This is a genomic window from Sphingomonas sp. Leaf208, assembly GCF_001421415.1.
In the GTDB taxonomy this organism is placed as follows: domain Bacteria; phylum Pseudomonadota; class Alphaproteobacteria; order Sphingomonadales; family Sphingomonadaceae; genus Sphingomonas.
The window spans coordinates 1-56,535 of the sequence record NZ_LMKH01000035.1 but is presented as its reverse complement, the minus strand read 5'-3'; the positions used below and the strand labels follow the sequence as shown (position 1 = coordinate 56,535).

The following is a 56,535-nucleotide window of genomic DNA, read 5'->3' as shown; positions in this document are numbered from 1 at the left end:
GATCATGTAGCCCGCCTGCATCTCCTGGACGATCGTCCCGGCAGGCTGGTCGCTCGGCACTTCGAGCATCGCTTGGTGCTTGTTCGGATCGAGCATCTGGCCCTCGGCGGCGATCTTCGTAATGCCGTGGCGCTGGAACACGCTCTCCAGTTCGCGACCGGTCGCCTCGAGCCCCGTGACGAGCCCTTTCATCTTGTCATCAGCGCGGAGGTCGGCCGGGATTGCCGACAGGCCGCGCGAGAGGTTGTCCGCAACCGACAGCACGTCGCGTGCGAACGCGGTGGCGGCATAGGCACGAGCGTCCTGCGCTTCCTTCTCGGCGCGGCGGCGGACATTCTGGATCTCGGCCTGCGCGTAGAGGACGTTCTGCTTCGCTTCGGCGAGCTGGTTCTCGAGCTCGGCGACGCGGTCGTTCGACGCCACTTCGGGGGCGGCTTCAGCGGTCTCTTCGCGCAGGTCTGCAGGCGTGTTCTGGTCGATGTCGGACATGGTTTTCCCTATAAATTGGGCCGGCTCAACCCATCAACCGGGCGAGCGTTGCAGCCGTGAAATCCACCATGGGCACGACGCGCGCATAGTTCAACCGCGTCGGGCCAATCACGCCGACCACGCCGACCACTCGGCCGTCCAATCCTCGGAACGGTCGCGCGATCACCGAAGACCCTGACAATGCAAACAATTTGGTCTCCGCGCCGATGAAAATACGGGTCGAATCGCCAGCGCGCGCGCTGTCCAAAAGCGATGCGACTTCCTGCTTTCCCTCGAGATCGTCGAGCAGGTCGCGGACCCGGTCGAGATCGGCCGCGGCGGCGGCATCGATCAACCGCCCCTGCCCGCGCACGATCAGCACGGGGCGACGATCGGCATCCTCGCTCCACACCGCGATGCCGCGCTCGACCAACGTCCGCGCCGCGCCATCGAGCGCCGCTTGCCCGTCCGCCAGTTCGCGCTCGATCCGGGTCCGCGCATCCGCCAGCGTCAGGCCGCCGAGCGTCGCCGACATGTAATTTCCCGCCTCGACCAGCGCCGACGGCGACATGCCCTTCGGCAGCGCGATCACGCGGTTCTCGACCGAGCCGTCCTCGCTGACCAGCACCGCCAGCGCCTGCTCGGGCGACAATGCGACGAACGCGATCTGGCGGAGTTTCAACTCGCGCTTGGGGACCATCACCAGCCCCGCGCACGCCGACAGCCCTGACAGCGCGAGCGTGGTCGCAGCGAGCGCCTCCTCGACCGGGCCTCCGACGCCGGCACGCGCCTCGATCGTCTGGCGCTCCTCGAACGACGGCTCCATCGCCTGCATCATGCCGTCGACGAACAGGCGGAGACCACGGTCGGTCGGCATGCGGCCGGCGCTGGTATGCGGGCTGGCGAGCAGGCCGAGGCCTTCGAGTTCGCCCATGACGCCACGAATCGAGGCGGGCGAAAGGCTGAGACCGGTGAGTTGCGCGATCGTCTTCGACCCGACCGGCGTGCCGCTGGCGAGATAGCTGTCGACCACCGCACGAAAAATGTCGCGCGCGCGATCGGTCAGTTCGGTGACGGGGGGCGTGGCCATCGCTTTGATCTAGGGCGGATCGCGCGTCCTACAAAGGGGAATGCGCGCCGCCACCACCCGCTCTCCACGCCGTCATCCTGACGAAAGTCAGGATCCAGAGTAACCGAGCGCTGTCCTTCGTGGCTCTGGATCCTGACTTTCGTCAGGATGACGAGCTCTTTCATCAGGATGACGGGGAAGGCTGGCGAGCGACCAAACGAAAGGCTAGGCAGCGGGCAACCACTCACTCCCGTTAGGATAAGACTATGCGCCCATCCGGCCGCGCCCCAGACCAGATGCGTGCGATCACGATCGAGCCGCGCTTCACCAAGCATGCCGAGGGTTCCGTCCTGATCGGCTTCGGCGACACCAAGGTGCTCGTCACCGCCAGCGTCGAGGAGAAGGTGCCGCCGTTCATGCGCGGCAAGGGCGAAGGCTGGGTGACCGCCGAATACGGCATGCTCCCGCGCGCAACCAACACGCGCAACAACCGCGAGGCCGCCAAGGGCAAGCAGTCGGGCCGCACCCAGGAAATCCAGCGGCTGATCGGGCGTTCGCTCCGCGCAGTCGTCGACCTCAAGCTGCTCGGCGAGCGCCAGATCGTGATCGACTGCGACGTGATCCAGGCCGACGGCGGCACGCGCACCGCGTCGATCTCGGGCGGCTGGGTCGCGCTTCGACTCGCCATCGACGGCTTGCTGGCGAGCGGCAAGCTGACCGCCGACCCGCTGACGCAGAAGGTCGCGGCGATCAGCTGCGGGATCTACCAGGGCAATCCGGTGCTCGACCTCGACTATATCGAGGATTCGGGCGCGGATGCGGATGCGAACTTCGTGCTACTGGAGAACGGCAACATCGCCGAGGCACAGGCGACTGCCGAGGGCGCGACCTATGACGAGGAGGCGCTGCTCCGCCTGCTCCGCCTCGCGCGGATCGGCTGCACCGACATCTTCGCAGCGCAGGCGAAAGCCGTCGCCAAGTGAGCGGCGAGGGCAAGGAACCGCAGGCGATCCGCAAGCTCGAGCCGGGCAAGCTGGTCATCGCCAGCCACAACAAGGGCAAGGTGCGCGAGATCGCCGCGTTGCTCGAAGGACGGGGACTCGAAGTCGTTTCCGCCGCCGAGCTCGATCTGCCGGAACCCGTCGAGACGGGCACGACCTTCTTTGCGAACGCCGAGCTGAAGGCGCGATCGGCCGCCGACCTGTCGGGCTATCCCGCCCTCGCGGACGATAGCGGGCTGTGCGTCGATGCGCTCGGCGGCGATCCGGGCGTCTACACGGCGGATTGGGCTGAGACGCCGAACGGTCGCGACTGGGTGATGGCGATGCAGAAGGTCGAGGACGCGATCGTTGCCAAAGGCCCCGACGTGGGCTGCGGCGCCCATTTCGTCAGTGTGCTGGCACTGGCTTGGCCCGATGGTCATGTCGAATGGTTCGAGGGGCGTGCCGAGGGGACGCTCGTCTGGCCGCCGCGTGGGGATGTCGGGTTCGGGTTTGACCCCGTGTTCGTGCCGCTGGGCTACGACCAGACCTATGCCGAACTCCCGCACGAGACGAAGAACGCGATCAGTCATCGGAACGAGGCGTTCAAGTTGCTGGAAGCGGCAGTGTTCTAAGCAATCGGCGGGAGGGAACCTGCCGCCGACCGCCTTCCTTCGTCATCCTGACGAAAGTCAGGATCCAGAGCCATCAAGGACACCGCCCGTTACTCTGGATCCTGACTTTCGTCAGGATGACGGGAGCAGGTGCAGTTCAGACTGCGATCGCCTGCTTCACCGGCCACGTCACCGTAGGCAGCGCCTCGAACGCCGGTTTCGCCAGTAGATACCCCTGGATATACCGCACGCCGAGCCCCCGCAGCGCGTCGAACTCGCCAAGCGTTTCGACCCCCTCGGCAATCACCGTGATTCCCAGCGCGGTGCACATCCGCAGCATCCCCTCGACGATCATCCGCCGCGGCAGGCTCGTGTCGATATCGCGGATCAGCTCCATATCGAGCTTGATGATACCCGGCTGGAACCGCGCGAGCAGGTTCAACCCCGCATGCCCCGCCCCGAAATCGTCGAGCGCGGTGCCGAACCCCATCTTCTGATACGTCGCGATGATGTTCGCGACATGCGCGGGATCGAGCATCTCCTCGTTCTCGGTGAACTCGAAGATGAGTCGGTCGGTCGGCATGCCGACTGCCGCCGCAGTCTTGAGCGTGAGTTGTATGCACGCCGCCGGCGAATACACCGCGTTCGGGAGAAAATTGATCGACAGCCGCGCGGGCGTGTCTAGCAGCCCGGCCTTCACCGACGCCTCGATCGCGCGCACCCGGCATTGCTGGTCGAACGCGTAGAGATTCTTGGCATCAACCTGAGCCAGCACGCTCGCCGCCGACTGGCCTTCGGGACCACGCACGAGCGCTTCGTAGGCGAAGACGGTCTCGGTCTCGACATCGACGATCGGCTGGAACGCCATCGAGAAGGCGAAGGACAGGCCGGCGCCGTCTCGGCATCCGACGCAGCCAGTGGGCCGAGAGCCATCGGGTTTGGATACTGGTATCATTCAACCAGATTAAGCGACGACCGCTTAAGAAAGTGCCACCACTTTGGGTCTAACCATTTGCTCCAGATCAATAAGCGCGCTCGCCGAAGACGTTGCCGGGGGGCGAGTAGCGGCACACGAGATAGTCGTCGGTCTTGTTGCTCGCCATCGCGCAACCGACCTGCGTCGAGCCGCGCCAGACGATCTGCGTATAGTGCGCGACGTCCTCGAACTTGCCGGTTCGGCTGAACCCGGGGGTCGGCATGTTGATAAAATCGCGCTTCTCGGCGACCCAGTGCCCCATCATCTCGGTATACGCATACGCATAGCGCGTCCCGGTCCAGAGGTTCTCGCCTTCGCGCGACATGCCCTGGGGTTGCGGGGCGTGCGCGAATTTTCCGGTCCGCGCCAGGTCCTCGGCATAGGCGCGGGCGGTGGTCGCCAGCGTATCGCTCCAGGTGAGCGGCGCCACGCCGACGACGGCGCGTGCGGCATTGTGGCCGTCCATCATCGCGGTCTTGAGCAGGCTCGCACCGCGCGGTGCCGGCGCCATGGTATCGCGACGCTCGACGACACGCTCGGGGCCCTGTGCGCAGCCTGCCAGCAAAAGCGCCCCGGCGATCGCCAAACCCATCCGTGCCGTCATTGCGCTTCCTTCGGCCGCCCCGTGCGACCATATGCGCGAGATAATGCCCGTCTTCGAAACACCAAGCCCCCGGCCCGATTCCCCGGGCGACCTCGCGCTTTACGTCCACTGGCCGTTCTGCGTGTCGAAATGCCCGTATTGCGACTTCAACAGCCATGTTCGCGAGGAGGTGGACCAGGCGGCGTGGCGGGATGCGCTGCTGACCGACCTTGCGCATGAGGCGCGGGTATTGCCGGGGCGCAAGTTGCAGTCGATCTTCTTCGGGGGCGGCACGCCGTCGCTGATGCCGCCGTCGACGGTCGCGGCGGTGCTGGATGCGGCGGAGAAGGCCTGGGGATTCGCGGAGGGAATCGAGATTACGCTGGAGGCGAACCCATCTTCGGTCGAGGCGGCGCGGTTTGCCGATCTTGCACACGCCGGGGTGAACCGGGTGTCGCTGGGGCTGCAATCGCTCGACGATCAGGCGCTGAAGTTTCTAGGGCGTGCGCATGACGTGAACGAGGGGCAAGCCGCACTGGCGACCGCGCAGAGCGTGTTTCCCCGCGTCAGTTTCGACCTGATCTATGCGCTTCCCGGCCAACGGCTCGACGATTGGCGCGCAGAACTGGCGCGCGCGTTGAGCCTGGGGACGGAACATCTCTCGCTGTACCAGTTGACGATCGAAGCCGGCACACGGTTCGCGACCGAGGCTTTGGCGGGGCGGATCGTCATCCCCGACGGCGATTCGGCGGCCGACCTGTTCGAGGCGACGCGCGCCGATACCGCCGCTGCCGGGCTTCCAGCGTACGAGACGTCGAACCATGCACGGCGGGGGTCGGAGAGCCGCCACAACCTCGCTTACTGGCGGTACCAGGATTACGCCGGGATCGGGCCAGGCGCGCACGGGCGGCGCGGCGGGCTGGCGACGGTGCGGCGCAAGAAGCCGGAGAACTGGCTGGCCGCGATCGAGCGCAATGGCCACGGCATGGAGGTCGAGGATCCGCTGACGCCGTCGACGCGCGCGACCGAGGCGTTGCTGATGGGGTTGCGGTTGACGGAAGGCGTGGATCTGGACCGGATCACCGCACTGAACGCGGGCGTGGTGCCGGTGGATCTGGCGGCGGTGGGGCGGCTTGAGGAGTTGGGGCTGATCGTCCACTCGCCCGGCCGGTTGCGCGTCACCGAGGCAGGCGCGCTCCTACTCGACGCGATCCTGCCTGAGATCGTCACCGCGTAGGCTGATCTTCGATCATCCCCCTCCCTGGAAGGGAGGGGTTAGGGGTGGGGCGGCCAGTTGGCTATCGGTGCGCCCGCCCCATACCGACCCACCCCCTACCCCTCCCTTTCAGAGAGGGGGAAGCTTACTTTCCGAACCCGGCCGGTGCGGGCGAGACGACCGTCGTCGTGCCGCCGCGGATTTCCTTCACCTCGAGCGCGCGCTCGGCGACGCTGTCCTTGCCGAAGCGGAACGCGCCATCGATACCGGCAAACCCATCGCCGTCGCGCAGGCGATTGACTGGAAACGGCGTGCCGGGCTTCCAGTCGCGCGCGATGCGGACCGTCAGCAGCACCGAGTCGTAACCGAGGCTCGACAGGCGATACGGCCCTGCCCCGAAGCGTGCGCGGTATTTGGCCGCGTATTGGCGGTACAGCGTGTCCGAAACGCTCGCATACCAGGCGCCGTTGAGCGCTGCCTTGGCGGCGATCGCGGTGTCGGAGTTCCAGAGTTCGGTGCCGAGGATGCGCGTCGAAGCGCCGCTGCCGCGCTTGACCATCGCGGCCGCGGAGGCTGCGGTGGCGCCGCCATCGGCGATCAGTACCGCGTCATAGGGGGCCTTCGCCGCGAGTCGCGTGACGGCGCCGGAAATGCCGCCGGGGCCCCGCGCGTAGGTCTGGAGCGAGACGACCTGGCCGCCCGCGCCTTCGACTGCGCGAAGGAACGCGGTGGAGGCACGCTCGCCGTACAGTCCGTTGGGGACGAGCCCGGCGAAGTTGCTGACGCCGCGCGTCCGGGCGAAATCGACGACGCGCGCGATCGACTGGGTCGGGACATAGCCCATCAGGTAGGCGCCGTTGCCCGCCACGCCGAGATCGTTGGAGAAGCTGAGCACCGGGATGTTCGCGGCACGCGCGATCGGTGCCACTGCGCGGACGTCGTCGGCGAGCAACGGGCCGAGGATCAGCTGTGCGCCCTCGGCGATCGCGCGCTGCGCGGCGGCGGCGGCACCGGTCGCGGTGTCGTAGTTGGTGATCCGGACGCGCTGGTTCTGCGTATCGAGCAGTGCGAGCATCGTTGCGTTGGCGATCGAGGTGCCGACGCCAGCGTTGCTACCCGACAACGGCACGAGCAGCGCGACGCGATTGCGCTCGGCATCGCGAGGAATGCCGGTCTCGACGCCGATCTCGGGCCGATCGACGGGGCGCGTGGTCGGGCGCTGCTGCGACGGCTCGACAGGACCACGCGGGACGATCGTCTGGCACGCGCCGAGCAGGCACGCCGCGACAAGGGTCGCCCATCGCCCTGCAGTACGTGCGGATTGCCCTATCGTCGTCGCGTCTGCCATGACCGTCCCCATGAACCCTGAAACTCTTCTCGATCCCGGCCTCTACATCGTCGCGACCCCGATCGGCAATCTTGGCGATCTGTCGCCGCGCGCCGCCGACATCCTCCGCCGCGCCGACGCGATCGCGGTCGAGGACAGCCGCGTCACCGCCGGTCTGCTCCGCCACATCGGCACGAAGACACCGATGGTGCCGTATCACGATCACAGCGCGGAGGGCGTGCGCCCGGCGCTGATCGCGCGGATGGCGACGCAGGCGGTGGCTTTGGTGTCGGATGCTGGGACGCCGCTGATTTCGGACCCCGGGTTCAAGCTGGTCCGCGATGCGAGGGCGGCGGGGCATCTGGTGGTGACGATTCCAGGGCCGTGTGCGGCGGTGGCGGCGCTGACGCTGGCGGGGCTGCCGACCGACCGGTTCCTGTTCGTCGGGTTCCTACCGTCGAAGATGCACGCGCGGGCGGAGGCGATCGCGGAGGTGGCGACGATCCGCGCGACGCTGGTGATGTACGAGTCCGGCCCGCGCCTGGGGGCATGCCTCGCGGCGCTGGCGGAGGGCCTCGGCGACCGCGAGGCGGCGGTGACGCGCGAGATTAGCAAGAAGTTCGAGGAGGCGGTGACCGGCACGTTGTCGACCCTAGCGGCGCGTTACGCGGATGCGCCGCCAAGAGGGGAGATCGTGATCGTTGTCGCACCGCCGGGTGAAGCGCCGCCGGCGAGCGCGGAGGACGGTGATGCTGCGCTGGCCGAGGCGCTCACCCGCCTGTCGACCGGGCAAGCTGCGAGCGAGGTGGCGAAGAAGCTCGGGCTCGACCGGAAGGCGTTGTATGCGCGGGCGCTGGAATTGAAGGCGGAGAAAGGGTGACGCCCCTTCTTCCCCCATCCCTGAAAGGGAGGGGTCGGGGGTGGGTCGGCAGCTTGGGATCCGCATCGCCAGCCAATGGGCCTACCCACCCCCAACCCCTCCCTTTCAGGGATGGGAGCAGGAATGCGTGACCGCCGTTCCGCGGAGATCGCCGGCCGTCGTGGCGAGCGGCTGGCCGGATGGTGGCTGCGCTTGAAAGGGTGGTCCATCCTCGATCGCCGAGTGCGCACCCCGGCCGGCGAGGTCGACCTAGTCGCCCGAAAGGGAAACCTCGTCGCGTTCGTCGAAGTGAAAACCCGCGCGACCGCCGCCGAACTCGACTTCGCGATCGACGAACGCCGCCTCGCCCGCGTCGCCGCAGCGGCGGAATATTTGATGCCGCGCTATGCCGGACCCGGCGACGATATCCGCGTCGACGTCATCCTGCTGGCCCCCGGCACCCGCCCGCGCCATATCGAGAATGCCTGGATCGGGTGACGCCGCCCGGTGACTTCGCGCCCGCCCGCGCCTACATGCGCTCGACCGAACAGAAGGAAGACGCATGAGCCTCACCGTCGCCGTCCAGATGGACCCGCTCGACAGCATCAACATCGCTGGCGATTCAACCTTCGCGCTGATGCTGTCCGCGCAGGACCGTGGCCACACGCTCTTCCATTACTCGGCAGAAGACCTGAACTACCGCGACGGCCGGATCTGGGCGAAGGCGCATCCGGTCACCGTACAGCGCGTCGTCGGCGATCACTTCAGCGTCGGCGAGCCGGTGAACCTCGATCTCGGCGACGAGGCCGACGTGGTCCTGATGCGCCAGGATCCGCCGTTCGATCTTGGCTACATCACCGCGACGCATCTGCTCGAGCGGATCGCCGACAAGACGCTCGTCGTGAACGATCCGGCACAGGTACGGAATGCGCCCGAAAAGGTGTTCGTGCTCGACTATCCGCAGTTCATGCCGCCGACGCTCGTCACGCGCTCGCTCGACGAGGCGCGGAAGTTTCTCGCGGAGCACGGCGCGATCGTGATCAAGCCGCTCCACGGCAATGGCGGCAAGGCGATCTTCAAGGTCGAGTCGGACGGCGCGAACCTGTCGGCGCTGATGGAGGTCTTCAACATGACGTGGCGCGAGCCGCACATGGTGCAGGCGTTCCTCCCCGACGTCGCGAAGGGCGACAAGCGGATCGTGCTGATCGACGGCGAAGTCGCGGGCGCGATCAATCGGCTGCCGGGCGAAGGCGAGATCCGTTCGAACCTCGCGGTCGGCGGCTCGGCGGAGAAGTCGGTGCTGACCGACAAGGAGCGTGAGATCTGCGCGGTGCTCGGGCCGGAACTCAAGAAGCGCGGGCTGCTGTTCGTCGGGATCGACGTGATCGGGGGCACGTGGCTGACCGAGATCAACGTGACCTCGCCGACCGGAATCGTCGCGATCTCGAACTTCGATGGGACCGATGTCGCCGGCATGATCTGGGATGCGATCGAGGCGAAGGTCGCGGCGCGGTAGGCGGACAGGATACCACCCCGGCGAAGGCCGGGGCCCAATTGGCAAGGTCGCGGTAACGGAGCGCCGTCCTCCGTAATAACCGTCCCCCAATTGGGCCCCGGCCTTCGCCGGGGTGGTGTGATGTCGACGGAACACATCCGGCATCCCGGCAGTATGTGATACCCATGACCGAATTCATCCTCGATCTCATCGCCTGGGGCGGATATTTCGGTATCTTCCTGCTGATGGCGCTCGAGAATATCGTGCCGCCGGTACCGTCCGAAGTCATCATGGGGCTCGGCGGCATGGCGGTCGCGCGCGGCGACATGAGCGTCGTGCCGCTGATCGCCTGGGGTACCGCGGGCTCGGTCGTCGGCAATTACTTCTGGTATTATATCGGCCGCAACATCGGCTACGAACGCTTCCGCCCGTTCATCGCGCGCAACGGCCGCTGGCTGACGATGGAATGGTCCGACGTCGAGAAGATCCACCGTTTCTTCATGAAGCGCGGCGGCTGGGTGATCTTCGTGTTCCGGTTCATGCCGACTTTCCGCACCGTCATCTCGCTGCCCGCGGGGATGACGCGGATGCCGATCTGGCAATTCGTGATCTGGACCGCGGCGGGCAGCGCGATCTGGAACACCGTGCTGACTTATGCCGGCATCCTGCTCGGCTCGCATTTTGAGGAACTCGACCGTTATGTCGGCCCGGTCGCGGTGGCGACGTTCGTGGTCATCATCATCGGCTATGGCTGGCGCGTGCTGACCTGGAAGCCGAAGGGCTAGACGCCGCCATGCGGGTGGGCGTTGCGATAGACGTCCATCAGGTGCGCCGCATCGACCTGCGTATAGACCTGCGTCGAACTCAGGCTCGCATGGCCGAGCAATTCCTGTAGCGCGCGCAAATCCGCCCCCCGCCCCAACAGATGCGTCGCAAAACTGTGACGCAGCGCATGCGGCGTCGTCCGATCGCCCAGCCCCAACCGTCCACGCGCCGACTGCACCGCCCGGCGGATCATCACCGGGGACAACGCCCCGCCCTTGGCACCACGGAACAGCGGTTCGCCGCGCGCGACAGGCCAAGGCGTCTGCGCGACATACGTCTCGATCGCCGCACGCACCTGCGGTAACAGCGGCACGACGCGCGTCTTGGCGCGCTTGCCCGTCACCCGGATCGTCTCGCCAAGCGGCAGGATATCGCCCCGCAACGTCAACGCCTCGCCGATCCGCAGGCCTGCGCCGTACAGCAGCATCAACACTGCCCAGTCGCGCGCGCCGATCCACGGCTCCGCCGCGTCGTCGGCCACCTCCTCCGCCAGTGCGACCACCTCGGCCGGCGAGATCGGCCGCGGCACGCCCGCTTTCACGCGCGGCCCCCGCATCCGCGGCTGCTCCGCGCCTTCGTTCGCCCAGGCGAGAAACCCGCGCACCGCGGACAATTCCCGCGCCGCCGACGCGTTACCCAACCCGGCTTCTCGGCGTTGCGCCAGATACGCTCGCAGGTCTGTCGCGGTCACGCGTGCGAGCGCCCCGCGCGTGATCCGCTCTCCCCAATGGCCGACAAGGAACGCCGTCAGCCGTTCGGCCGACGCCCGATAAGCCCGGATCGTGTGGACCGATCGCCGGCGATCGCGCTCGAGGTGCTCCGCCCAGAGCATCGACGGCGGCAGAATTTCGAGCGTCTGGTCTTTATCGGTGGGCATGTGTGGACAGTAACGCCCCGAACAGGCAAAGAAAATTAACCCAGCCGCTATATTCGAGTTTCATGTCGCCTGTCGATCTCATCACAGACAACTTTTCAGACGAAGCACGGCGCGTGGCTGCGCTTCAGGCCTTGGCGTTGCTCGACAGCGAACCCGAGCGCGAATTCGATGCATTGGTCGCGTTGGCCGCAGAAATGCTGGGTTGCCCTAACGCTTTGCTAACACTCGTCGACAGCAACCGGCTCTGGATCAAGGCTGCGAGCGACGGCGAACGCGGTGAGATGTCGCGCGAAATCGGCATGTGCAATTACACGATCCTCGGCAAAGGGCCGATGGTCATCGAAGACGTGTCGAGCGATTTACGATTCGTGGCCAATCCCTGGACGCAACCGCCTGACGGTATTCGCTTTTACGCTGGCGCACCGGTCAATGCGCGCGACGCGAGCGGTGAATATTATGCGATCGGCTCGATCTGCGTCGTCGATACTGTACCGCGCTCGCTGAACGACGCCGGGCGCAAGGCGCTGACCCATCTCGCGACCCTGGCCGAGGCGATGATCGCCGCGCGGTCCGCTGCACGCGAGGCCATCGCGATTGCGACGACTGCGGATCGCCAGGCGGCTGCGCTGGCCCGCCAGGACCGCGTCTTCCGGCAGGCGGAACGGATGGCGGCGATCGGATCGTGGCGCGTGTCGCTGGCCGACGACAAGCTGCAATGGTCGGACGGCGTCTATCACATTCACGGCCTGCCGATCGGCGACCTGCCCGAGATGCCGGTGGCGATGGAATTCTATCCGCCGCATGCCCGCGACGAGATGAACGCTTCGCTTCGGCGGACGATCGAAACCGGTGCGCCGTTCGATATCGAAGTCGATTTCAAGAACGCGCAGGGTGAACAGCGCCGTGTCCGCGTGCTCGGCGAGTGCGAGACCGTCGACGGCCAGACCATAGCGTTGGTCGGCGTCTTCCAGGACGTAACGGAACGCCACGCGCTCGAGGTCAATTTGCGGCGCTCGGCAAATACCGATTCGCTGACTGGCATCGCCAATCGGGCGGCGTTCGATCGTACGCTCGATGCAGCCATGACGCGGTCGCATGCCGACGGCACGCCGTTGTTGCTCGCGCTGGTCGATCTCGACGGCTTCAAGGCGATAAACGACACGCTGGGCCATACCGCAGGCGACGACGTGTTGCGCGGCGTCGGCCGGATCTTGAAGGCCCCCTGGCTCAAGAACAGCTTCGCCGCCCGCGTCGGTGGCGACGAGTTCGCGATCCTGATCGAGGATCCCGGCATGGCCGCGAACCCCGGCTATATCTCTGCACGGCTGGAGGAAGCGTTGCGCTTTCCGATCGCACTGAATGGCCTCGCGATGGTCAGCGCTGGCACGGTCGGTATCACCGCACTCGACCGCGACTGCCTTTCGGTGCGCGATTTCATCCACCGCGCCGATACGATCCTGTACCAGGCGAAGCGCGCGCGTGTCGGCGAACGACGCCGCCCGAACCGCGACGCCGCGTAAGGCGGCATCGACCAACCCGACGTAAGCGGTTCACGCGGAGTCGATCTGTCCCCATATACGAACACGATGTCGTCCCGTGCCCGTGTCCTGATCCTCAACGCCGCCCTCGGGCCGCTCGACTACCGCGTGCCCGCCGGCATGAGTGTCGAGCCGGGTTCGGTCGTAGTCGCGCCATTGGGGCCGCGCCAGTTGCTTGGCGTGGTGTGGGAAGCCGAGCGTATGCCGTCCGATGCGGAGGTCGGCGACAACCGGTTGCGCAACTTGCTCGCGGTCGCCGACGTACCGCCGCTGGGAGCGCCGCTACGGCGGCTGGTCGAGTGGACGGCGGACTATTACCTCGCGCCGGCGGCGTCGGTGTTGCGGATGACGCTGGCGTCCACCTCGGCGCTGGAGGGGGCACGAACCGTTGTAGAATACCGTTCTACCGGGGTCGTGCCACCGCGGCTCACCCCCCAGCGCGAGCAGGCGATGGAGCGGATCGCTGACCGCCAAGGCCTTATCCGCGAACTGGCAACGCTGGCGGAGGTCAGCGACGCGGTGATCCGCGGGCTGGTGAAGGTCGGCGCGATCGAGGCGGTCGAGGTCAGCATCGACGTCCCCTACCCCGTGCCCGATCCGCAGCATCATGAGCCGACTTTGTCAGAGGACCAGCGGGCAGCAGCCGATGTCCTGGTCGCTGGCGTCGCAGAGCACGCGTTCCACCCGACGTTGCTCGACGGCGTTACGGGCTCGGGGAAAACCGAGGTGTATTTCGAGGCGGTCGCGCAGGCAATCCGCGATGGGCGCCAGACGCTCGTCCTGCTCCCCGAGATCGCGCTGACCGAGCCGTTCCTGAAGCGCTTTCACGACCGTTTCGGCTGCGAGCCGATCGCGTGGCATTCGGGATTGCGCTCGACCCAGCGCCGCCGAGCATGGCGCGCGATCGCCAGCGGCGAGGCGCTGGTGACGGTTGGCGCGCGGTCTGCACTGTTCCTCCCCTACCGCGACCTCGGGCTGATCGTCGTCGACGAGGCGCACGAGACCAGCTTCAAGCAGGAAGAGGGCGTGCATTATCACGCGCGCGACGTCGCCGTGATGCGCGGCAAGTTCGAGGGGTGCCCGGTCATCCTCGCCTCCGCCACGCCGGCGATCGAGACGCGGCAACAAGTCGCGACGGGGCGCTACGCCGAACTGAAGCTGCCCGGCCGGTTCGGCGCGGCGGAGATGCCGACGATCGAGCCGATTGACCTGATCAAGGACCCGCCGGAACGCGGCCGCTGGCTGGCCCCGCGTCTCGTCAAGGCGATGCAAGAGACGCTGGAACGGCGCGAGCAATCGCTGCTGTTTCTCAACCGGCGAGGCTACGCGCCGCTGACGCTGTGCCGGACGTGCGGGCATCGGTTCCAATGTCCGAACTGCACCGCCTGGATGGTCGAACACCGCCTCACACGCCGCCTCGCCTGCCACCATTGCGGGCATGCCGAGCCGACACCGCGCGTATGTCCCGAGTGCAAGGGCGAGGATACGCTGGTCGCCTGCGGGCCCGGCGTCGAACGAATCGCCGACGAGGTAACGGCGTTGTTCCCCGAGGCGAAGACGGCCGTCGTCACGTCCGACACGATCTGGTCGCCGGCCAAGGCGGCCGAGTTCGTCGGGCGGATGGAGGCGGGGGATATCGACATCGTCGTCGGCACGCAGCTCGTGACGAAGGGGTATCACTTTCCGAACCTCACCCTGGTCGGCGTGGTCGATGCGGATCTAGGCCTCGACGGCGGCGATCTGCGGGCTGCGGAGCGCACGTTCCAGCAGATCCGGCAGGTCTCGGGGCGTGCCGGGCGTGGCGAGAAGCCGGGTCACGTGTTCATCCAGACGCATAGCCCCGGCGCACAGGTGATGCAGGCGCTCATCACCGGCGATGCCGACGCGTTCTACGCCGCGGAGACGGACGCGCGGAAGGACGCGGGCGCGCCGCCGTTCGGGCGGTACGCGGCGATCGTGGTGTCGTCGGAGGACCAGTCCTGCGCGCACGAGACGGCCAAGCTCGTCGGCCGCAGTGCGCCCGAAGTCGACGGCATGCACGTCTACGGCCCCGCCCCCGCCCCGCTGGCGATGCTGCGCGGCCGGCATCGCTACCGACTGCTCGTCCACGCGCGGCGCGCGCTGGACGTGCAGGACGTCATACGGGACTGGCTGGGGAAGCTGGAATGGCCATCCAAGGCGCGGGTGACGGTGGACGTCGACCCGTATAATTTCCTCTGATCGTCCGGGCAACGCGGCCTTAACGCTAGGCCCGGTATGCCTGCCGGATGACGCCGTCCCGCATCGCTCCCATCCAGTGGCTTCGCGCACTCGCAGCCACGCTCGTGTTGCTGATGCACGCGTCCGACATGATCGATTCCGGGCCGGTCGCACTGACCGGGAAGTTCGTACCGTCGGTCCCCAACCTGTCGATGTTCGGTGCGAGCGGGGTCGATCTGTTCTTCGTCATCAGCGGATTCGTCATGGCGCAATCGCTGGCGACCGCGGACGCTGATTCGTGGCGGTTCCTGGCAAAGCGATGGCTGCGGATCGTGCCGCTGTTCGCGAGCGTCAGCGCAGTCTACATGCTAATCATGCACGACCCGTTGACGGTTGCGGCGGCGTGGATGTCGATCACCGTGCTGCCCGTTCTCGACGGAGCGGGCTACCATGTTCCCGCGCTGTATCCGGGCTGGACGCTCGGGTTCGAATTCGCGTTCTATGTCATCGTGGCGGTTGCCATGCGGGCGCCGCAGCGCCGTGTCGAAACGCTGCTGGCCCTCACGGTGGCGTTGGCGCTGATCGGCAGCGTCGTTCATCCCGGCTGGGCGCCTTTGAGGCTGCTACTGAACCCGCTCCTGCTCGAATTTGCGCTCGGCGTAGGTGTGTGGATGGCTTGGCGCAGCGGGATCAGCGCACGCTATGCGACGCCTGCGCTCGTCATCGGGACCGTGCTGCTGGTGGTCGGGATCGCCTTCGGACTAGGCGTGCCGCTACCGCTTCAGATCGAAGTTGCCGTTGCCGGCACCTCGGGCTTCGCGCGGACCTGGACGTGGGGCATTCCCTGGGCACTAGTGGTAGTCGGGGTGATCGACACATCGGCGGAGGGACGGTTCGAACGGATCGTCGCACGCGTGGGCGATGCGTCCTATTCGACGTACCTGACCCATCCCTGCCTAATCGCGCTGCTCTGGATGGTCGGAGGCTACGCCCCAACCATGTCGCCCTATCCGTTCGCGCTGGCGTTCATCGTCGCGTCGACGATGCTGGGACTGGCGGTGCATCGGTGGATCGAGCGGCCGCTGCTGGCACGGTTGCAGCGTCGGCCATCGGTATCGATCAGGCGAGCACCGGCGCTCGCCTGACAGGCGTTATTCGCCGGCGTGTTCGGCGAGGACGGTCAGGCCCTTGGCGTTGACCTCGGCGAAACCGCCCTTGATCGCGATGATCTCGGGCGTGCCGTTCTGCGTACGGAAGATTTGCACGCCGCCATCGCGGACCGTCGACATGAACGGCGCGTGGCCTTCGAGGACGCCGAAATCGCCTTCGGTGCCGGGGACGACGACCATGTAGACCTCCTCCGAGCGGACGAGCTTTTCTGGCGTGACGAGTTCGAAATGCAGCATCTTGTTCGCCTTCTCCCTCTCCCCTGCGGGGAGAGGGTCGGGGTGAGGGGCAGTACCGGGCGAAGGCTGCTTGTGGCGGCCCCTCACCCCAACCCTCTCCCCGGAGGGGAGAGGGAGCTAGAAAGGCTTAAGCCTCGGAAGCCATCTTTTCGGCCTTGGCGACGGCTTCGTCGATGCCGCCGACCATGTAGAACGCGGCCTCGGGCAGGTGATCATACTCGCCCTCGACCACGGCCTTAAACGACCGGACCGTGTCCTCGAGCTGGACGAACTTGCCGCTGATGCCGGTAAAGACCTCGGCGACGTGGAACGGCTGGCTCAGGAACTTCTGGATCTTCCGCGCCCGCTGGACGGTGAGCTTATCCTCTTCGGACAGCTCGTCCATGCCGAGGATCGCGATGATGTCCTGCAGCGACTTGTACTTCTGCAGCGTCGACTGGACCGCACGCGCGGTGTCGTAATGCTCCTGGCCGACGACGCGTGGCTCGAGCAGACGCGAGGTCGAGTCGAGCGGATCGACTGCCGGGTAGATGCCCAGCTCCGAGATCGCGCGGTTGAGGTTGGTCGTGGCGTCCAAGTGAGCGAACGACGTTGCCGGCGCCGGATCGGTAAGATCGTCTGCGGGAACGTACACGGCCTGCACCGAGGTGATCGACCCCTTGTTGGTCGAGGTGATGCGCTCCTGCAGCGCGCCCATGTCGGTCGACAGCGTCGGCTGATAGCCCACCGCCGACGGAATACGACCGAGCAGTGCCGAAACCTCGGCGCCCGCCTGCGTGAAGCGGAAGATGTTGTCGACGAAGAACAGCACGTCCTGGCCTTCGACGTCGCGGAAATACTCGGCGATCGTCAGGCCCGACAGTGCGACGCGGGCGCGTGCGCCTGGCGGCTCGTTCATCTGGCCGAACACGAGCGCGACCTTCGAGCCTTCCGACTGCGGATTGCCGTCGGCATCCTTGGCGATGACGCCCGCGTCGAGGAACTCGTGGTACAGATCGTTACCCTCGCGGGTACGCTCGCCGACGCCTGCGAACACCGACGTGCCGCCGTGGCCCTTGGCGATGTTGTTGATCAGCTCCTGGATCAGCACGGTCTTGCCGACGCCGGCGCCGCCGAACAGGCCGATCTTGCCGCCCTTCGCATACGGCGCGAGCAGATCGATGACCTTGATGCCGGTGACCAGGATCGCGCTCTCGGTCGACTGGTCGACGAACAAAGGTGCCGAAGCATGGATCGGAGCGGTCGTCTCTGCGCCGACCGGACCACGCTCGTCGATCGGCTCGCCGATGACGTTGAGGATGCGGCCGAGCGTCTTCGGGCCGACCGGTACGCGGATCTGCGAGCCGGTGTCGGTGACGGTCTGGCCGCGGGTCAGGCCCTCGGTGGCGTCCATCGCGATCGTGCGAACGGTGTTCTCGCCGAGATGCTGCGCGACTTCGAGCACGAGCCGGTTGCCGTTATTGTCGGTTTCGAGCGCCGACAGAATGGCGGGCAAATTGTCGGGGAAATGCACGTCGACGACCGCACCGATGACCTGCGAGATGCGGCCGGTGTTGTTGGTGGCCTTGGGGGCGAGCGTGGTTCCGAGGGTCTCTGGGGCGGTTGCCATTGTCTGCTTCCTTGGACTTACTTGAGCGCTTCGGCGCCCGAGATGATTTCGACCAGCTCGGTCGTGATCGCGGCTTGGCGGGTACGGTTATACTGGATCGAGAGACGCGTGATCATGTCGCCGGCATTGCGCGTGGCGTTGTCCATCGCGTTCATGCGCGAGCCCTGCTCCGACGCTGCGTTTTCGAGCAGCGCGCGGAAAATCTGGATCGCGACGTTGCGCGGCAGGAGGTCGGCGAGGATCGCTTCCTCGTCGGGCTCGTACTCGACCACGGCTTCGGCGGGCGCACCCGGCTTTGCTTCCGCGCCCGGGATAGCCGACAGGGGAATCGGGATAATCTGGATGCCGGTCGGGACCTGCACCAGCGCCGAGACGAACTTCGCGTAGAACAGATGCGCGACGTCGAACTGGCCTTCGCCGAAGCGCTTGATCAGGTCCTCGGAGATTTCCTGCGCATCGCTGAACGCGAGCCGCTTGATCTGACCCATCTCGTGATCGGCGAGGATGTCGTTCGGGAAGAAGCGCTTGATCACGCGCCCCTTCTTGCCGGCGACGTAGAACTTCACCGTCTTGCCCGCCGCGATCAGCTCCTCGGCCTTGCGACGTGCCGCACGGACGATGTTGGTGTTGAACGCACCCGCGAGGCCACGCTCCGACGTCGCGATGACGATCAGGTGGACCTGGTCCTTGCCGGTGCCCGCGAGCAGCGGCGAGGCGCCCGGCGCGATGCCGACGCGCCCCGCGAGGCTCGCCATCACCGCTTCGAGACGCTCGGCATACGGACGCCCGGCGACCGCCGCGTCCTGCGCACGGCGCAGTTTCGCAGCGGCGACCATCTTCATCGCCTTGGTGATCTTCTGCGTCGACTTCACCGAGCCGATGCGGATCTTGAGGGCCTTAAGTGATGCCATCTTCTCTTCCTGCTCCCTCGCCCCTCCGGGGAGAGGGTTGGGGTGAGGGGCTGCCACGGGAGCGGCACCTCGCGGTACTACCCCTCACCCCGACCCTCTCCCCAGCGGGGAGAGGGAGTTTTACTTAAGCGAAAGTCTTCGCGAACGCTTCGAGCGCTGCCTTCAGCTTGTCCTTCGCCTCGTTACCCAGGTCGCGGGTATCGCGGATCAGCGTCAGCACGTCGGCATGGTTCGCACGCATGTCGGCCAGCAGTGCCTGCTCGTAGCGGGTCACGTCGGCGACCGGCACCTTGTCGAGATAGCCGCTGGTGCCGGCGAAGATCGACACGGTCTGCTCCTCGAACGGCAGCGGCGAGAACTGTGCCTGCTTGAGCAGCTCGGTCAGACGCGCGCCGCGGTTGAGCAACTTCTGGGTCGACGCATCGAGATCCGACCCGAACTGCGCGAACGCCGCCATTTCGCGGTACTGCGCCAGCTCGAGCTTGATCGAGCCCGACACCTTCTTCATCGCCTTGGTCTGAGCGGCCGAACCGACGCGGCTCACCGACAGGCCGACGTTGATCGCCGGGCGGACACCCGAGAAGAACAGGTCGGTCTCGAGAAAGATCTGGCCGTCGGTGATCGAGATCACGTTGGTCGGGATGTACGCCGAAACGTCGCCCGCCTGCGTCTCGATGATCGGCAGCGCGGTCAGCGAGCCGCCGCCATTCGCGTCCGACATCTTCGCCGCACGCTCGAGCAGACGGCTGTGCAGATAGAACACGTCGCCCGGATAGGCTTCACGGCCGGGAGGACGACGCAGCAGCAGCGACATCTGGCGATACGCGACCGCCTGCTTCGACAGATCGTCGTAGCAGATCAGCGCGTGCATGCCGCGATCGCGGAAATACTCGCCCATCGCGACGCCGGTGTAGGGCGCGAGATACTGGAGCGGTGCAGGGTCCGACGCGGTCGCGGCGATGACGATGGTGTATTCCATCGCGCCATTCTCTTCGAGCGTCTTGACGAGCTGGGCGACGGTCGAGCGCTTCTGGCCGATCGCGACATACACGCAATACAGCTTCTTCGACTCGTCGTCGCCGGCGTTGGCGATCTTCTGGTTGATGAACGCGTCGATCGCGACGGCGGACTTGCCGGTCTGGCGATCGCCGATGATCAGCTCGCGCTGGCCGCGGCCGACGGGGACGAGCGCGTCGATCGCCTTGAGCCCGGTCTGGACCGGCTCGCTGACCGACTGGCGCGGGATGATGCCCGGTGCCTTCACTTCGACGCGGCTGCGCTCGGTGGTGTGGATCGGGCCCTTGCCGTCGATCGGGTTGCCGAGGCCATCGACCACGCGGCCGAGCAGCTCCTTGCCGATCGGCACGTCGACGATCGTGCCGGTACGCTTGACGATGTCGCCTTCCTTGATCTCGGAATCGCTCCCGAAGATCACGACGCCGACGTTATCGGCCTCGAGGTTGAGCGCCATGCCCTGCACGCCGTTCGAGAATTCGACCATCTCGCCGGCCTGGACGTTGTCGAGGCCGAAGATGCGCGCGATGCCGTCGCCGACGCTCAGCACCTGGCCGGTCTCGCTGACCTGGGCCTCGGTGCCGAAATTGGCGATCTGATCCTTGATGATCTTCGAGATTTCTGCGGCGCGGATATCCATTAGCTTAGCCCTTCATCGCGTGCGCGAGAGTGTTGAGACGCGTCTTGATCGACGAATCGATCATCTGGCTGCCGACGCGGACGACGAGTCCACCCAGCAACGATGGGTCGACGCTGAGGTCGACGGAAACTTCACGGCCGACACGCTGGCGGAGCTGATGCTTCAGCTCGATCACCTGCTCGTCGGTCAGCGGATGCGCGGACGTCACCTCGGCGGCGATCTCGCCGCGATGCTGCGCGGCAAGTGTCCGGAATGCCTTGATGATCTTCGGCAGTGCGCCGAGCCGGTGGTTCTCGGCGAGGACGCCGAGGAAGCTCTTGGTGGTCGCATCGACACCGAGTTCGTCGGCGACCGCTGAGACAGCCTTCACGGCGGCGCCACGCGACACCATCGGGCTGGACGTGAGCGTACGGAAGTCCTCCGACTGCGCAAGCGCGTCGCGCACGTTCGCCAGGCTCGACTCGACCGCGTCGATCGTCTTCACATCACGGGCGAGTTCGAACAGGGCCAGCGCATAACGCCCGCCCAAGCTCGCCTGAATGGCGCCGCCGACATTACCGGGGGATGTCTCCACGGACCTTTGAATCCTCGCCTGAAACCGAAAATAGTGCCGCCCCATGGGGGAAGAGGGCGCGAAAGCACCTCTCATGGGACGCGGCGCGGGTAGCATCGGGTTCGCGGATTGGCAACCCGGCGGGAGGGTCAGAGGGAAGGGTTTGTGACTGTTTTGTCATTGACCGAAGGTTGGAAGCTTACGATTCCGCCCCTTCCCGTCATCCCCGCGCAGGCGGGGATCCATTTCCTCCTGACCCGGCGCTTTCACCGCACGGCCTGCCACTATGGCTTCCCGCCTCCGCGGGAATGACGATAATGGTGACGAATTGGATCACACGACGAGGAATCAGAATGACCGGCACGATGGAAACGATGACGATGTCCGACGGCGCGACCGTCGCGGTCTATCATGCGCAGCCGACCGGCGAGCGCCGCGGCGGCCTCGTACTGGTGCAGGAGATCTTCGGCGTGACCGACCACATCCGCGACCTCTGCGACGAGTACGCGGCGGACGGTTATGAGGTCCTGGCACCGGCCCTGTTCGATCGCGAGCATCCCGGCTTCGAGGCGGACTATTCGGGCGACGGCCTCGCGCGTGGCGTCGAACTCGCTCGGCAGCTCCACCCGTTCGATCTCTCGCTGAAGGACGTCCAGACCTGCATCGACACGCTCGCCCCCGCCGGGCCGGTGTTCGTGGTCGGCTATTGCTATGGCGGCTCGGTCGCGTGGTTCGCCGCGACTAAGCTCACCGGCGTCGCGGCGGCGAGCGGCTATTACGGCAGCATGATCCCGGCGGCGGCGGACGAGGAACCGAAGGTGCCGGTGATCCTCCACTTCGGTCGCCACGACCATGGTATCCCGATGGAGGGCGTCGAGCAGGTCATCGCCAAGGATTGGCCGAACGCGACGGTGTATGTCTACGAGGCGGGGCACGGGTTCAATTCGGACCGGCGAAAGGATTATCACGAGCCTAGTGCGGATCTGGCGAAACAGCGGACGCTGGACCTGTTCCGCGCCAACGGGGGCTGATCGGCCCCTTCCCATTTGCACCACCCCGGCGAAGGCCGGGGCCCAATTGGAAAGGTGGCAATAATTGAGGGATGCGTTCCGTTAGCAACGTCCCCCCATTGGACCCCGGCCTTCGCCGGGGTGGCGGCTTTGGTAGAAGGCCTCACGCAGACTAGCGCTGTAGACGTGAAGCCAACCTCTGCTCCCTTGTTCTCCCGCGAAGGCGGGAGCCCAGTCTGGGTCCCCGCCTTCGCGGGGAAACAACTCTCTCTCGCGCTGCTCCGAGATTATTCCTCCGGAAAATCCGCCCCAAGGCTATCCGCCTTGTGCGCCTCAATCTCCTTCAGCCGCTCAGCCAGCTTCTTCGTTACAGCATCATACCCCCAGGCCCCCAGCACCAGATGCCGCGGCGGGTTCGCATCCTCGGCCAACGCAATCATCGCCTCGCCAGCCCGCACCGGATCACCCGCCTGAGTCCCGCTAACCTCACGCGTCCCATCCAGCCGCTTGCCCGCCGTATCGGCGTAGTCCGCGATCTTCACCGGCGTCTGCTTCAGCGAACGCCCGGCCCAATCCGTCCGGAACGGCCCCGGCTCAACACACGTCACGTCGATCCCAAGCGGCTTCACCTCGGCGAGCAGCGCGTCCGACCACCCCTCGACCGCATGCTTCGACGCGGCGTAATAGCCCGAGCCTGGGAACCCGACCTGGCCCGCGACCGACGTAATGTTGATGATATTGCCGCTCCTCTGCGTTCGCATCACCGGCAACACGGCCCGAGTCAGCGCAAACAACCCGAAAACGTTGGCATCGAATTGCGCGCGGATCTCGGACTCGACGCCCTCCTCGACCGACGCCTGATAGCCGTATCCCGCGTTGTTAACGAGCACGTCGATTCGCCCGAACTTGGCCTTGGCCTGCGCCACGGCATCGTCGATCTGCGCCTGCTCCGTCACGTCGAGCGACAACGCGAGCGCACGATCCTCGGCGCCCTTTGCCAGATCGGCAACGCGATCCGCATCTCGCGCGGTGACCACCGCACGCCAGCCGCGCGCGAGCACGAGCTTGGCGAGTTCGCGACCGAAACCGGTCGAGCAGCCGGAAATGAACCAGACGGGCGTGTCGGAGGCCATGAGACATCTTTCGTTAGGAGGTATGCCCACGAGAACGGCCGGGCATCCGATTAGCTCCGCTTTGAGCGCAAGCCACGGGATGCACGCGCGGCGACAGCGCCTATAACGACGCCATGACCACCGCCCCTCGCCTCGACGACGACACCGCCTGGACAGCGTTCGACGCCCGCGACCGCGCTTGGGACGGCCGGTTCGTCGTCGGCGTGAAGACCACCGGCATCTACTGCAAGCCAAGCTGCCCAGCGCGTCACCCGAAGCGCGAGAACGTCACCTTCCACCCCGACGCAGCCAGCGCCCGCGCCGCCGGCTTCCGCGCCTGCCTGCGCTGCACACCCGATGAAGTCGGCCGCGACCGCATCGCCGTCGCCGCCGCCGTTGCGCTGCTCGAAGCCGCCGAAGACCGCCTCTCGCTCGACGCGGTCGCGGCCACAGTCGGCTACGCGCCGTATCATTTCCACCGCCTATTCAAACGCGCCACCGGCGTCACCCCCGCCGCTTACGCGCGTGCGCTCCGCACCGGACGCGCGGCCAACGCCTTATCGGAGGATTCGACCGTGATCGAAGCGATCTACGACGCCGGCTATTCCGCCCCCAGCCGCTTCTACGAGGCGGACGCCAAACGGCTCGGCATGGCCCCCAGCGCCTGGGCGCGCGGCGGCGAAGGCGTCACGATCCGCTGGACCATCGCCGACACGAGCCTGGGCGCGCTGTTCGTCGCCGCGACCGACAAGGGCCTGTGCCGCGTGTCGTTCGACGAAGACGCGGACGAACTCCGTCGCCGCTTCCCCAACGCCACGATCGAGCCCGGCGACGAAGCCCTCGCGGATCTGGCGGCGCACGTCGTCGCGGCAGTCGAATCCCCCGACCGCGACCAAGACCTCCCGCTCGACGTCCGCGGCACGGCGTTCCAGGAAGCGATCTGGCAAGCCCTTCGCACCATCCCGATCGGCGAAACCCGCACGTACAGCGAACTCGCAGCCCTGGCCGGCCGCCCCGCCGCGGTCCGCGCCGCCGGTACCGCGTGCGGCCAAAACCCGGTTTCGATCGTCATCCCCTGCCACCGCGCGCAGCGCATCGGCGGCGCACTCGGCGGCTATGCCTACGGGCTGGACCGCAAGCGCGCGCTACTCGCCTCCGAAGCTCAGCGCGCCGACTTGCAGGAATAAACCAGCTTCTCGTTCGGCAACGGCGGCAATACCGCACGGACCGCCGCCTGCTGCCCCGCAAGCCGACCCAACGCCGCCTCATCCATGTTACACACGTTCGGCACGACGCCGCGCGCGGTCCGGGCCGCTTCCATCCCCGCCGCCGACATCAGATAGCGCGTGTTCGAATAGACGCGCGTTGCCGGATCGAACGACAGCACGGATACGGTCTGCTCGGCGTCGGGCACCAGCACGCGGTCCCATCGACCATTCGCGCCGACATATTGCGTCTTGCCGTTGACACACCCCTTCGCGCCCCAGTCGATCGGCACGCCCTCGCTCGACGAGATCGTGATCCGGCTCCGCTCCGGGATCAGCGTGCACATGAGCTTGCCGAGCGCCGCGTCGGGCGTCGATATCCGCGTCTTCGGCAGCGCGGACAGCGGCACGTCGACTTCACCCGACGGGCGCAGCACGAACACGACAATCGCGACCAGCACGCTCAGCCCGCCGATACCCAGCGCCCACACCGCCTGCCGCCGTTGTCCGCGCGATTCGAGCAACCCCGCGCTCCCGATCACCAGCGCCCCCGCCACCAGCAGCAGTCCGGCGAGCGCCATGACGTTCTCGCGCGCGCGCCCGGCCTCGGTCCGCGCCTTCTCCAGTGCGACCTCGCGAGTCATCGCATCCTGCGTCGCGGCGTCGCGCTTGGCGGACGCCGCATCGGCGGTCGCCTTCGCATCCGCGTCGGCGTCCTGCCGCAAGCGATCCTCGATCGACGTGCACCCCGTCCCGATCGACGCATAAGGCTGTTTCGCATCGTGGAGGAAGCCCGCCAGTTCGGTATCCGCAATCGCGAACCCGAACGTCGAATCGCCCTCCTCGCCGCGCGTGATCGCCGAGTTCACGCCGATCACCCGCCCGCAGCGATCAAGCAGCGGCCCACCCGAATTGCCGCGTGCGATGCTCGCCGTGTGAAGAAGCACCTCGACGCTGCTCAACACGCGCCGCCCGGAAAGCACGCCCTCCGACCGCACCGGCGTCATCGGCCGGATATAGTCCGCCGCTGATCGCGCGGTCGCCAGGTCGACGTTCCCCGGGAAGCCGAGCGACACTACCGGATCGCCCTCGGTCATCGGCCCGGTATACAGCGCGCTCGGCGGCAGGCGTGCTCCGGTGAACTCGATCAGCGCCAGGTCGCGCTGCGAATCATACGCGATCACCTTGCCCTGGTAGGACTTGCTGCCCTCGGTCGGGACGATGCCGACGACGACGTTGTCGGGATAGCGCTCGGCGAGATCGACGACGTGCGCGTTGGTGACGATCCGGTTGGGCGCGATCGCGAAGCCGCTGCCATGGCCGAAGCCGACCACCTGGTCGTCGACCACCGCGATCGTCACGACGCGCACGACGCCGCGCCCGGTGGCGGCGATGTCGTCCGCAGATGCGGAGCTCGCCAACCCGAAGATGAGCGCGAGAAGAAGCAGCAGGCGGATCATGTGCATGCCTTCGGGGAGTTCGCGGCGGCGATCAACCCTGACCATTGCACCGCGCGACAGCGGCGCTTTCACGCGCCTGTTTTGGTTAGCAAATTATCAAGCCTTCGCGCCTAACCCGGTCGGCATTCATCCAGGGATACAGGCATGAGCGCATTCGGGCGTCGTAATGGCATCAGCGGGGGGCAGTCGGCCCGTCCCGCATTCGGCGTCGCGCGTCCGATGCAGGGAAGCTCGGGCAGCAATCCTGTGGCGCGCGCGGAACCCGAGGGCGGTGCCCAATTCCCGCCGATCGATTCGCTGCCGATGCCGGGGGAGACCGACGGATTCAGTTCGGGCATGATGCCCGCCGGCCAGCTGGACGCGATGCAGCGCCTGTCCGATCGCCAGAATGCGAGCGGGGAAGCGGGCAACAGCCGGACCGAGGGCTTCGAACAGTCGATCCACAAGATCAAGGAACAGGTGCTCCCGCGCCTGCTCGAACGCGTTGATCCCGAAGCTGCGGCAACGCTCAACAAGGACGAGCTGGCCGAGGAATTCCGTCCGATCATCGGCGAAGTGCTCGCCGAGCTGAAGCTGACGCTCAATCGCCGCGAACAGTTCGCGCTGGAAAAAGTGCTGGTCGACGAACTGCTCGGGCTCGGGCCGTTGGAAGAACTGCTGGCGGATCCGAACATCACCGACATCATGGTGAACGGCCCCGACCAGACCTATGTCGAGCGCAAGGGTAAGCTCGAACTCGCACCGATCCAGTTCCGCGACGAAGAACACCTGTTCCAGATCGCGCAGCGGATCGTGAACTCGGTCGGCCGGCGCGTCGACCAGACCTCGCCGCTCGCCGATGCGCGTCTGAAGGACGGGTCTCGCGTCAACGTGATCGTCCCGCCGCTGTCGCTTCGCGGCACTGCGATCTCGATTCGTAAATTCTCCGCGAAACCGATCACGCTCGACATGATGGCGGGATTCGGATCGATGTCGCTGAAGATGGCGACCGCGCTGAAGATCGCCGGCGCCTCGCGCTTCAACGTCGTCATCTCGGGCGGGACCGGTTCGGGCAAGACGACGATGCTCAACGCGCTGTCGAAGATGATCGACCCGGGCGAGCGCGTCCTGACGATCGAGGACGCCGCCGAGCTTCGCCTGCAACAGCCGCACTGGCTCCCGCTCGAAACGCGCCCGGCCAATCTCGAAGGCCAGGGCGAGATCTCGATCCGCGATCTCGTGAAGAACGCACTGCGTATGCGGCCGGACCGGATCATCCTGGGCGAAATTCGTGGCTCAGAGTGTTTCGACATGCTCGCCGCCATGAACACGGGTCACGACGGCTCGATGTGCACGCTCCACGCCAACTCCCCGCGCGAGGCGCTCGCCCGCATGGAGAACATGGTGATGATGTCCGACATCAAGGTGCCGAAGGAAGCCATCTCGCGCCAGATCGCGGATTCGGTCGAGCTGATCATCCAGGTGAAGCGCCTGCGCGACGGCTCGCGCCGCGTGACCAACATCACCGAGGTGATCGGCATGGAAGGCCCGGTGATCGTCACGCAGGAGCTGTTCAAGTTCGAGTATATGGACGAGTCGGCGGACGGTAAGATTCTCGGCGAGTACCGGTCGATGGGGTTGCGGCCGTATACGCTGGAAAAGGCCAAGCAGTTCGGGTTCGACCAAGCGTATCTTGAGGCGTGCCTGTAGGGGAGTCGCCGATTGCACCCACCTCCTCGACCGTTACCGTCCCTGTTAAGCCGATCACCTGGGCGTAGGCCACCACCCCGGCGGAGGCCGGGGCCCAGTTGGAAAGGTGGCAATGATGGAGCGCGGTCCGCTGTCATCACCGTCCCCCAACTGGGCCCCGGCCTCCGCCGGGGTGGCGGCCGTTGCGAACGTTGAGTGCATCCCGAACTGTTCTAGGCTGGTCTCGGCGCGCTAGTTCGTCGGACTGATTGCAAGACTGGCTCAAGCCACTGCACGCCCCTCCTACCGTTCCCTCGCGAACGCGGGGGCCAGCAGTCACGAACGCCGCCGCTTGTGACCCGGGACTCCCGCGTTAGCCGGAGAGCAATTATTGTTTCGCCAGGCCAGACTTAACTGGATCAAGATAAAGCGCGCCGTGCCAAGCGGATACTGCTCGCAGGCAAGCACGCCGCATCGCTATCCACCCCGTCTCCGCCCCGCCCCAGCGAAGCCCCCGCTTGTACCCGTCCCGCGACCCGCTAGGGGACAGCGCCACATGCGTCGTGCCCTGCTCACCCTCGTCCCGCTGATCGCGGTCCTCTTCGTCTCGGCGCGCGAGCCTTCGAAATCCGCTCCGGCAACCGCGACGTCCCCCGCCGCACGCGACCGCGGCGTCTACCATCTCTCGGCGGACGCCGAAGCGCGCTGGATCGCGTTCGACCTCACCCCCGGCAACCAGATCCGCTTCAAGATGCAGCTCGACGGCCGCGACGTGACCGCGATCCTCGACACCGGCGTCAGCTACACGCTGCTCGCCAAGGCCTCCCCCGCGGTCGATCCCGCCAAGCTGGTCGCGGGTGGCAGCGCGACCGCGATCGGCGGATCGGTCGCACTCGGCTGGATGCCGACGCGCTCGGTCGCGCTCGGTGGCCTTGCGCGGACCGGTGGCGGCGTGACCGTCGCCGACCTGCCCGCGATCGCCACCGGCAGCGCCTCCGCGGTCGACCTGCTGGTCGGTGCCGACATGCTCGCCGGCCATGCGCTCGACATCGATTACGCCGCCAAGCGCTTCCGCCTGCTCCGCTCCGGCCGCCTGCCGTTCAAGGGCGAGAACGCACCGCTGCGCGTGTCCGCCGAGCGCAGCGTCTACGAAAGCGCGCTCACACTGGGCGGCCGGCGCTTGGCGCCGATCGTGGTCGACACCGGCGACGGCTCGTCGATCACCGTCACGGCGGCGGGATGGCAGGCGGCAAACCTGAAAGCGTTGCGCACCACCAGCGCAATCGCGTTCGGGCTCGCCGGCCCGGCGGTCAGCGGTCTTGCGATCGTTCCTGAGATTGGCGTCGGCGAGATGATCGCGCGCGAGGCCGAGGTCCGGATCGAACCCGCAGACGGCTTCTCGCAGGCGATCGGCACCGCCGGGCGGATCGGCTCCGGCTTCCTTCAGAACTACCGCGTCCTGCTTGATCCCGGCGCACGGCGGATGGTGCTCAGCCGAGGTCCCAAGGCCGACCTGCCGCCGCCGCGTTCGACCAGTGGCCTGCTCATCGGCATCGAGAAGGACCGGTTGAAAGTCCTTCACGTGATGCGCGGCGGCCCGGCGGCGGTATCGGGCTGGAAGGACGGCGACCTGATCTGCACGATCGACGGCATACCCGTCACCGGCGGCTATTCGACGAGCCCGATCGCGTCATGGACGGCGGGCATGCCCGGCCGCGTCGTGACGCTCGGACTATGCGACGGCACCATACGCAAGCTCGAATTGACGCATTTTTATTAGGACTGCCCATGTTTAGCCTGCGTCACCGATCGGGGCAGGCAATCTTGCTGCTCCTCGTCGCCTTCGCGCTCCGTAGTCCGTTCTTCGGCAATCCGGTGATCCACAGCGACGAGCAATTCTACCTGCTGGTCGGCGATCGCCTGCTGCACGGCGCGTGGCCGTTCGTCGACATCTTCGATCGCAAGCCGGTCGGCCTGTTCCTGATCTTCGCCGGCATCCGCAGCGTCGGCGGCGATGGCGTGCTGATGTACCAGCTTGCCGCGACGATCGTCGCCACCGCCACGGCATTCCTGGTCGCGCGGATCGTCAGCCGCTTGTCCTCCGATGATGCGAACCCGTTGACGAGCGTCGGCGCGGCGCTGATCTATCTCGTCTGGATCATCGTGTTCGACGGTGCGGGCGGGCAGTCGGCAATATGGGGCAATGCCTTGATGGCAGCCGCCGCGCTGCTGGTGCTCGATACGACCCGCGGCCACCGGCATATCTCCTTGCGCGGTGCCGGTGCGATGCTGCTGATCGGCCTGGCGATGCAAATCAAGTACACCGCCATGTTCGAGGGGATATTCTTCGGCCTGACGCTGGTGTGGGCCGCGTATCGCGAGGGGCGGTCGATCGGTCGCCTAGCGGCCGATGCCGCCTTGTGGATCGGCGCAGCGCTGTTCCCGACCGCGCTTGCCTGGATAGTCTATGCCGCGGCGGGCCACGGCGACGCCTTCGTCTTCGCCAATTTCCTGTCGATCTTCGGTCAGCAGGACGACGATACGCTCAGCTCCAACCTGCTGAAGCTGCTGGGCGGCGTGGGCATGAGCCTGCCGCTCGCCTGGCTTGCATGGCGTGGCCGTCGGACGGGAAGCTTCGCGCTCGGATGGCTCGCGGCGGCCGTAATCGCGATCCTCATCATGCATACGTTCGAGCTGCTCTACCTGCTGCCCCTCGCGCTGCCGCTGTCGGTCGCCGCCGGCACGGGGCTGAGCGGCCCGACCGTCCGCACGACCATGGTCCGCCTTGCCGCCGTGCTGGTGTCCGGCGCGCTGGCGGCGACCGTCATGACCGGCGTCCGCATCGGACGGCGTGGCAATGCCCACCAGATCGCGCAACTCGTCCAGATGATCGGCCAGCAACCCCGCGGCTGCATGTTCGCCTATGGCAGCGAACCGATCCTCTATTTCCTGACCCGGTCCTGCCTGCCGACGCCGTATATATTCCGCAGTCATCTGGGCCAGACGACCGAGTCGCACGGCACGGGGGTCGATCCGGTCGTGGAAGTCACGCGGTTGCTCGCAGCCCGGCCTGGCGTGATCGTCGTACGCGCGCCGAAACCCAGCACGAACCTCGCGACCCAGGCGCTGGTACTGCGCGCGATCGCCAAGCGGTATCGATTGGTCGGCTCAGTGAAGATCGGCGGGTTGCCGCAGAGCGTCTATCGCCTGCGTACCGACGCTCCCCGATGACGAGGCGCGGTTACCTCAAGTCTTGAACGCGAGGCCGATCGTCACCGCGAGTCCGATCAGCGCCAGCATCTGGACGGTCGGCCAGTCGACCCAGCCCACCGAATCCGGATCGCGCCGACGGCGCCGTCTGCGTTCGCCAAGCCCCGCCACAACGGCCAGCGCGGCGAGACCTCCGCTCAAACTCCACAGAACCGGGGCCATCGTTCAGCCGAGCTTCTCGACCTTTTCCTGCAACTTGGCGAGTTCGTTGCGCAGCGCCGCAATCTCGTCGTCCTTGCTGGCGGCGGGTGCAGGCGCAGGTGCGGGCGGGGTCATCGCCTGTGTTGCGGCGTCGAACATTTCGAGGTTGCGCTTGGCAATGTCGGCGAAGGGCGAGTTCGCGAACGCGCCTTCGACCGCGGACTTAAACTGGTCGTGGTTGCGGCGGAAGCTGTCCATCGACGCCTCGAGATACCCCGGCACCATCGTCTGCATCGAGTCGCCATACATCGAGATCAGCTGGCGCAGGAAGTTCACCGGCATCATCGTCTCGCCGCGGCTCTCCTCCTCCATGATGATCTGCGTCAGGACGTTGTGCGTGATGTCCTCGTCGGTCTTCGCATCGACCACCTTGAAGTCGCGTCCCTCGCGGGTCATCGTCGCGAGATGATCGAGCGTGATGTAGGATGACGACTCGGTGTTATAGAGCCGCCGGTTGGCGTACTTCTTGATGATGACGATTCCGTCGGCAGCCTTTTGCTTCTTCATGGATCCCCCGTCTTATGTTTGAAACGGAGGCTACAGTCTTTGATGACGCACCGCAACAAGGTCCGAGGCCCTTACCCTTGTTCCTTTCCGTGTTGCGCAACGAGACTGCAGCATCGCCGGAGCGCATGGCCCGCGCCCTAGCGGGATTGCGCGCGTATCAGGGCGCGCCACGAGAGCAACGCCCCGATCCGAAGCCTGCGATCCACCGCGTTGGCCGGGTCGCGTTGCGCGATTATGGCGGCGAAGGGCGTCCCGTCGTGTTCGTCCCATCGTTGATAAACCCGCCCGACATCCTCGATCATTCGCCCGAGTCTTCGCTGGTGCAATGGATCGCAGCGCAGGGATTCCACGTTTGGCTGGTCGACTGGGGATCACCCGGCGACGCGGACCGCGACCTCGATCTGGCGGCGCATGTCGAGCGGTTGCTCGTCCCGCTGCTCCAGGCACTTCCCGAGCCTCCAGTGCTGGTCGGCTATTGCCTCGGCGGCACGCTCGCGCTGGGCGCTGCTGCGATCACGCCCACCGCCGGTGTGGCAACGATCGCCGCCCCGTGGCACTTCGCTGGTTATGGCGAAGGCCGTCCCACGCTCGCCGCGACCTGGGCTGCGGTCCAGCCCGCCGCCGCGATGCTCGGCCTCCTCCCGATGGAAGTGCTCCAGGCCGGCTTCTGGCAACTCGACCCTGCGCGCACCATCGCAAAATACGAAGCCTTCGCCGATCTCGCCACAGACAGCGACGCAGCACGCGCATTCGTCCGACTCGAGGATTGGGCCAACGCCGGCGCCCCCCTCCCCTACGCCGCCGCCGCGTCGCTGTTCGAGGACTGCATCGCCAACGACCTGCCCGGCAAGGGCGGCTGGGTCATCGCCGGCACCCCGGTCGATCCGCTCACACTAGCCTGCCCCACGGTCGAGTTCGTATCGCTCAGCGACCGCATCGTCCCCGCCGCCACCGCGATCGGTCTCGCCGACCGCCGCGATCTCGGCGCGGGGCATGTCGGCATGATCGTCGGCCGCTCCGCACGCTCGCGCCTGTGGGAACCGCTCGCCAACTGGATCGCCGCGCTCGGCTGACCTACATGGGGTCCAACCATAGAGGATCCCGACATGACCGACCTGAACCCCCACGACGTCGTCATCACCGCCGCCAAGCGCACCCCCGTCGGCAGCTTCCTCGGCGCGTTCGCGAGCGTACCCGCGCACGAACTCGGTCGCATCGCGATTGAAGCCGCGCTCGAACAGGCGGGCGTGGCCGGCGAAGACGTCTCCGAAGTCATTCTCGGCCAGGTCCTCACCGCAGCCCAGGGACAGAACCCCGCCCGCCAGGCCTCGATGGCCGCCGGCGTGCCGAAGGAGATCCCCGCCTGGGGCGTCAACCAAGTCTGTGGCTCGGGCCTCCGCGCGGTCGCGCTTGCCGCGCAAGCGATCCAGACCGGCGACGCGACCATCGTCGTCGCGGGCGGCCAGGAATCGATGTCGCTCTCCGCGCACGCGCAGTCGATCCGCGGCGGGCAGAAGATGGGCAATCTCAGCCTCGTCGACACGATGGTCAGCGACGGCCTGACCGACGTCTTCAACGGCTATCACATGGGCATCACCGCGGAGAATCTCGCCGAGCAATATCAGGTCACGCGCGGCGAGCAGGACGCGTTCTCGGTCGCCTCGCAGAACAAGGCCGAGGCGGCGCGCGGTTCGGGCCGCTTCAAGGACGAGATCGCGCCCGTCACGATCAAGGGCCGCAAGGGCGACACGGTGGTGGCCGATGACGAATACATCCGCGCTGGCGCGACGATCGAGAGCGTCTCCGGTGTGAAGCCCGCGTTCAAGAAGGACGGCACGGTAACGGCGGCTAACGCCAGCGGCCTCAATGACGGCGCCGCCGCCCTGGTAATGATGCGTCGCGACGAAGCCGAACGCCGCGGCTCGACCATCCTCGCGACGATCAAGAGCTGGGCCTCGGCCGGCGTCGACCCATCGGTGATGGGCATCGGCCCCGTCCCCGCCACAAGGCGCGCGCTGGAGAAGGCCGGCTGGACGCTAGCCGACCTCGACCTGATCGAAGCCAACGAAGCCTTCGGCGCCCAGGCCCTGTCGGTCGGCAAGGAACTCGGCTGGGACGCGAACAAGGTCAACGTCAACGGCGGAGCCATCGCGATCGGCCACCCCATCGGCGCTAGCGGCGCCCGAGTCCTGACGACGCTGATCTACGAGATGCAGAAGCGCGATTCGAAGCGCGGACTGGCGACGCTGTGCATCGGCGGCGGCATGGGTATCGCCATGTGTATCGAGCGGTAAAACTCGATCAGTACGAAACGCAATAAGGCCCGCTCCATCGCTGGAACGGGCCTTTACGGTAGCGATATTTAGAAGGTTGCGCGAGCTGCAACTGTAAATCGCCGCCCAAGCAACAGGCTCGTCGTGTCAAAATTCAGATAGCTGTTCGGAATGTACGCCCCATAATATTTTTGACCATGGCGATTGAACAGATTTGATACCGAAAACGTAAGCCGGAACTTCTTTTCGACATCGAAATACATGCTTGGATTGACCAGCACATAATCGTCAACCTCGTCGATCTCGCGAATATCGGCACCCCGTGAAACGCGCGACGCCAACTGCTCTCCAGTATACTGGAACGAGCTGGAGATACCGAACTGCTCGCCGACGTAGCGCAATGTCAGCTGGCCCTGGAACGTGGGATCGCCATAGGTCCCGTCGATACGGGTCGGCGCTATGCCCGTAACGTCGTTGATGCGACGATGAACATATTGCAGGCGTCCCTGGATACCAGCGGAACCCGCGAGCCCAAGGCCCGACAACGGTCGGAAGTAGTCGAGTTCGCTCTGGATACCGTTGAACGTGTACTTGTTACCGTTGGTATAGGCAAAGTTGATGCCCGGGTTTGCCGGATCGCTAATGATCTGTCCGGCAATCGGCCCACCGTTTGCAGCCATACCCGGGCTACCAGCTGGATAGCGGCGTAGCAACGAGCAGAAGGCGTTACCGTTCGCCGGGTCGCTGGCGTCGAACGAATCGTTATCGAAGCAGGCCGATCCGATCTGGGCGATCGTCAAGCTGGCGATCGGCTTCGAGATCTTGATGCTGGTGTAATCCACCGAGATCGTCAGACCAGGAATAAATCGCGGCTCTAGAATAACGCCATAGGTGAAGCTGCGCGCTACCTCGTTGTCTAGCGTCGGATTGCCGCCCGAACGGCTCGGCACGGTCGAGAACGACGCATCGAGCGGCGTAGCGTTCGGGAAGGTCGCAATAAATGCCGCACAGTTTCGGGCACGGTTCGCAGGTGCCGGGCCTGCATTGATGTTTGCCGCATTGCAGTAATCGGTCACCGTGCTGAACGCATTCGACGTCGGCAGGAACAACTCCGTGATCGCTGGTGCACGGAAGGACTTCGTATAGTTGCCGCGGAACGAAATATCGCGGATTGGCGAGATAATGCCACCGGCCGACCACGCGAAGAACCCGCCATTAACCGTATTGTCGACGTATCGGCCGCTGGCATTCAGTTCGAGCCTGTTCAAGAACCTGAGGCCATTGTTAGGCGTAACGAGCGGAACGATCACCTCACCGAATGCTTCGTCGACGTTGTAGCGCCCCGACACAGGCGCAATGGCGACCGACCGACCCAGGCCCGCCTGCTGGAACGCACTGGGCGTAAAGCTACCCTCTTCCTGGCGATGCTCGTAACCGATGTTGAAGCCTACGGGGTTGCCAAAAAGATCGAACGGGCTGCCCCCAAAGTTCGCGTTGAGCACTGCTTGCTGAAGCCGGCTGCGCGTGACGACATTCTGAATGACATAGGCGCGAGCCGCTGGATCCGAAAGCCCCTCACCAAGCAGGTTCAAGGGCACGCACGCCGCATCCGCAACCGGCAAAAGGCCGCCTGGCGCCGCGTTCGTCGCTGCCGTCACAGCGATATTGCAAACTATCTGCCCCGATGCGTTGCGCGTCACGTTGACCGCATTGACGAACCGCTGCTGATTGAGATCCTGTCCCGAGTCGAGGATGTCGGCGCGACCGTAATTCGCGCTGATCTCATAGTTGAAATTCCGGCTGCCGAGCTTCACGTCGCCGCGCACCCCGTACACCAGACGGTAGACGTCGTTGGTCGAGAAACCGGTCGGATCGGACAAGTCAGCCGAGGCTCGCGACACCGAGAAGCGATTGACGCCAAGGGCCTGCAATTGGGCCCGCGCTTGATCCGTGAGGAATGGCGTGTTGACGTTGAACGTCAGCGCCCCGGCGGCCCCACCAAACAGGTTCGAATTGAAGGTGGGCTGCTGAACCAGTTCGTCGCCGCGGCTATGCGAATACCAGCCTTCGGCGAACAGCTTCACCGCCGGGCTAACTTCATAATTTGCGAAGATCGTGCCGATGTCGCGGCCTACATCGCTGGTGATCTGCGAATAGTCGTTAAACCGGAAACCGTCGCCACCGCTGGCTTCCTGCGTCGTCACAAACCGGATGCCACGATTGAACGCCACCAGGTTGCCGCTTCGGTTGAACTGAAAATTCTGAACCGCGCCCGGTACCGACGCATTGGCAGCGTTAAAGGCGGACGTGATCACGCCGCCGCCGTTGAGCAGCGGGATCGTCCGGTTGCGGACGAGCACCGACCCAGGGAAACCGTCCGTCGTCGAATCGTTGTAACCGATATTCGGATTCAGCCGTCCGTCATTGGCGAAACTGGTCCCCGCCGGCCGGCCAAGCGTCGTGGACTGCGCAGTCGTGGGGTTGTTCGCCCCCCCGATATTCTCGCGAAGAAAGCCACGCGCGTTGTACAGCACGCCGTCCTGATGATCACGCGTGTAGGACGCCGTGACGTTGCCGCGCCCGCCCGCGAAATTGAAACCACCAACGGCACTGAAATTATAGCGGTATGCGTCTCCCTGTTCGGTGACGCTGCTCACACCTGACACTTGCAGACCCGTGAAGTCGGTACGAAGTTTGAAGTTGATCGTCCCCGCGATCGCGTCCGATCCATAGATCGGTGCGCCGCCGATGCTGACGTTGTCGATGCTCTCGATCAGCGCGGTCGGAATGTTGTTGATGTCGACTTGGGTGCCAGCCGATCCCTGTCCAAATAGTGTCGGCACGTTAGACGACACGAAACGACGACCGTTGACGAGTGTGAGTGTACGGTTCGATCCCAAACCAAAGCCGTTCACGAAGTTCACACCCTGCCCGAAGCTGCCTTGCGCGCCGTTAGGAGAGACGCTGCCACGGATGCCGGGCAATTCGTTCAGTGCATCGGCCGCATTAGTAAAGCCGCGTTCCTCAAGATAACGACGACTGACCGTGGCCGTCGGCTGCAGGCTCGTGATATTCGGCAGCCGAATACGCGATCCAGTAACGGTGATCTCTTCCGCCTGATCTGCACCGCGATCCGTACCGTCGGCGTTAAGCGTGCTGTTTGGCTGGGTGGGATTGTCAGTATCAGGGGCGATAGTCGCTGCCGGATCGGCCGGCGTCGTCTGAGCCTGTACGGTTGCAGACATCCCAGCCGCAAAGATTGCAAAAGCCGAAGCTCGAACGAGTAAAGTGCACCGCATCACGTTGATTCCCCCTGTGTTTCTCGATTTTGTAAGGTCGAGTTCAGAGAAGCGCGACGTCAATGTGACAAAGTTGTCATTTTTCCACAAACCGTTGTAATCAGGCAACATTTTTAAAACAAAGTAACTATATTATATCCATTTTCGATCAAATCTGTCGCCAGCGGCCGTAAGGAGTTCATATTGCGACATTCCCGACGCGGCGGCGGCGAGCGGCAAATCCGGCTCAAAGCCGATCCAGTCGCCCTCCGTCAGCAATGGCATCGGAGCGACTGAGATCGCTACGAGGTCCATCGAAACGCGCCCTATGACCCGGAGGGACGCATCCTTGGCCCACGCGGTGCCGCGGTTGGAAAAGCCGCGGAAATATCCATCTGCATAGCCGAGGTTCACGACCGCCACGTCCGTGTCCACTTCTGCTGTCCAAATCGCGTTGTAGCCCACAGTCTCTCCGGCCGAGACGCGACGACGTTGCAGTATCTGCGCTTCGATCGTCATGACCGGCTGGATCGCATTGGCCAGATCGCCTCGAGGAATGCCGCCATACAAAGCCAGCCCAGGCCGCGTGAGGTCGAAGGCATAGCCGTCGAGCGCGATGCCAGCGGAGTTGGCCAAGCTCATCCGCTTCGCCGTCGTGCGCCCCGCAAGTGCGGCGAACCGGTCGCGCTGGACCGCGTTCATCGGCGAATCCTCGTCGGCGCACGCCAGGTGGCTCATCAGCGTTTCGATCGTGAGGCCGTCGAGCAGGCCGCCTGCGATATCCTCTGCCGACACCCCTAGGCGGTTGATGCCGGTGTCGACCATGACGTCGCATGCGCCACCGCCGGCCGCTTTCCAGCGCGCAACTTGGGTCGGGGTGTTGAGGACCGGGCGGGCGAAGCCGGCGGCTGCGGCGGGCATGTCTTCCGCGCGAACCCCGTGGAGGACGGAGACGGTCAGGCCCAGTGGCGCGAGTTCGGCGGCTTCCTGCCAGTTCGAGACGAAGAAGTCGCGGCAGCCGGCTTTGGCCAACCGCCGCGCAACCTCGATCGCGCCGAGACCGTAGCCGTTCGCCTTTACCGCGGCGCCGCACGCTGCGGTGCCGCTCATGCGGTCGAGTGTGCGCCAGTTCTGGACGAGAGCGTCGCCGTCGAGGCGCAGGCGGAGGGGAGCGGGAATATCGATCACCCGGCGCGGAATAGTGCCGCGGGCGCGGCGCGTCGACCGTCTATGCCGCCCCGATGCGTCCGACCGGCACGAGCAGGCGGCGATCTCCGTCTTCGAGTGGCGCTACACGGACGCCGAATACGCGGCCGAGCGTCTCCGCGGTCATCACTTCGGCAACGGGTCCGAAGGCGACGACCTGGCCATCGCCGAGCAGCAGCGCGTCGTCGGCTGCGCGCTGTGCCTGGACGAGGTCGTGGAGGACGATCGCCACCCCTGCCCCGCCAAGCGCGTAGCCGCGCAAGCGGGTGAGCAGGTCGATCTGATGCGAGGGGTCGAGGCTGGCGAGCGGTTCGTCGGCAAGCAGCCAGCGCGGTTCGCCTGCCAAGACGCGCGCGAGCAGGACGCGCGCTCGCTCACCGCCGGAGAGTTCGCCGACCGGGCGGTGGGCCAGATGGAGCGTCTCGGTATCGTGCACCGCGCGCTCCACGGCCGCGCGATCGGCGGGCGACGGCGCGGCATGTGCGCCGAGATGCGGCAGGCGACCGAGCGCGACGACATCGCGCGCGACGATGTTCCAGTGCACCGTCGCGTCCTGCGGGAGGTAGCCGATCGCCCGAGCTCGGGCGCGCGGGTCCATCCTGGCGACGTCCTGCGTATCGAGCCGGACGCTCCCGGTACTGCGATCGATGAGGGCGGCCGCCGCCTTGACGAGCGTGCTCTTGCCGGCGCCGTTGGGGCCCAGAATCGCGGTGACGCGGCCGGGACGCAGGTGCGCGGACACGTCGCTGAGGACCGTTCGCTTGCCAAGCTTCACGCCCAGCGCATCGATGATCAGATCCATGCGCGACCTCGTTCCTTGGCGAGCAATCCTAGGAAGAACGGCGCCCCGATCATCGCCATCGCGACGCCGAGCCGGATTTCGCCTGCGCCGGGTGCGAGGCGGACGAGGCTGTCGGCGGCGAGCACGAGCGCCGCTCCACCGAGCGCGGAGGGGAGTAGCAACGCGCTCGGGCGGTGGCCGAAGATCGGGCGCAGCAAATGCGGCACCACGAGTCCGACGAAGCCGATCACGCCGGTCACCGCGACGCCCGCGCCGACTACAAGGCCGGTGCCCAGCACGACGAGCAACCGGACGCGACCCATCCGTATCCCGAGCGACCGCGCCGCCGCCTCGCCCAGCGCCAGCGCGTCGAGCGAGCGGCCTGTGAGCAACAGCAGCACCGCACCGACCGCCATCGGTGGCAGCGCGAGCTTCAGGTCGTCCCAGCCGCGATCGGTCAGCGCGCCCATGATCCAGTCGATCACCTCGGCGACCGCATAAGGGTTCGGCGCGATCGAGATCAGGAACGCGGTCAGCGCACCGGCCAGGCTTGAGAGCACCGTGCCCGCGAGGATGAAGGTGATCGCACTCGGCGACCGCCACGTCAGTGCGGCGAGCAACGCGACCGCGCCGCCTGCCCCCAGCATCGCTGCGGCGAAGATCGCGGGGCCCGAGCCGAGCCCGAACACGATCGCCGCTACTGCCGCGAGCGCTGCGACCGACGACACGCCAACGACTGACGGGTCGGCGAGCGGGTTGCGGAGATAGCCTTGCAGCACCGCACCCGACAGACCGAGCGTGGCGCCGAGTGCTAGCCCAAGCACCGCACGTGGCAGACGTAGCTCGAGAATGATCCACCAGCGCGGGTCGGTCGAGAACCAGGCAGAGGCCGGCACCCAGACCTTGCCGCAGCCGAGCGACAGGCCGAATAGGAGAATCAGAAGCAGGACGAGCACGATAAGTTTGAGCGTGCGGGTCATCGGAACGCCTCCTCGCCTAAGCCGACCACCGCCACCACCCCGGCGGAGGCCGGGGCCCAATTGGGGGACGGTCGTGACGGCGCGCGGCACTCCGTTACTTCCGCCATTCGAATTGACCCCCGGCCGCCGCCGGGGTGGTTCTGGTATAGTCGTCGCATCACAGCCCCGCCCGGATCGTGGCGAGACGTTCGAGCGCAAGCGGGATCGTCGGCCCGCCGCAATTGATCAGGACGCGGGGAAACACGGCTTGCGGCGTGCGCGGCAGCAGGCGGTGACGAAGCGCTGTCCCACGGCCGGCGCGTTCGGAAGCGATCACCACGGCAGGCGGCTGCGTCACGATCGTCTCGGCGGACAGCGTGCCGGTATGCGTCAGGCCGTAGCTCGCGGCGGCGTTGCGGAAGCCGACGCGCGTCATCATGTCGTTCAGCAACGTGTTCCCCCCGGTCGCGAGATCGCCGCTGATATAGAGCAAGGCGCTCGGCGACGGTCCATTCTTGCTGCTCCAGCGCGCCACCGCGCGGTCGATCTGGGCATTGATCCGCGCGCCGCCCATCGGTGCGCCGACAGCCTCGGCGATCTGCGTGACCTGCGCCTGGCTCTCGGCGATCGAGTCGGGGATGCCGACCAGCAGCGTCTTCAGATCGGCCCGCGCGTACGCCGCCTGAGTCGCGGGCGGCGTGTAGGTGCTGGCGATGACCAGATCGGGGTGGAGCGCGATCACCTCCTCCGCGGTCCCGGCGATGCCGCGAAACCGGCGCGCGACGGCGATCGGGATCGAGGTCGCGGAAGGGTCCTGCGAATAATGGCTGATCGCGGCGATCCGCGAAGGCGGCAGGATGCGGACCAGCACCGAATCCACGCACGGATTTGTCGAGACGATCCCCCCGCCTACTCCCGCGCCGGGGGGTTGTGCGCAGCCCCCGAGCAGCAGCGCGAAGAGGATCGCCCCGCGCCTCACTTCAGGCGCAACCGCACGCCGCCATAGGCCGCGCGGCCGTAATTGCCGTAGCCCGCGATCGTCTCGTACCGCGAGTCGGTCAGGTTATCGACGCGGCCATAGACCGCGAACCGCTCGCCGATCGGCAGCTCCGCACGCACGCCGGCGAGCGCATAGCCGTCGAGACGCGTGGTGTTGCCCGCCTCGTCGAAGCTGTCGCCGACCATCGTCACGGTGCCGCCGACGGAGAGGCCGAACGCGAACCGGTAATCGGCGTCGACGCTCGCGGTCTGCTTCGGGCGACGCGCGAGATCATTGCCGAAATTGACGCCGATCGAGCGGTTTTCGGTATCGATATAGCTGTAGTTGGCGGTCAGCGTCAGCGCTTCGACTGGGCGCAGCGCGAGCGTAAACTCGACGCCATCCGCTTCGGCGCGCACGACGTTGTCGTAGACGCCGAACGGTCGGTTGGCGCAAATCGAACCGGCCGTCGTCAATTCGGCCGGGCTGCAATCGCGGAAGTCGATCTGGTTGCGCGTGCGGCGATCGAAATAGGTGAGGCCGACCCGGGCACGGTTACCGAGAAACGCCTGTTCGACGCCGATATCGAAATTGCGCGCGGTCTCCGGATCGAGGTCGCGATTCCCGTAGTCGGAGAAGAGCTGGTACAAGGTCGGCGCCTTAAAGCCTTCGCCGTAGCTCGCGCGGACGGTGGTGCCGGTCCGCAACGCCAGCGCGGCGTTCGCGCCGAACGTCGTGCGGCTGCCGAAATCGTCGTGATCGTCGTTGCGGATGCCGCCGGTGACCGTGAGGATGTCGAGCGGCTTGACGATCAGCTGGCCGTACACGCTGGTGATGCCGGTATGCGCGAAGGTGCTGCCGTCGTTGAAGCGGCTGTTCTCGCGCTCGACGCCGGCAACCACGCGGACCTGGTCGATCGGGTGGAAGTCGCCCTGATACTCATAACGCTCGCTGCGGCCGCGGCCGAGAAACGTCACGTCCCCGCCGGGCTGCGCGTAATTGTCACGGTTGATGTCGGCGATCGTGAACGCCACGCGGTTATTGAACCGGCCGTCCGCGAGGTTCGCATGCAGCCCCGCATAGCCGTAAAGCTCCTGCGTGGTGGAGTAAGCGGGGCTGTCCGCGACCACGAACGTATTCGGGTCGAAACCGTCGTCGATGTCGACCTTGCTGTCCGCGAAATAGCCGCGCAGGTCGAGGCCGATGCCCGGCGCGAACTCGACGCCGACCCGCCCGGTCGCGCCATATTGGCGATAGCCGTCACGCTCGGTGCCGCTGGCTGCGGACGAGATGCCGTCAGCGCGCAGATAGCCGCCGGTCAGCGATCCGGATACCGGACCCGACTTGCCCGACACGCCCGCGCTCGCGAACACGCTGTCGGCATAGCCATATTCGGCGTTGGCGCGGGCTTGCACGCCTTCGGTCGGCGCGGCGGTGATGATGTTGACGACGCCGCCGATCGCCTGGCTGCCCCACGGCACCGAGTTCGGGCCGCGCAGGATTTCGATCCGCTCGACCGAGCTCGAAAGGAGGTTGCCAAAGTTGAAGCCGCCGCCGGTCGACGAGGGATCGTTGACGCGCACGCCGTCGATCACGACGAGCGCCTGGTCCGCCTCGGCACCGCGGATGCGGACGCTGGTCAGCGCGCCGACCGTGCCGTTGCGCGTGACAGTGACGCCGGGCGTGGTCGCGAGCAGGTCGGAGACGATGGTGGTCTGGCGGCGCTCGATCTCGGCGCGGTCGATCACGGTCACGGCCTGGCCGATCTCGCTCAGCGGTTGTGCGGCGCGGGTTGCGGTGACGACGACTTCGGGGGCGTCGGCGTCGGGAATGTCCTGCGCACAGGCGGGCGATGCGATCGCCGCGGCACTCAGGAGAAGGAAGAATTTCGTCATCGGCTGCGTCCTAACCAGAACCGCCAGCGACCATTCGCCGGGCGGCCAGACGTCTCTCGCTCGAGGAAACCCGGCTGGACCGGAGCACTCGTCCGCGCCGGACACCCGCCCGCGCAGTGGATCGACCGTGAGAGGCAGGTCTCCTGGCTTCCGGGTCGCCGCGCCCACCCCGCCTTCCCGGACCGGAACCCAGTGGCATATCGGGGTGGCCGCTATCCGGTCACAGTTGCGGGTACAGCGCCGGTCTTGCGGATGGGGTCGTGACGACCCGGCCCGCGCACCGACTTCCCTTTTGATCCCGTTGCGGGGAACCTTTCACGTAGGCGGCATTAGTCGCGCGCCAGACACGGGTCAACGCGGGGAACGCTGATCCTCCCCCGCCAGGGGGAGTATCAGTAGGCTCACGGTCCATCGCGTCACCCCGGCGAAGGCCGGGGCCCAGTTGGGGGACGTCGATAATGGAGCGCGGTGGCTCGTTATTGCCACCTTTCCAATTGGGCCCCGGCCTTCGCCGGGGTGGTGGTTCGTACCAAACCACAACGCTCCCCAACATTGTTCTCCCGCGAAGGCGGGAGCCCAGTCTGGGTCCCCGCCTTCGCGGGGAAACATGCTGTCTTCGTTTGTCGCAGCGGGAACGGACTAAGGCTCATCGCCCCCCGTAGCGCAGCCCGACCCAGATCGTCCGCGGCGTGGCGCGCTCGACGATGTTCGCGCCGCTGATCCCCGCCTCGACGCGCTCGTTGAACAGGTTCTCCCCGCGCAGTTCAGCCACCAGCGAGCGCATGATCGGCAGCGCCGCATACGCGTCCAGCGTCGTCGCCGGATCGAGCACCCGCGTGTTCTGGTCGTCGTCATACTGCCGGCCGATATGCCGCACCGTCAGCGACATTGCCGCCGCATCGCGCCGCCAGTCGACCGTCCCCGATACCTGGTCACGCGGCGTCTGCGCCGGTCGCAAGCCGTCCAGTGCGGCGGTGATCCCCGATCCCTCGACCTTCGAATTGGTATGCGACCACGACGCCTGCAAACCGATGGGACCGGGTCGATACGCAGCATCCAACTCGAACCCATGCGCGCGGATCGCGTCGAGGTTCTGGCGAACCCTGTAGGTCGTCACCCCCGGCAACACCTGCGTCGGCGTGGTCGTCGTGACGTTCGCCACCGCATCCTTCAGCCGGTTGTAGAAATAGGTCGCGGCGATGCTCACGCCCGGCGCTGGCGTCAGCGTGACACCGCCCTCGACCCCAGTCAGCCGCTCCGGCGACAGCAGTGCGTTCGCCGCGGTCGCATCGTTGCCGACGCGGAACGGCCGATACAGTTCGTTGAGCGTCGGCAGCCGCCACCCGCGATACCCGGCCGCCCGCAGCGTGATCGCCTCGACGGGTTGATACGCGACGCCCGCCCGGCCGGTCGTCTCGCTGCCGTCGCGGTCCGCATAGCGCAGGTTGGTCAGCGCCGCGCCCGTCGCCAGCGGCCGTTCGGACAGATAGCCGCCATCGATCGACCACCAGTCGACCCGGCCACCCAAGCTGAACGTGAAGTCGCCCGCGACAAGGCTCCCGTCTGCGAACACGCCGGTCGTCGTCGTGCTCCCGCCGGCCTCGCGCCGCCGCGTCGGCACGGTGTTGACGAACGTATACAGCTCCTGCGTCTTGCCGCTGACATCGCGAACATCTGCGCCCAGACGGAGCGTAATGCTCTCGCCCAGCGGCGGCGCGATCTCGATCCGCCCGCCCAGCCCCGTCGCGGGCGTATTATACTGGTTGAGCGACTGGATCGCGGTCGTCCGTGCGGCATTGATGCTGTTGAAGCTGCTCGCGAACGCGCGCGTCTGCAGATACGCCAGCGCCGAATATCCCCAACGCCCGCGCCCGACCAACCGGACGCTCGCATCCGCGCCTTCGCTCTTGTTGTCGGTGAAGTCGGTCCCCCGGTCGCGTCGATCGGTGAACGCGCTCGCGTTCATCTGCAATTCGGTCTTCGGACCGATCCCGACGACGGTCCGCAGCGCGCCCGACGCCTGCTCGTACGGCGCGGCGCGATCGACGATCCCCCGGCTTTCCTCGACGGTCGGCGTGAAGCCATCCCCCCGCGCATAGGCTCCGGACAGGGTCGCAAACCCCGACCCGCGCACCAGTGCAGCCGACCCCTGCGCATCGACCGAATCCCGGCTGCCATACGCGACCCTGCCCTGGAAGGGCGCCGCCTGGTCCGGTGTCGCGCTTTCGAGCTCGACCGTCCCGGCCAGCGCGCCCGGCCCCTGATACCCGCTGCCGCCGCCGCGCGTCACGCGGATGCGTCCGAGCCGCCCCGTCGCATACGCCGGAAACGCGACCCAACCACCGAACGGATCCGCCTGCGGCACGCCGTCGAAGATCAGCAGCGCGCGGCTCGACGCATTGCCGCCGATCCCGCGCAACGAAATCCCCTGGCTGGTCGGGTTGGCACTGCGCGAGTCGGACCGGCGAAACTGCTGGAGCCCCGCGACGTCGGCCAGCACGCTCTCCAGCCGATTGCTCGCATTAGCCTGGATCCGGTCGCGATCGATCGTGACGATGTCGTACACACGATCGCCGGGCGCATCGGCTAGCCCGCGCCCGGTGACGACAATGTCAGCCGGCTGGTCGCCAGGCGCGACGGTTATCTGCGCGACCGCGCCACCGGACGAAATCAACACGAAGGCGAGCGTAGAGAGCGAGATACGGATCATCGTCGCCGCATGGCAGCTTTTCCGCCCGCCCGGAATACGCCTCCGACGTCAGGCCGCGCCGAGCTTCGCCGCGTTGCGCGCGATCGCCGCCGCACCCGCCAGAACCGCTGCATCCTCGATGAACCCCGTCGGCGTCTGGCCGTACTGCGACATCGCCGCCATCCGCGCACGCCAGCCGGGATAGGACGCCGCGACCGCCGTCAGTCCACCCACCGCGGCGCCGATCCACCGCTGCCGCCGCGGGACGAGCGACGCGCCTGCGATCGCCGATGTGACGAACCGCGCGGCCAGACCGATCGCGACGATCCGGTCGGGCGCGGTCTTCTGCTTGTCCCCTGCCATCTCGCCGATCGCGAGCGCCAGCGCACCCGCCGCGACGACGGGGTGCGACAGCAGCTTCGGCGCACCATTGTCGGCGGGCAGCTCGTCGCGAGCGGCGGCGATGGCGACCGCGGCGAGCGGCGTCATCGCGCGCTGGCCACCGACGAGTCCCATCAGGAAGGATGCGAGCATGGTGTTCTCCGGAAACAGGTTCGAACGCATCAACGCGCGCGAGACCGGCCGGGGTCCGCCAATGGGGCGAACGGGCGATCTCCTTGATTCAGCAAGGAAACCGGGCCGCGTGTCGGTCGTTCATCGCGGTATCTCCCAAAGCTTCAGGACACAGATCGATGAGATTCGATGGTAAGATCATAGTGGTCACCGGCGCCGCCTCGGGCATCGGCGAAGGCGCCGCGCGTCGTTTCGCCGCGGAGGGCGCGACGCTCGTACTCGGCGACAAGGACGCGGACTGCCTCGCGAAGGTCGCCGCCAGCCTCGATGGCACGACCGTCGAAACGGTCGAAACCGACGTTTCCGACATGGCCGCCTGCGAGGCGCTGGTCGCGCGCGCGGTCGACAAGTTCGGCCGCATCGACGTGCTCGTCAACGATGCCGGCGTCGACCATCTCGGCAAGCTCGACGAGGGCGACCTCGCCGAATTCACCAAGGTCATCGAGACCGACCTCTACGGCGTCGTCCAAATGAGCCGCGCCGCGATCGGCACCTTGCGCGCGAACAAGGGCTGCATCGTCAACGTCTCGTCCGTATCGGGCCTCGGCGGCGACTGGAACCACAGCTTTTACTGCGCCGCCAAGGGCGCGGTCACCAACTTCACCCGCGCGCTCGCGATGGACGAGGCGAAGCACGGCGTCCGTGTCAACGCGGTCAACCCGTCGCTCACCTACACCGCGCTGACCGCAGGCATGAAGGACCAGCCCGACCTGATCGCGAAGTTCGAGGAACGCATCCCGATGGCACGCGGCGCACAGCCTGAAGACATCGCCGGCGCCATCGCGTTTTTGGCTAGCGCCGATGCGCACTATATAACCGGGGTCAACCTGCCGGTCGACGGCGGCCTGTCCGCGTCGAACGGCCAACCGGCGCTCTCCTGAGCGCGAGAGGATCATCATGACCGACTATAAGAAGACCGACGAGGCGATCGCCAAGCTCACCCCCGAGCAGTTCCACGTCACGCAGCAGAGCGGCACCGAGCGGCCGGGCACCGGCGAGTATCTCAACACGCGCGAGCCCGGTCTCTACGTCGACATCGTCTCGGGTGAGCCGCTGTTCGCGTCCGCCGACAAGTTCGATTCGCATTGCGGCTGGCCGAGCTTCACCAAGCCGATCACGCCCGAGCACGTCGCCGAACTCCACGATCACAGCCACGGCATGGTCCGCACCGAGATCCGTTCGGCAGGCGCCGACAGCCATCTCGGCCACGTGTTCGAGGATGGCCCGCAGGACAAGGGTGGCCTGCGCTACTGCATCAACTCGGCGTCGCTGCGGTTCATCCCGCGCGCCGAGATGGAAGCCAATGGGTATGCCGCCTACCTGCCGCAGGTCGACGCGGCAGGTTGACGATGGTGCGTGACGGTGTGCCGCACAGGCACACCGTCACGTTTCTGATACTCGATTTCAGCGTCGGGTCGCGAGCTTCGCACCCAGCGCCGTGACCAGCCCGAACACCGCATGGTTCACGCTGTGCATGCCGATCGTCTTCGCATCGGCCTGCCACTCCGGTGGCTTCACGCCGAGCAACGGCCCCGTGATCCAGTGCATGGCCGCATAGAACGCTGCGCCGAACACCAGGCCCGATCCGATAACCGACGCCTCCTCGTCGACGGTCGCCGCGTATACCGCACCCGCCGCCGCAGACAGCAACAGGTGACCGCCCTGCGTGACCGCCTGCTCGCGCGACGACGGCAGGGCATCTGCGGCTGGCGTGTCGATGCCGAGCTTCTCCGCCGTCTTGCGTTCGAGCGTGACGATCTCGGATGGTTCGCCGCTCTTGCGCTCGCCCGCCATCAGCAGCGCGGTAATGCCCAGCCCGGCCACCAGGCCACCTGCGACCGCACCGGCCATACGTCGTGAATCCATCGTCGTGCTCCTCGAGTTCTGCCGTCCCCAACGCGCGGATCGCAAATCGGCCCACAACGTCGCGCAGCCCGATCACCTTTGCGAATCATTGGCTTAGCCGCCGGAACAGCCGCCCCCGGAGACTGTTTCGATACCAGGACCCTTTCGCGTCGGCCCGCTCTACCGTGAGCTTCCACCACGAGCCCGACGCCCCGATCCGACGAGGACCATCATGCCGATCCAGACGACCGACGATCTCGAACTCGCCTATGCCGATACCGGTCCACGCGACGGTCAGCCGGTCCTGCTGATCCACGGCTGGCCCGACGACGCATCGACCTGGGACGACGTCGTCCCCACGCTCAACGCGGCCGGGTTGCGGACCATCGTGCCAACCTTGCGCGGCTTCGGCGAAACCCGGTTCGTGCGCGATGCACCACGTACCGGCAACAGCGCGATCCTGGCGATAGACATGATCGCGCTGATGGACGGGCTCGGGATCGGGACATTCATGGTCGCCGGGCACGACTGGGGCTCGAACACCGCGGAGGCACTCGCGGTCGGCTGGCCCGACCGCGTCGAACGGATGGCGATGCTCGCCACCCCGCCCCGTCTCGGCGGCATGCCGACGCCACCGTTCGAGCAGGCGCAGCGCCAATGGTATCACTGGTTCATGGCGACCGCGCGCGGTGCGCAGGCCGTTCGCGACGATCACAAGGGCTTCGCGCACATCCACTGGGTCAACTGGTCGCCCCCCGGCTGGTTCGACGAGGCGACCTTCGCCCGCGTCGCACGATCGTTCGAGAACCCCGACTGGGCGGACGTCACGCTGCACAGCTACCGCGCGCGCTGGAACGAGGCTGAACCCGATCCGCGCAGCCAGTGGCTCGAGGACAAGGTCAAGGCGACCAGGACGCTCTCCTTGCCGACGATGTATTTCCAGGGCGCGGTCGACGGCGTGAACCCGCCATCGGCGAGCACCTCGGTACCCGCCAAGTTCACCGGGCCGTTCGCGTTCGTGACGCTCAACGGCGTCGGCCATTTCATCCAGCGCGAAGCCCCCGACGCGGTCACGCGCCATCTCATCCAGCTTTTCACCGGCAATCCCGCCGACCTGTCCGACACCACCGACCGGAGCCTTATTATGTCCAAGACCAAACCCTTCCTCGCTGGCGCTGCCGCGATCGCTGTCGTCGCCGCCGCGGCGATCGGCGTCGCCAGCGCGCAGACCGCATCGCAGACCAGCGGTCGCCCGCTCACCCAGGTCGCGCAGTTCGATCACCAGGCGACCGGCGTCGCCGTCACCGCCGACGGCCGCCGCTTCGTCAACTTCCCCCGCTGGACCGACGACGCCCCGATCTCGGTCGCCGAAGTGATGAAGGACGGCTCGCTCAAGGCCTATCCGGACGCCAAGTGGAACAGCTGGCGCAACGCCAAGTCGGCGGAGATGCCGGTCGGCGACTATTTCGTCTGCGTGCAGTCGATCGTCCCCGACGGCCACGGCAACCTCTGGGTGCTCGATCCCGGCGCGCCCGGTAACGAGAAGATCCTCGAAGGCGCGCCAAAGCTGGTCAAAATCGACCTCGCCACCAACCGCGTGACCAAGGTCATCAAGGTGCCGCTCGACGTCGCGTTGCAGGGCACCTACCTCAACGACATCCGCTTCTCGCCCGACGGCAAGACCGGCTACATCACCGATTCCGGCACGCGTGGCGCGATCATCGTCATCGATCTCGAAACCGGCAAGGGCTTCCGCGCGCTCGACGGGCATGGCTCAACGCAGATCGACAAGACCGTGAAGGTGATGACCGACGGCAAGCCGCTCGTCCGCCCCGACGGTCGCCAGCCCGCCTTCGCCGCCGATGGCATCGCGATCTCCAACGACGGCAAGACGCTGTATTACCAGGCGCTCACCGGCAAGACGCTCTACTCGATCGACACCACGCTGCTGCGTGACGGCGTCAGCGAGGCGGCGCGGGCCGCGGGCGTGAAGACGGTCGCGCAGACGCACGTCGCCGACGGCCTGTGGATGAGCAAGGCGGGCACGCTGTACCTGACGTCGCCGGTGAACAACGGGATCACCCGGCTGGTCGGCGATCATGTCGAGCCGGTGCTGACCGACGCCCGCCTGCGCTGGCCCGACACGTTCTCGGAAGGCGCGGACGGCCGCATCTACGTCACCGCCAGCCACATCCAGGACACCAACTGGTTCAAGCCCGGGGCGCCCGCATCGCTCAAGACCGAACTGTTCTCGTTCGCACCCGCAAAGTGAGGCCCGACATGACCTATCTCCCCTACAGCGACGACATCGAGACGATCCAGCCCGACGAGCAGAAGTCGATCGACGGCATCATCCAGGGCATGTCGCAGCAGACCGAAACCGTCGAGAAGCGCGAGGGCCATGCGGTCCGCGCGAGCCACGCGAAGAGTTCGGCCTGCGTGATCGGCGAACTGACGATCGCGCCCGGCCTGCCACCCGAACTCGCGCAGGGCGTGTTCGCGACGCCCGGCACGCACCCCGTCGCGATCCGCTTCGCGCAAGGGCCCGGCGAGACGCTCGGCGACCGCGTCTCGACGCACCGCGGCATGGCGATCAAGATCTTCGACGTACCCGGCGACAAGCTGTCGGGCCATGATGCCGACACGCAGGATTTCGTGTTCGCGACGGGCACGACGTTTCCGTCCGGCACCGCGCAGGGCTTCCTGAGCGACGCCAAGAAGATCGGTGCGGCAGTGCCCTTGCCGGAGGGCTTCAAGAGCGCGGTGTCGAGCCTCGCGCGCAACGTGAACAAGGCGCTGCACGCGGTCGGCACCGAGAGCCCCAAGGCGGACTTTTTCGGCCACCCGTTCAGCCATCCGCTCGCCGAACCGTATTTCAGCCAATGCCCGATCCGTTACGGCGATTACGTCGCGAAGCTCGGCGCCTTCCCCGCCTCGCCCGAACAGGCCGCGCTGAAGGACTGGGAACTCGACGCAAAGCAGGACGAGGACGGTTTCCGTCATGCCGCCGTCCGCTATTTCGGCGAACACGACGCGGCCTTCGAACTGCGCGTACAGCTATGGGCGAACGCCGAGACGCAGCCGATCGAGGATACGTCGGTCGATTGGCCCCAGGAGGACAGCCGCTACCTGACGGTCGGAACGATCCGCATCCCCCGGCAGGAAGCCTATAGCGCCGCGCGCGTCCGGTATTACGACGACGTGATGACGTTCCGCCCCGCGCACGCACTCGCGGCGCATCGCCCGCTCGGTTCGGTGATGCGCGCCCGGCTGCAGGTCTATCAGGCGCTGTCGAAGCTGCGGCATGGCGAGAACGGCATCAAGGCCGAAAACACCGCCGCGATCGACCAGATACCCGCCTGACGAGGGTCCCTTCGGGGACCCCGCTAGCACTCGAGACAAATAAAAACCCGGCTAGTCCATGGGACTAGCGGGGTTTTCAATGGTGGGCGTGGCAAGGATTGAACTTGCGACCCCTGCGATGTCAACACAGGGGCACGGTTCAAAAACGGCAGATTTCCGCCACATACGGGCGTGACGCCGGCAGAACAGGCCGCGAACAAACAGCGAAATGTTGCGAGTTTCACCGGACCGACACCGGAGCACCTGAAGCTGCGTTGATTGCACGGTACCGTCCACCGCCGCCCCCGGAATCAGAAACCCCCGTACCGGCGGCAACCGGAACGGGGGCTGAATTACCTCACCAGGCGGGCGGGCATCGATCGAATAGCATAGCTATTTGCCCTCGCCAACGGACAGTATCGCAGTTGCCGGGGTGCGTCGGATGAGCAGGGCCGCCTATTGGGCTGCTCGGCAAGCGCCCCCGCGTCCGCTCGATAAACTCGTGCTGATCGCGTTCGCGGATAACGCGGATAAAACGACGACTGAGTGCTTCCCATCCGTGGCAGCGCTTTGCGAGTGGACCGGCTGCGACCGCAAAACGGTAATGAAGTCGGTTGCCTCCCTCGAGGCTGCTGGACTGCTGATCGATACCGGCCGTCGGTGCGGACGGACGCGCCAAATCAAGGTCTATCGCCTCCCGATCGAAACAGTCCCGGAAACGGCACCCTTATCGGAAAGAGTGCCAGAAACGGGACCGTTAAACAGTACCGTTTTTCCCACGAAAGAGTCCCAAAAACGGGACACGGAACCTCCCAAGGAACCTATCTCTCAGAAGACTTCGTCTTCTTCGAGGAAGCGCGCGCACGCGAAAGCCGACATCCCGGCCAATTTCGCTCCGATCATGACAGGTAAAACCGCAGCCGTGGTCGCTGGTTGGCCTCCCGGCAGGCTGGAAGCTGAGATCGAGGCGATGGCCGATTGGCACGCAAAGGAAGGGAAGCTCAGCGCCGACTGGCAGGCTTCCTGGAGAACATGGGTTCGCAATTCCACACGATGGGAAACTTCGAATGAGCAATCTCGCCAGGCTGGACGATCGGCGCCAAATCGCGGCTCAGCCCGTGACGCCATCGTTACCGCCTTCGATCGCGTCGACTTTGGCTGACAATCGGTTCCGCAGCACGCCGTGGAATGCGGCCGACGCCATGTTTTCGATCGTGTCGACCGATGAACGCCGGCAGGTCGCGGATGGTGCACGAGCCTACCGCGCTTCGCTTGCGCCCTGCCCCCGCGACTGGCTGAAAAAACGGTTATCGTCGATGGCGTTGGCACACGGCCACGAGAAAGACCCCGACCGCGTAACCGCATGGCTTCAAGAGACCGGCCGGCTACTCCTAGACCTCCCGCACGATATCCTCGCCTATTCGATAGACGAGGCGATCAAGCGCTCCGAACGCGGCTTTATGCCCGCCGTAGGGCAAACCCGCGCGATCGCTGATCCGTTGGTCGCAACCCGCCGTGAGGAAGCCTACCGCCTAGAGGCGATGGTGCAGGTCATGGAGGGCCGGACCCGCGGCGATGCCGACGCGAAGCCCTGGGAACGTGTGGTCGCAGCGGTCGCGCCCGAGGCTGATCGTATCCCAGCAGCCGACATTGCCGCCTTCAATCGGAACATGCGCAAATTCGGTACGGCCATGCGCGCTCGGGCGGACGGCTCGACGTACTCGATGGGACCGGGCGACCGCGAGCCGGACGAACAGGGCACGTCCAATGCATGAGTCCGTACCAACCCGTCGCGACGGTCCAACGATCGAGGCGGCGGTCCGCCTATTGCACATCGCTTTCGAAGTGACGCCCGAGGGCAGAGCGGCATCCGCCGCGCTGATCGAGGCGGCCAGTGGCGCAACTGTGTGCTTGTCGGAAGACATTCCGCCTGCCGCTCTCGCTGCCCTCAACGACGCACTCACCCGAGCGTCCACGATCCTAGCCTTCGCTGGCGGTCCTTGGGACCTGATGCACCCTGACGGCAGCGCCTGATCAATCATCCTACCAGTTCACAAGAGGAGTTACCCTAATGCCGAACGACAAACCGCTACGTCTCGTGAAAGACGAACCAGCCAAATCCGAGCCGCTATTCCGGCTCGGGCAACCGGGACCCGAGACGGACATGTTTCTGCCCGACGTCGCGCGCGAGGTCATGGCGAGCGCCCTCGAGACAGCGCAGAGCGAGCAGGGCACCACTGTTGAAGCGACTGAGACGACGGCGCGCATCCTCCTGCTCGCTGCTGCCGACCTGTGGTGGGGAGACATAGAAGTGGCGGGTCGGGGAATGCTATTGTCCACCCTGCTATTGGCCGCACTGGATGAGATCCGCGAGCAACTCATTGCACCGCCTGGAGCGGTGACAGAACAGGAAATTCGGGAGAGGCTTACCAATGTTGCCCGAGCCGGGCTTCGCGGTGAACAGCGCCCACCCGCCGATGCTCTAACCGTTCCTCGTGGAACGGCTCATCTCGCGCGCGCAATGTTGGCTGCGCTTAACTCCGCCGCTCGCTCCGCCGACGATGGCGGCGCGCCCCCTCCGATCGCCGCATGATGGCCGATACGACGAAGCCCGCTCGACGGCCGCAAGGCCGGAGCGGGCTTCTAGAATAGCGTGTGGGATTCGAACCCACGGGACCCCGAAAGGCCCTACCGGTTTTCAACCGGCTGCCATCGACCACTCGGCCAACGCTCCATACCGGCGTGCCGAAGCACGGGGCGGTGACACGTCGATAGCAACGCGGGGCGGGCGGCGCCACCCCGCCCGTCGGGTCCTTCCCCCGCCCCCGGGTAATACGGGGGGCAAAGGCGCATAACATTCCCAGCCATGAGCATCCCTAGGGGGGTTATAATAATCATGACGACGCAGAAGCAGGTGGCAGCCCACCTTGACCTATCGCAGGCGGCAGTGTCGCAGCTGGTGGCATCGAGCATCCTGAAACCGACGAACGGGCGCGGCAGCTACAGCTTGGACGAATGCCGGGTGGCCTACATCCGCCACTTACGCGAGGTCGCCGCAGGACGATCGGCCGGCGATCCCGACGCGCCGAACCTCGTGCTCGAACGCGGGCGATTGGCGCGAGCGCAGGCCGTCTCGCAAGAACGCAAGAACAGGGAAGCCGATGGCGAACTGATCGATATGCAGCAGGCCGAAAGCCTGTTCTTCGAGGTTAGCCGAACCACGCGCGACGCATGGCTAAACTGGCCGTCCCGCATTTCGCCGCTGATCGCCGCGACGATCGGCACTCCCTTCGATCCGCTGTTCGCAGCCTTGAACGTAAGCGTGGTCTGAAGGTCGCCTTGTAGGCGGAGCGTTCAACGGGTTGATGGCGGCTCTTTGAACGAGGCCGTGATGTCAGACGAGACTATCGAACCAGTAAGCGTGGTCTGAAGGTCGCCTTGTAGGCGGAGCGTTCAACGGGTTGATGGCGGCTCTTTGAACGAGGCCGTGATGTCAGACGAGACTATCGAACCAGCTGCAGATGTAGCGAGTAGTCATACGACCGGTCGTAAGAGTGGTCGTATCGAGATTGTCGGTCGGGTGTCGGGTCGACGCCGCTGGACGGTCGAGCAGAAGCTGGCGATCCTACGCGATGCGTTTGGCCCGGATGGGTCGGTCAGGACGGCGGTCGAGCGTCACGAGGTCGGCAGCGGCGCGATCTACACCTGGCGGCGTCAAGCTATGTCGGGTGCACTGAGCGGAGTGCCGGCCCGGCCTCAGGCCACATTTGCCGAAGTCCGGATCAGCGAGCCGCCCGTAATGCTGCCGGCGCCTCCCGTCGAGGCGCCAGCGGACGCCCGGACCGCGGGGCAGATCGGCATCGAGCTGCCTTCGGGTGTACGACTGACCGTCGACGGCGCTGTCGACGCCGAGGCGCTATCGCGCGTGATCGGCGTGCTGACGCGATGATCCCGCAGCCGACATCGACGCGGATATTCCTGGCGTGCGGCGTCACCGACATGCGCAAGGGCTTCGATGGCCGCGTGATCGGCGTGCTGACGCGATGATCCCGCAGCCGACATCGACGCGGATATTCCTGGCGTGCGGCGTCACCGACATGCGCAAGGGCTTCGATGGCCTGGCGGTATTGGTGCAGCAGGTGCTCCGGGAGAAACCACATTCCGGTGCGCTGTTCGCGTTCCGTGGCAAGCGCGGCGACCTGATCAAATTGCTGTGGTTCGACGGTCAGGGACTCTGCCTGTTTTCGAAGCGGATGGACCGCGGGCGTTTCGTCTGGCCGGTAACGGCGACCGGCACAGTGGCGCTGACATCGGCGCAGGTGTCGATGCTTCTGGAGGGCATCGACTGGCGGCGCCCAGAGCGGACATGGTCACCAACATTGGCAGGCTAAAAGCATAGCTTTTCCGTCATTTTTGCTCGTGTGAGAGTGCGCGAACTGCTATGAAAATGAGGTGTCGCAAGCCCCTCTTGCCCCATCTGATGCCGAGGCCCGGATTGCCGTGCTGGAGGCGTCGCTCGCCCGGGCCAATGCAGCACTTGCCGCTCGCGACCTGCTCATCGAGACTCTGCGTGGTCAGATCGCCCGGCTGCGGCGGATGCAGTTCGGCGCATCCTCCGAGAAGCTGACGCGCGAGATTGCTCAGCTCGAACTCGCGCTCGAGGAACTGGAAACCGAGAGCGCAGTCCCGGAGACCGGCGCGGCCTTGTCAGACACGCCCGGGCGGCCCGCACCAGTCCGTGCGTTGCCCGACCACCTGCCACGCAAGGAGCTCGTTCACGAACCCGCCTCCGGCACCTGCACATGCCCGGACTGCGGCGGTGCGCTACGCCACCTCGGGCAAGACGCCCATGAGATGCTCGACGTCCTGCCGGTGCACTGGCGCGTGGTGCGGAACGTCCGACCGAAATACAGCTGCCGGACCTGTGAGAAGATCGTCCAGGCGGCTGCCCCGGTGAAGGCGGTCGCCCGCGGGAAGGCGACATTTGCAACGCTGGCGCATGTCGTCGTCTCGAAGTTCGAACATCATCTGCCGCTTTACCGGCAGTCCGAGATGATGGCCGCCCAAGGCCTGGACATCGACCGCTCGACGCTGGCGGGCTGGGTCGGTCAGGCAGCCGCGCT

General features: G+C 66.2%; 53 protein-coding genes, 1 tRNA gene and 1 riboswitch (1 of these 55 only partly in view). Of the genes, 29 read left to right on the top strand and 25 right to left on the bottom strand.

Annotated elements, in window-relative coordinates; all coding sequences use genetic code 11:
• Both grpE and hrcA read right to left on the bottom strand, forming a co-directional pair.
• A protein-coding gene (gene grpE / locus ASE69_RS15310) for a nucleotide exchange factor GrpE (RefSeq protein WP_056488509.1) crosses the window boundary here: on the bottom strand, positions 1-489 show its 5' portion. It extends 51 nt beyond the left edge of the window; the window shows 489 of its 540 coding nt (coding positions 1-489); the start codon lies at positions 487-489; its stop codon lies beyond the left edge, outside the window.
• A 25-nt stretch (positions 490-514) separates the two neighbouring features.
• Positions 515-1,558 (bottom strand): heat-inducible transcriptional repressor HrcA, encoded by a 1,044-nt coding sequence (gene hrcA, locus ASE69_RS15305; RefSeq protein ID WP_056055363.1) that lies wholly within the window; start codon positions 1,556-1,558, stop codon positions 515-517.
• Positions 1,559-1,803: 245 nt separating this feature from the next.
• Here hrcA and rph point away from each other — a divergent pair, with 245 nt between their 5' ends.
• Both rph and rdgB read left to right on the top strand, forming a co-directional pair.
• A complete protein-coding gene (rph, locus tag ASE69_RS15300) occupies positions 1,804-2,520 on the top strand; it encodes a ribonuclease PH (RefSeq protein ID WP_056055360.1) in 717 nt (238 codons plus the stop codon).
• A complete protein-coding gene (rdgB, locus tag ASE69_RS15295; protein WP_056488506.1) occupies positions 2,517-3,152 on the top strand; it encodes an RdgB/HAM1 family non-canonical purine NTP pyrophosphatase in 636 nt (211 codons plus the stop codon). The genes rph and rdgB overlap by 4 nt, the downstream gene beginning before the upstream one ends.
• A gap of 136 nt (positions 3,153-3,288) precedes the next feature.
• On the opposite strand, the gene ASE69_RS15290 is transcribed toward rdgB, so the two are convergent.
• Complete coding sequence (locus ASE69_RS15290) at positions 3,289-3,999, bottom strand: EAL domain-containing protein (RefSeq protein WP_056488503.1); 711 nt, start codon at positions 3,997-3,999, stop codon at positions 3,289-3,291.
• Between the two features lie 154 nt (positions 4,000-4,153).
• Entirely contained in the window at positions 4,154-4,711 is a 558-nt protein-coding gene (locus ASE69_RS15285) for a CAP domain-containing protein (RefSeq protein WP_056488500.1), read from the bottom strand.
• Between the two features lie 43 nt (positions 4,712-4,754).
• Between ASE69_RS15285 and hemW the strand changes: the two genes are divergently transcribed.
• Positions 4,755-5,927 carry a radical SAM family heme chaperone HemW gene (gene hemW, locus ASE69_RS15280; protein ID WP_056489381.1) on the top strand — a complete coding sequence of 391 codons (1,173 nt, stop codon included), beginning with the start codon at positions 4,755-4,757 and terminating at the stop codon, positions 5,925-5,927.
• A gap of 124 nt (positions 5,928-6,051) precedes the next feature.
• Here the strand turns inward: hemW and ASE69_RS15275 are convergent, their stop codons facing one another.
• On the bottom strand, positions 6,052-7,254 hold the full coding sequence (locus ASE69_RS15275) for a penicillin-binding protein activator (protein WP_056489379.1): 1,203 nt from the start codon (positions 7,252-7,254) through the stop codon (positions 6,052-6,054).
• Positions 7,255-7,264: 10 nt separating this feature from the next.
• Between ASE69_RS15275 and rsmI the strand changes: the two genes are divergently transcribed.
• The 4 genes from rsmI (at position 7,265) to ASE69_RS15255 (ending at position 10,372) form a co-directional block, all read left to right on the top strand.
• Complete coding sequence (rsmI, locus tag ASE69_RS15270; protein WP_156362357.1) at positions 7,265-8,113, top strand: 16S rRNA (cytidine(1402)-2'-O)-methyltransferase; 849 nt, start codon at positions 7,265-7,267, stop codon at positions 8,111-8,113.
• 123 nt (positions 8,114-8,236) lie between these two features.
• Positions 8,237-8,590 carry a YraN family protein gene (locus ASE69_RS15265; RefSeq protein WP_056488495.1) on the top strand — a complete coding sequence of 118 codons (354 nt, stop codon included), beginning with the start codon at positions 8,237-8,239 and terminating at the stop codon, positions 8,588-8,590.
• 64 nt (positions 8,591-8,654) lie between these two features.
• Positions 8,655-9,608 (top strand): glutathione synthase, encoded by a 954-nt coding sequence (gene gshB / locus ASE69_RS15260; RefSeq protein ID WP_056488491.1) that lies wholly within the window; start codon positions 8,655-8,657, stop codon positions 9,606-9,608.
• A 164-nt stretch (positions 9,609-9,772) separates the two neighbouring features.
• Entirely contained in the window at positions 9,773-10,372 is a 600-nt protein-coding gene (locus ASE69_RS15255) for a DedA family protein (RefSeq protein WP_056488488.1), read from the top strand.
• Here the strand turns inward: ASE69_RS15255 and ASE69_RS15250 are convergent.
• Positions 10,369-11,244, bottom strand: a complete 876-nt coding sequence (locus ASE69_RS15250) for a tyrosine recombinase XerC (protein WP_200924190.1) — start codon at positions 11,242-11,244, stop codon at positions 10,369-10,371. The two genes, ASE69_RS15255 and ASE69_RS15250, sit on opposite strands and share 4 nt — an antisense overlap.
• 107 nt (positions 11,245-11,351) lie before the next feature.
• On the opposite strand from ASE69_RS15250, the gene ASE69_RS15245 reads away from it, so the two are divergent.
• The 3 genes from ASE69_RS15245 to ASE69_RS15235 all read left to right on the top strand — a co-directional run bounded on the left by ASE69_RS15245 (position 11,352) and on the right by ASE69_RS15235 (position 16,171).
• Positions 11,352-12,809, top strand: coding sequence for a diguanylate cyclase domain-containing protein (locus ASE69_RS15245; RefSeq protein ID WP_056488484.1), 1,458 nt, complete (start codon positions 11,352-11,354; stop codon positions 12,807-12,809).
• Between the two features lie 66 nt (positions 12,810-12,875).
• The gene (locus tag ASE69_RS15240) at positions 12,876-15,047 is read left to right on the top strand and encodes a primosomal protein N' (protein ID WP_056488482.1); all 2,172 of its coding nucleotides are present in this window, start codon (positions 12,876-12,878) and stop codon (positions 15,045-15,047) included.
• A gap of 47 nt (positions 15,048-15,094) precedes the next feature.
• Positions 15,095-16,171 (top strand): acyltransferase family protein, encoded by a 1,077-nt coding sequence (locus tag ASE69_RS15235; protein WP_056488480.1) that lies wholly within the window; start codon positions 15,095-15,097, stop codon positions 16,169-16,171.
• 6 nt (positions 16,172-16,177) lie between these two features.
• On the opposite strand, the gene ASE69_RS15230 is transcribed toward ASE69_RS15235, so the two are convergent.
• From ASE69_RS15230 to ASE69_RS15210, 5 genes are all read right to left on the bottom strand, one after another.
• The gene (locus tag ASE69_RS15230; protein WP_056488477.1) at positions 16,178-16,432 is read right to left on the bottom strand and encodes an ATP synthase F1 subunit epsilon; all 255 of its coding nucleotides are present in this window, start codon (positions 16,430-16,432) and stop codon (positions 16,178-16,180) included.
• A 127-nt stretch (positions 16,433-16,559) separates the two neighbouring features.
• Entirely contained in the window at positions 16,560-18,041 is a 1,482-nt protein-coding gene (atpD, locus tag ASE69_RS15225) for a F0F1 ATP synthase subunit beta (protein WP_056488474.1), read from the bottom strand.
• A gap of 17 nt (positions 18,042-18,058) precedes the next feature.
• A complete protein-coding gene (locus ASE69_RS15220) occupies positions 18,059-18,952 on the bottom strand; it encodes a F0F1 ATP synthase subunit gamma (RefSeq protein ID WP_056065178.1) in 894 nt (297 codons plus the stop codon).
• Positions 18,953-19,076: 124 nt separating this feature from the next.
• Positions 19,077-20,606 (bottom strand): F0F1 ATP synthase subunit alpha, encoded by a 1,530-nt coding sequence (gene atpA / locus ASE69_RS15215; RefSeq protein WP_056488470.1) that lies wholly within the window; start codon positions 20,604-20,606, stop codon positions 19,077-19,079.
• Between the two features lie 4 nt (positions 20,607-20,610).
• A complete protein-coding gene (locus ASE69_RS15210; protein ID WP_056488468.1) occupies positions 20,611-21,180 on the bottom strand; it encodes a F0F1 ATP synthase subunit delta in 570 nt (189 codons plus the stop codon).
• A 332-nt stretch (positions 21,181-21,512) separates the two neighbouring features.
• Between ASE69_RS15210 and ASE69_RS15205 the strand changes: the two genes are divergently transcribed.
• A complete protein-coding gene (locus ASE69_RS15205) occupies positions 21,513-22,190 on the top strand; it encodes a dienelactone hydrolase family protein (protein ID WP_056488465.1) in 678 nt (225 codons plus the stop codon).
• A 266-nt stretch (positions 22,191-22,456) separates the two neighbouring features.
• Here the strand turns inward: ASE69_RS15205 and ASE69_RS15200 are convergent, their stop codons facing one another.
• Complete coding sequence (locus ASE69_RS15200; protein WP_056488462.1) at positions 22,457-23,302, bottom strand: oxidoreductase; 846 nt, start codon at positions 23,300-23,302, stop codon at positions 22,457-22,459.
• A 113-nt stretch (positions 23,303-23,415) separates the two neighbouring features.
• Between ASE69_RS15200 and ada the strand changes: the two genes are divergently transcribed.
• Positions 23,416-24,468, top strand: a complete 1,053-nt coding sequence (gene ada / locus ASE69_RS15195) for a bifunctional DNA-binding transcriptional regulator/O6-methylguanine-DNA methyltransferase Ada (protein ID WP_056488459.1) — start codon at positions 23,416-23,418, stop codon at positions 24,466-24,468.
• Here ada and ASE69_RS15190 read toward each other — a convergent pair.
• Positions 24,444-26,018, bottom strand: coding sequence for a S1C family serine protease (locus tag ASE69_RS15190; RefSeq protein ID WP_321163584.1), 1,575 nt, complete (start codon positions 26,016-26,018; stop codon positions 24,444-24,446). The two genes, ada and ASE69_RS15190, sit on opposite strands and share 25 nt — an antisense overlap.
• Before the next feature lie 72 nt (positions 26,019-26,090).
• Here ASE69_RS15190 and ASE69_RS15185 point away from each other — a divergent pair, with 72 nt between their 5' ends.
• The 3 genes from ASE69_RS15185 (at position 26,091) to ASE69_RS15175 (ending at position 30,845) form a co-directional block, all read left to right on the top strand.
• Positions 26,091-27,635 (top strand): CpaF family protein, encoded by a 1,545-nt coding sequence (locus ASE69_RS15185; protein WP_056488455.1) that lies wholly within the window; start codon positions 26,091-26,093, stop codon positions 27,633-27,635.
• A gap of 535 nt (positions 27,636-28,170) precedes the next feature.
• On the top strand, positions 28,171-29,394 hold the full coding sequence (locus tag ASE69_RS15180; protein WP_056488451.1) for a hypothetical protein: 1,224 nt from the start codon (positions 28,171-28,173) through the stop codon (positions 29,392-29,394).
• Positions 29,395-29,402: 8 nt separating this feature from the next.
• Positions 29,403-30,845 (top strand): hypothetical protein, encoded by a 1,443-nt coding sequence (locus ASE69_RS15175; RefSeq protein WP_056488448.1) that lies wholly within the window; start codon positions 29,403-29,405, stop codon positions 30,843-30,845.
• Positions 30,846-30,860: 15 nt separating this feature from the next.
• Here the strand turns inward: ASE69_RS15175 and ASE69_RS15170 are convergent, their stop codons facing one another.
• Positions 30,861-31,046: a hypothetical protein gene (locus ASE69_RS15170; protein WP_056488446.1), complete on the bottom strand. Its 186-nt coding sequence runs from the start codon at positions 31,044-31,046 to the stop codon at positions 30,861-30,863.
• A 3-nt stretch (positions 31,047-31,049) separates the two neighbouring features.
• Positions 31,050-31,592 (bottom strand): polyhydroxyalkanoate synthesis repressor PhaR, encoded by a 543-nt coding sequence (phaR, locus tag ASE69_RS15165; RefSeq protein ID WP_056065197.1) that lies wholly within the window; start codon positions 31,590-31,592, stop codon positions 31,050-31,052.
• 125 nt (positions 31,593-31,717) lie between these two features.
• Here phaR and ASE69_RS15160 point away from each other — a divergent pair, with 125 nt between their 5' ends.
• Both ASE69_RS15160 and ASE69_RS15155 read left to right on the top strand, forming a co-directional pair.
• Entirely contained in the window at positions 31,718-32,665 is a 948-nt protein-coding gene (locus ASE69_RS15160) for an alpha/beta fold hydrolase (protein WP_056488444.1), read from the top strand.
• A 33-nt stretch (positions 32,666-32,698) separates the two neighbouring features.
• On the top strand, positions 32,699-33,886 hold the full coding sequence (locus ASE69_RS15155) for an acetyl-CoA C-acetyltransferase (protein ID WP_056488441.1): 1,188 nt from the start codon (positions 32,699-32,701) through the stop codon (positions 33,884-33,886).
• Positions 33,887-33,954: 68 nt separating this feature from the next.
• Here ASE69_RS15155 and ASE69_RS15150 read toward each other — a convergent pair whose 3' ends face one another.
• The 8 genes from ASE69_RS15150 to ASE69_RS15115 form a co-directional block, all read right to left on the bottom strand.
• Positions 33,955-37,275 carry a TonB-dependent receptor domain-containing protein gene (locus ASE69_RS15150; protein WP_235518845.1) on the bottom strand — a complete coding sequence of 1,107 codons (3,321 nt, stop codon included), beginning with the start codon at positions 37,273-37,275 and terminating at the stop codon, positions 33,955-33,957.
• Between the two features lie 21 nt (positions 37,276-37,296).
• Positions 37,297-38,322, bottom strand: a complete 1,026-nt coding sequence (gene alr, locus ASE69_RS15145) for an alanine racemase (protein ID WP_056489373.1) — start codon at positions 38,320-38,322, stop codon at positions 37,297-37,299.
• A 49-nt stretch (positions 38,323-38,371) separates the two neighbouring features.
• Complete coding sequence (locus tag ASE69_RS15140) at positions 38,372-39,151, bottom strand: ABC transporter ATP-binding protein (RefSeq protein ID WP_056488435.1); 780 nt, start codon at positions 39,149-39,151, stop codon at positions 38,372-38,374.
• Positions 39,142-40,110 carry a FecCD family ABC transporter permease gene (locus tag ASE69_RS15135; protein ID WP_056488432.1) on the bottom strand — a complete coding sequence of 323 codons (969 nt, stop codon included), beginning with the start codon at positions 40,108-40,110 and terminating at the stop codon, positions 39,142-39,144. The genes ASE69_RS15140 and ASE69_RS15135 overlap by 10 nt, the downstream gene beginning before the upstream one ends.
• 157 nt (positions 40,111-40,267) lie before the next feature.
• Positions 40,268-41,068, bottom strand: a complete 801-nt coding sequence (locus tag ASE69_RS15130) for an ABC transporter substrate-binding protein (protein ID WP_056488430.1) — start codon at positions 41,066-41,068, stop codon at positions 40,268-40,270.
• A complete protein-coding gene (locus ASE69_RS15125) occupies positions 41,065-42,963 on the bottom strand; it encodes a TonB-dependent receptor plug domain-containing protein (protein ID WP_056488427.1) in 1,899 nt (632 codons plus the stop codon). Before ASE69_RS15125 ends, ASE69_RS15130 begins: the two co-directional genes overlap by 4 nt.
• A 115-nt stretch (positions 42,964-43,078) precedes the next feature.
• Positions 43,079-43,294: riboswitch (cobalamin riboswitch) on the bottom strand.
• A gap of 315 nt (positions 43,295-43,609) precedes the next feature.
• The gene (locus ASE69_RS15120) at positions 43,610-45,673 is read right to left on the bottom strand and encodes a TonB-dependent receptor (protein ID WP_056488424.1); all 2,064 of its coding nucleotides are present in this window, start codon (positions 45,671-45,673) and stop codon (positions 43,610-43,612) included.
• Positions 45,674-45,721: 48 nt separating this feature from the next.
• The gene (locus ASE69_RS15115; protein WP_056489371.1) at positions 45,722-46,186 is read right to left on the bottom strand and encodes a DUF4126 family protein; all 465 of its coding nucleotides are present in this window, start codon (positions 46,184-46,186) and stop codon (positions 45,722-45,724) included.
• 158 nt (positions 46,187-46,344) lie between these two features.
• Between ASE69_RS15115 and ASE69_RS15110 the strand changes: the two genes are divergently transcribed.
• A complete protein-coding gene (locus ASE69_RS15110) occupies positions 46,345-47,106 on the top strand; it encodes an SDR family NAD(P)-dependent oxidoreductase (protein ID WP_056488422.1) in 762 nt (253 codons plus the stop codon).
• Between the two features lie 16 nt (positions 47,107-47,122).
• Positions 47,123-47,572: a peptide-methionine (R)-S-oxide reductase MsrB gene (msrB, locus tag ASE69_RS15105; RefSeq protein WP_056488420.1), complete on the top strand. Its 450-nt coding sequence runs from the start codon at positions 47,123-47,125 to the stop codon at positions 47,570-47,572.
• A gap of 57 nt (positions 47,573-47,629) precedes the next feature.
• On the opposite strand, the gene ASE69_RS15100 is transcribed toward msrB, so the two are convergent.
• Entirely contained in the window at positions 47,630-48,091 is a 462-nt protein-coding gene (locus ASE69_RS15100; RefSeq protein WP_156362356.1) for a hypothetical protein, read from the bottom strand.
• Between the two features lie 211 nt (positions 48,092-48,302).
• Here ASE69_RS15100 and ASE69_RS15095 point away from each other — a divergent pair, with 211 nt between their 5' ends.
• The 6 genes from ASE69_RS15095 to ASE69_RS15070 all read left to right on the top strand — a co-directional run bounded on the left by ASE69_RS15095 (position 48,303) and on the right by ASE69_RS15070 (position 54,005).
• Complete coding sequence (locus tag ASE69_RS15095; RefSeq protein ID WP_056488415.1) at positions 48,303-50,342, top strand: L-dopachrome tautomerase-related protein; 2,040 nt, start codon at positions 48,303-48,305, stop codon at positions 50,340-50,342.
• 8 nt (positions 50,343-50,350) lie between these two features.
• Positions 50,351-51,433 (top strand): catalase family protein, encoded by a 1,083-nt coding sequence (locus ASE69_RS15090; RefSeq protein WP_056488412.1) that lies wholly within the window; start codon positions 50,351-50,353, stop codon positions 51,431-51,433.
• A 421-nt stretch (positions 51,434-51,854) separates the two neighbouring features.
• Positions 51,855-52,574 (top strand): helix-turn-helix domain-containing protein, encoded by a 720-nt coding sequence (locus ASE69_RS21555; protein WP_082453159.1) that lies wholly within the window; start codon positions 51,855-51,857, stop codon positions 52,572-52,574.
• Positions 52,567-53,187, top strand: a complete 621-nt coding sequence (locus tag ASE69_RS15080) for a hypothetical protein (RefSeq protein ID WP_082453158.1) — start codon at positions 52,567-52,569, stop codon at positions 53,185-53,187. Before ASE69_RS21555 ends, ASE69_RS15080 begins: the two co-directional genes overlap by 8 nt.
• Positions 53,180-53,446, top strand: a complete 267-nt coding sequence (locus ASE69_RS15075) for a hypothetical protein (protein ID WP_156362355.1) — start codon at positions 53,180-53,182, stop codon at positions 53,444-53,446. Before ASE69_RS15080 ends, ASE69_RS15075 begins: the two co-directional genes overlap by 8 nt.
• A gap of 37 nt (positions 53,447-53,483) precedes the next feature.
• Positions 53,484-54,005 (top strand): hypothetical protein, encoded by a 522-nt coding sequence (locus tag ASE69_RS15070; protein ID WP_056488400.1) that lies wholly within the window; start codon positions 53,484-53,486, stop codon positions 54,003-54,005.
• Between the two features lie 54 nt (positions 54,006-54,059).
• Here ASE69_RS15070 and ASE69_RS15065 read toward each other — a convergent pair.
• Positions 54,060-54,146 (bottom strand) — tRNA-Phe (locus tag ASE69_RS15065).
• A gap of 162 nt (positions 54,147-54,308) precedes the next feature.
• Here ASE69_RS15065 and ASE69_RS15060 point away from each other — a divergent pair.
• The 4 genes from ASE69_RS15060 to ASE69_RS15045 form a co-directional block, all read left to right on the top strand.
• A complete protein-coding gene (locus tag ASE69_RS15060; protein ID WP_056488396.1) occupies positions 54,309-54,743 on the top strand; it encodes a hypothetical protein in 435 nt (144 codons plus the stop codon).
• Positions 54,744-54,902: 159 nt separating this feature from the next.
• Positions 54,903-55,361, top strand: a complete 459-nt coding sequence (gene tnpA, locus ASE69_RS15055; RefSeq protein ID WP_235518837.1) for an IS66-like element accessory protein TnpA — start codon at positions 54,903-54,905, stop codon at positions 55,359-55,361.
• Positions 55,362-55,455: 94 nt separating this feature from the next.
• A complete protein-coding gene (tnpB, locus tag ASE69_RS15050) occupies positions 55,456-55,803 on the top strand; it encodes an IS66 family insertion sequence element accessory protein TnpB (RefSeq protein WP_043061529.1) in 348 nt (115 codons plus the stop codon).
• Positions 55,804-55,864: 61 nt separating this feature from the next.
• Positions 55,865-56,535 (top strand): IS66 family transposase zinc-finger binding domain-containing protein (locus ASE69_RS15045; RefSeq protein WP_082453198.1); only part of this gene is annotated, 671 nt, incomplete at its 3' end.

Coding starts and splice junctions, on each gene's coding strand:
- phaR (WP_056065197.1), bottom strand. CDS start 31,592: ATGAAGAAGCAAAAGGCTGCCGACGGAATCGTCATCATCAAGAAGTAC.
- ASE69_RS15115 (WP_056489371.1), bottom strand. CDS start 46,186: ATGCTCGCATCCTTCCTGATGGGACTCGTCGGTGGCCAGCGCGCGATG.
- ASE69_RS15245 (WP_056488484.1), top strand. CDS start 11,352: ATGTCGCCTGTCGATCTCATCACAGACAACTTTTCAGACGAAGCACGG.
- ASE69_RS15200 (WP_056488462.1), bottom strand. CDS start 23,302: ATGGCCTCCGACACGCCCGTCTGGTTCATTTCCGGCTGCTCGACCGGT.
- ASE69_RS15285 (WP_056488500.1), bottom strand. CDS start 4,711: ATGACGGCACGGATGGGTTTGGCGATCGCCGGGGCGCTTTTGCTGGCA.
- ASE69_RS15275 (WP_056489379.1), bottom strand. CDS start 7,254: ATGGCAGACGCGACGACGATAGGGCAATCCGCACGTACTGCAGGGCGA.
- ASE69_RS15070 (WP_056488400.1), top strand. CDS start 53,484: ATGCCGAACGACAAACCGCTACGTCTCGTGAAAGACGAACCAGCCAAA.
- tnpB (WP_043061529.1), top strand. CDS start 55,456: ATGATCCCGCAGCCGACATCGACGCGGATATTCCTGGCGTGCGGCGTC.
- ASE69_RS15265 (WP_056488495.1), top strand. CDS start 8,237: ATGCGTGACCGCCGTTCCGCGGAGATCGCCGGCCGTCGTGGCGAGCGG.
- ASE69_RS15160 (WP_056488444.1), top strand. CDS start 31,718: ATGGCCCGCGCCCTAGCGGGATTGCGCGCGTATCAGGGCGCGCCACGA.
- atpD (WP_056488474.1), bottom strand. CDS start 18,041: ATGGCAACCGCCCCAGAGACCCTCGGAACCACGCTCGCCCCCAAGGCC.
- ASE69_RS15175 (WP_056488448.1), top strand. CDS start 29,403: ATGTTTAGCCTGCGTCACCGATCGGGGCAGGCAATCTTGCTGCTCCTC.
- rph (WP_056055360.1), top strand. CDS start 1,804: ATGCGCCCATCCGGCCGCGCCCCAGACCAGATGCGTGCGATCACGATC.
- ASE69_RS15125 (WP_056488427.1), bottom strand. CDS start 42,963: ATGACGAAATTCTTCCTTCTCCTGAGTGCCGCGGCGATCGCATCGCCC.
- hrcA (WP_056055363.1), bottom strand. CDS start 1,558: ATGGCCACGCCCCCCGTCACCGAACTGACCGATCGCGCGCGCGACATT.
- ASE69_RS15155 (WP_056488441.1), top strand. CDS start 32,699: ATGACCGACCTGAACCCCCACGACGTCGTCATCACCGCCGCCAAGCGC.
- ASE69_RS15230 (WP_056488477.1), bottom strand. CDS start 16,432: ATGCTGCATTTCGAACTCGTCACGCCAGAAAAGCTCGTCCGCTCGGAG.
- ASE69_RS15255 (WP_056488488.1), top strand. CDS start 9,773: ATGACCGAATTCATCCTCGATCTCATCGCCTGGGGCGGATATTTCGGT.
- ASE69_RS15090 (WP_056488412.1), top strand. CDS start 50,351: ATGACCTATCTCCCCTACAGCGACGACATCGAGACGATCCAGCCCGAC.
- ASE69_RS15135 (WP_056488432.1), bottom strand. CDS start 40,110: ATGACCCGCACGCTCAAACTTATCGTGCTCGTCCTGCTTCTGATTCTC.
- ASE69_RS15100 (WP_156362356.1), bottom strand. CDS start 48,091: ATGGATTCACGACGTATGGCCGGTGCGGTCGCAGGTGGCCTGGTGGCC.
- ASE69_RS15075 (WP_156362355.1), top strand. CDS start 53,180: ATGCATGAGTCCGTACCAACCCGTCGCGACGGTCCAACGATCGAGGCG.
- ASE69_RS15060 (WP_056488396.1), top strand. CDS start 54,309: ATGACGACGCAGAAGCAGGTGGCAGCCCACCTTGACCTATCGCAGGCG.
- tnpA (WP_235518837.1), top strand. CDS start 54,903: ATGTCAGACGAGACTATCGAACCAGCTGCAGATGTAGCGAGTAGTCAT.
- ASE69_RS15140 (WP_056488435.1), bottom strand. CDS start 39,151: ATGGATCTGATCATCGATGCGCTGGGCGTGAAGCTTGGCAAGCGAACG.
- ASE69_RS15235 (WP_056488480.1), top strand. CDS start 15,095: ATGACGCCGTCCCGCATCGCTCCCATCCAGTGGCTTCGCGCACTCGCA.
- rsmI (WP_156362357.1), top strand. CDS start 7,265: ATGAACCCTGAAACTCTTCTCGATCCCGGCCTCTACATCGTCGCGACC.
- atpA (WP_056488470.1), bottom strand. CDS start 20,606: ATGGATATCCGCGCCGCAGAAATCTCGAAGATCATCAAGGATCAGATC.
- ASE69_RS15170 (WP_056488446.1), bottom strand. CDS start 31,046: ATGGCCCCGGTTCTGTGGAGTTTGAGCGGAGGTCTCGCCGCGCTGGCC.
- ASE69_RS15290 (WP_056488503.1), bottom strand. CDS start 3,999: ATGGCGTTCCAGCCGATCGTCGATGTCGAGACCGAGACCGTCTTCGCC.
- ASE69_RS15095 (WP_056488415.1), top strand. CDS start 48,303: ATGCCGATCCAGACGACCGACGATCTCGAACTCGCCTATGCCGATACC.
- ASE69_RS15205 (WP_056488465.1), top strand. CDS start 21,513: ATGACCGGCACGATGGAAACGATGACGATGTCCGACGGCGCGACCGTC.
- ASE69_RS15110 (WP_056488422.1), top strand. CDS start 46,345: ATGAGATTCGATGGTAAGATCATAGTGGTCACCGGCGCCGCCTCGGGC.
- hemW (WP_056489381.1), top strand. CDS start 4,755: ATGCCCGTCTTCGAAACACCAAGCCCCCGGCCCGATTCCCCGGGCGAC.
- ASE69_RS21555 (WP_082453159.1), top strand. CDS start 51,855: ATGAGCAGGGCCGCCTATTGGGCTGCTCGGCAAGCGCCCCCGCGTCCG.
- msrB (WP_056488420.1), top strand. CDS start 47,123: ATGACCGACTATAAGAAGACCGACGAGGCGATCGCCAAGCTCACCCCC.
- ASE69_RS15250 (WP_200924190.1), bottom strand. CDS start 11,244: ATGCTCTGGGCGGAGCACCTCGAGCGCGATCGCCGGCGATCGGTCCAC.
- ASE69_RS15185 (WP_056488455.1), top strand. CDS start 26,091: ATGAGCGCATTCGGGCGTCGTAATGGCATCAGCGGGGGGCAGTCGGCC.
- ASE69_RS15220 (WP_056065178.1), bottom strand. CDS start 18,952: ATGGCATCACTTAAGGCCCTCAAGATCCGCATCGGCTCGGTGAAGTCG.
- gshB (WP_056488491.1), top strand. CDS start 8,655: ATGAGCCTCACCGTCGCCGTCCAGATGGACCCGCTCGACAGCATCAAC.
- ASE69_RS15240 (WP_056488482.1), top strand. CDS start 12,876: ATGTCGTCCCGTGCCCGTGTCCTGATCCTCAACGCCGCCCTCGGGCCG.
- ada (WP_056488459.1), top strand. CDS start 23,416: ATGACCACCGCCCCTCGCCTCGACGACGACACCGCCTGGACAGCGTTC.
- ASE69_RS15120 (WP_056488424.1), bottom strand. CDS start 45,673: ATGATCCGTATCTCGCTCTCTACGCTCGCCTTCGTGTTGATTTCGTCC.
- ASE69_RS15150 (WP_235518845.1), bottom strand. CDS start 37,275: ATGTTGCCTGATTACAACGGTTTGTGGAAAAATGACAACTTTGTCACA.
- ASE69_RS15180 (WP_056488451.1), top strand. CDS start 28,171: ATGCGTCGTGCCCTGCTCACCCTCGTCCCGCTGATCGCGGTCCTCTTC.